Origin of the sequence: Dyadobacter pollutisoli (assembly GCF_026625565.1) — a bacterium.
Classification (GTDB): domain Bacteria; phylum Bacteroidota; class Bacteroidia; order Cytophagales; family Spirosomataceae; genus Dyadobacter; species Dyadobacter pollutisoli.
The window spans coordinates 7,611,412-7,669,082 of record NZ_CP112998.1 but is presented as its reverse complement, the minus strand read 5'-3'; the positions used below and the strand labels follow the sequence as shown (position 1 = coordinate 7,669,082).

The 57,671-nt window shown below is 45.3% G+C and carries 47 protein-coding genes and 2 pseudogenes (2 of these 49 only partly in view); 34 read left to right on the top strand and 15 right to left on the bottom strand.

Annotated features, from left to right (window positions below; translation table 11 throughout):
- The 10 genes from ON006_RS31970 to ON006_RS31925 form a co-directional block, all read left to right on the top strand.
- Positions 1-42: the final stretch of an efflux RND transporter periplasmic adaptor subunit gene (locus ON006_RS31970; RefSeq protein ID WP_244821805.1), read on the top strand. The gene continues 1,047 nt to the left of window position 1, outside the view; 42 of the gene's 1,089 nt are visible here — the last part of the coding sequence; its start codon lies beyond the left edge, outside the window; its stop codon occupies positions 40-42.
- A gap of 42 nt (positions 43-84) precedes the next feature.
- Positions 85-3,174, top strand: coding sequence for an efflux RND transporter permease subunit (locus ON006_RS31965; RefSeq protein ID WP_244821806.1), 3,090 nt, complete (start codon positions 85-87; stop codon positions 3,172-3,174).
- Between the two features lie 68 nt (positions 3,175-3,242).
- Positions 3,243-4,574, top strand: a complete 1,332-nt coding sequence (locus ON006_RS31960; RefSeq protein WP_244821807.1) for a TolC family protein — start codon at positions 3,243-3,245, stop codon at positions 4,572-4,574.
- Between the two features lie 120 nt (positions 4,575-4,694).
- Positions 4,695-4,877 (top strand): hypothetical protein, encoded by a 183-nt coding sequence (locus tag ON006_RS31955; RefSeq protein ID WP_244821808.1) that lies wholly within the window; start codon positions 4,695-4,697, stop codon positions 4,875-4,877.
- A gap of 156 nt (positions 4,878-5,033) precedes the next feature.
- Complete coding sequence (locus ON006_RS31950; protein ID WP_244821809.1) at positions 5,034-5,873, top strand: CvfB family protein; 840 nt, start codon at positions 5,034-5,036, stop codon at positions 5,871-5,873.
- A 97-nt stretch (positions 5,874-5,970) separates the two neighbouring features.
- Positions 5,971-6,162, top strand: coding sequence for a hypothetical protein (locus ON006_RS31945; protein ID WP_244821810.1), 192 nt, complete (start codon positions 5,971-5,973; stop codon positions 6,160-6,162).
- Positions 6,163-6,431: 269 nt separating this feature from the next.
- Entirely contained in the window at positions 6,432-6,959 is a 528-nt protein-coding gene (locus ON006_RS31940) for a carboxypeptidase-like regulatory domain-containing protein (RefSeq protein ID WP_244821811.1), read from the top strand.
- Positions 6,960-7,118: 159 nt separating this feature from the next.
- Positions 7,119-7,877, top strand: coding sequence for a methyltransferase family protein (locus ON006_RS31935; protein ID WP_244821812.1), 759 nt, complete (start codon positions 7,119-7,121; stop codon positions 7,875-7,877).
- A 54-nt stretch (positions 7,878-7,931) separates the two neighbouring features.
- Entirely contained in the window at positions 7,932-9,176 is a 1,245-nt protein-coding gene (locus ON006_RS31930) for a pyridoxal phosphate-dependent aminotransferase (RefSeq protein ID WP_244821813.1), read from the top strand.
- Between the two features lie 59 nt (positions 9,177-9,235).
- A complete protein-coding gene (locus tag ON006_RS31925; protein ID WP_244821814.1) occupies positions 9,236-10,024 on the top strand; it encodes a queuosine precursor transporter in 789 nt (262 codons plus the stop codon).
- A 14-nt stretch (positions 10,025-10,038) separates the two neighbouring features.
- On the opposite strand, the gene ON006_RS31920 is transcribed toward ON006_RS31925, so the two are convergent.
- A complete protein-coding gene (locus tag ON006_RS31920) occupies positions 10,039-10,803 on the bottom strand; it encodes a TrmH family RNA methyltransferase (protein ID WP_244821815.1) in 765 nt (254 codons plus the stop codon).
- Between the two features lie 44 nt (positions 10,804-10,847).
- Between ON006_RS31920 and tamL the strand changes: the two genes are divergently transcribed.
- The 6 genes from tamL (at position 10,848) to secG (ending at position 17,916) form a co-directional block, all read left to right on the top strand.
- Positions 10,848-13,268: a translocation and assembly module lipoprotein TamL gene (tamL, locus tag ON006_RS31915; protein ID WP_267609935.1), complete on the top strand. Its 2,421-nt coding sequence runs from the start codon at positions 10,848-10,850 to the stop codon at positions 13,266-13,268.
- Positions 13,269-13,418: 150 nt separating this feature from the next.
- Positions 13,419-14,930 (top strand): tRNA (N6-isopentenyl adenosine(37)-C2)-methylthiotransferase MiaB, encoded by a 1,512-nt coding sequence (gene miaB, locus ON006_RS31910; protein ID WP_244821817.1) that lies wholly within the window; start codon positions 13,419-13,421, stop codon positions 14,928-14,930.
- Positions 14,927-16,222: a sigma-54 interaction domain-containing protein gene (locus ON006_RS31905; protein ID WP_244821818.1), complete on the top strand. Its 1,296-nt coding sequence runs from the start codon at positions 14,927-14,929 to the stop codon at positions 16,220-16,222. Before miaB ends, ON006_RS31905 begins: the two co-directional genes overlap by 4 nt.
- On the top strand, positions 16,206-16,754 hold the full coding sequence (locus ON006_RS31900; protein WP_244821819.1) for an LptE family protein: 549 nt from the start codon (positions 16,206-16,208) through the stop codon (positions 16,752-16,754). The genes ON006_RS31905 and ON006_RS31900 overlap by 17 nt, the downstream gene beginning before the upstream one ends.
- Positions 16,755-16,814: 60 nt before the next feature.
- The gene (locus tag ON006_RS31895; RefSeq protein ID WP_244821820.1) at positions 16,815-17,474 is read left to right on the top strand and encodes a DUF8458 domain-containing protein; all 660 of its coding nucleotides are present in this window, start codon (positions 16,815-16,817) and stop codon (positions 17,472-17,474) included.
- A 64-nt stretch (positions 17,475-17,538) separates the two neighbouring features.
- Positions 17,539-17,916: a preprotein translocase subunit SecG gene (gene secG, locus ON006_RS31890; protein WP_244821821.1), complete on the top strand. Its 378-nt coding sequence runs from the start codon at positions 17,539-17,541 to the stop codon at positions 17,914-17,916.
- 81 nt (positions 17,917-17,997) lie between these two features.
- Here secG and ON006_RS31885 read toward each other — a convergent pair whose 3' ends face one another.
- On the bottom strand, positions 17,998-18,636 hold the full coding sequence (locus tag ON006_RS31885) for a hypothetical protein (protein WP_244821822.1): 639 nt from the start codon (positions 18,634-18,636) through the stop codon (positions 17,998-18,000).
- Between the two features lie 301 nt (positions 18,637-18,937).
- Here ON006_RS31885 and ON006_RS31880 point away from each other — a divergent pair, with 301 nt between their 5' ends.
- On the top strand, positions 18,938-19,234 hold the full coding sequence (locus tag ON006_RS31880; protein WP_031526862.1) for a co-chaperone GroES: 297 nt from the start codon (positions 18,938-18,940) through the stop codon (positions 19,232-19,234).
- Between the two features lie 57 nt (positions 19,235-19,291).
- Positions 19,292-20,923 carry a chaperonin GroEL gene (gene groL / locus ON006_RS31875; protein ID WP_244821823.1) on the top strand — a complete coding sequence of 544 codons (1,632 nt, stop codon included), beginning with the start codon at positions 19,292-19,294 and terminating at the stop codon, positions 20,921-20,923.
- A gap of 197 nt (positions 20,924-21,120) precedes the next feature.
- On the opposite strand, the gene ON006_RS31870 is transcribed toward groL, so the two are convergent.
- On the bottom strand, positions 21,121-21,783 hold the full coding sequence (locus ON006_RS31870) for an ABC transporter ATP-binding protein (RefSeq protein ID WP_244821824.1): 663 nt from the start codon (positions 21,781-21,783) through the stop codon (positions 21,121-21,123).
- A 90-nt stretch (positions 21,784-21,873) separates the two neighbouring features.
- On the opposite strand from ON006_RS31870, the gene sucC reads away from it, so the two are divergent.
- Positions 21,874-23,097 carry an ADP-forming succinate--CoA ligase subunit beta gene (sucC, locus tag ON006_RS31865; RefSeq protein WP_244821825.1) on the top strand — a complete coding sequence of 408 codons (1,224 nt, stop codon included), beginning with the start codon at positions 21,874-21,876 and terminating at the stop codon, positions 23,095-23,097.
- Here the strand turns inward: sucC and ON006_RS31860 are convergent.
- The 4 genes from ON006_RS31860 to ON006_RS31845 form a co-directional block, all read right to left on the bottom strand.
- On the bottom strand, positions 23,086-23,238 hold the full coding sequence (locus ON006_RS31860) for a hypothetical protein (protein WP_244821826.1): 153 nt from the start codon (positions 23,236-23,238) through the stop codon (positions 23,086-23,088). The genes sucC and ON006_RS31860 overlap by 12 nt on opposite strands.
- Before the next feature lie 57 nt (positions 23,239-23,295).
- The gene (locus ON006_RS31855) at positions 23,296-24,630 is read right to left on the bottom strand and encodes a GntP family permease (protein WP_244821827.1); all 1,335 of its coding nucleotides are present in this window, start codon (positions 24,628-24,630) and stop codon (positions 23,296-23,298) included.
- 14 nt (positions 24,631-24,644) lie between these two features.
- Positions 24,645-25,796: an alpha/beta hydrolase family protein gene (locus ON006_RS31850; RefSeq protein WP_244821828.1), complete on the bottom strand. Its 1,152-nt coding sequence runs from the start codon at positions 25,794-25,796 to the stop codon at positions 24,645-24,647.
- Positions 25,797-25,878: 82 nt separating this feature from the next.
- A complete protein-coding gene (locus ON006_RS31845) occupies positions 25,879-26,754 on the bottom strand; it encodes a diacylglycerol/lipid kinase family protein (RefSeq protein ID WP_244821829.1) in 876 nt (291 codons plus the stop codon).
- 45 nt (positions 26,755-26,799) lie between these two features.
- On the opposite strand from ON006_RS31845, the gene ON006_RS31840 reads away from it, so the two are divergent.
- The 6 genes from ON006_RS31840 (at position 26,800) to ON006_RS31815 (ending at position 35,679) form a co-directional block, all read left to right on the top strand.
- Positions 26,800-27,834, top strand: a complete 1,035-nt coding sequence (locus tag ON006_RS31840) for an App1 family protein phosphatidate phosphatase (RefSeq protein ID WP_244821830.1) — start codon at positions 26,800-26,802, stop codon at positions 27,832-27,834.
- Positions 27,835-27,837: 3 nt separating this feature from the next.
- Positions 27,838-28,524, top strand: coding sequence for a response regulator transcription factor (locus ON006_RS31835; protein WP_244821831.1), 687 nt, complete (start codon positions 27,838-27,840; stop codon positions 28,522-28,524).
- Positions 28,525-28,530: 6 nt separating this feature from the next.
- Entirely contained in the window at positions 28,531-29,898 is a 1,368-nt protein-coding gene (locus tag ON006_RS31830; RefSeq protein WP_244821832.1) for a sensor histidine kinase, read from the top strand.
- A gap of 104 nt (positions 29,899-30,002) precedes the next feature.
- On the top strand, positions 30,003-31,250 hold the full coding sequence (locus ON006_RS31825; protein ID WP_244821833.1) for a TolC family protein: 1,248 nt from the start codon (positions 30,003-30,005) through the stop codon (positions 31,248-31,250).
- 55 nt (positions 31,251-31,305) lie between these two features.
- Positions 31,306-32,394 (top strand): efflux RND transporter periplasmic adaptor subunit, encoded by a 1,089-nt coding sequence (locus ON006_RS31820; RefSeq protein ID WP_244821834.1) that lies wholly within the window; start codon positions 31,306-31,308, stop codon positions 32,392-32,394.
- 177 nt (positions 32,395-32,571) lie between these two features.
- Positions 32,572-35,679 carry an efflux RND transporter permease subunit gene (locus ON006_RS31815; protein WP_244821835.1) on the top strand — a complete coding sequence of 1,036 codons (3,108 nt, stop codon included), beginning with the start codon at positions 32,572-32,574 and terminating at the stop codon, positions 35,677-35,679.
- Between the two features lie 281 nt (positions 35,680-35,960).
- Here the strand turns inward: ON006_RS31815 and ON006_RS31810 are convergent, their stop codons facing one another.
- The 6 genes from ON006_RS31810 to ON006_RS31785 form a co-directional block, all read right to left on the bottom strand.
- Positions 35,961-36,830: a hypothetical protein gene (locus ON006_RS31810; protein ID WP_244821836.1), complete on the bottom strand. Its 870-nt coding sequence runs from the start codon at positions 36,828-36,830 to the stop codon at positions 35,961-35,963.
- Positions 36,831-36,887: 57 nt separating this feature from the next.
- Positions 36,888-38,315, bottom strand: coding sequence for a hybrid sensor histidine kinase/response regulator (locus tag ON006_RS31805; protein ID WP_244821837.1), 1,428 nt, complete (start codon positions 38,313-38,315; stop codon positions 36,888-36,890).
- 29 nt (positions 38,316-38,344) lie between these two features.
- Complete coding sequence (locus ON006_RS31800) at positions 38,345-39,799, bottom strand: sigma-54-dependent transcriptional regulator (RefSeq protein ID WP_244821838.1); 1,455 nt, start codon at positions 39,797-39,799, stop codon at positions 38,345-38,347.
- Positions 39,800-39,829: 30 nt separating this feature from the next.
- Entirely contained in the window at positions 39,830-41,275 is a 1,446-nt protein-coding gene (rpoN, locus tag ON006_RS31795) for an RNA polymerase factor sigma-54 (RefSeq protein WP_244821839.1), read from the bottom strand.
- Positions 41,276-41,818: 543 nt separating this feature from the next.
- The gene (locus ON006_RS31790; protein WP_244821840.1) at positions 41,819-42,133 is read right to left on the bottom strand and encodes a hypothetical protein; all 315 of its coding nucleotides are present in this window, start codon (positions 42,131-42,133) and stop codon (positions 41,819-41,821) included.
- A gap of 45 nt (positions 42,134-42,178) precedes the next feature.
- Entirely contained in the window at positions 42,179-42,463 is a 285-nt protein-coding gene (locus tag ON006_RS31785) for a YtxH domain-containing protein (RefSeq protein ID WP_244821841.1), read from the bottom strand.
- Between the two features lie 384 nt (positions 42,464-42,847).
- Between ON006_RS31785 and ON006_RS31780 the strand changes: the two genes are divergently transcribed.
- Positions 42,848-43,222 carry a response regulator gene (locus ON006_RS31780; protein ID WP_244821842.1) on the top strand — a complete coding sequence of 125 codons (375 nt, stop codon included), beginning with the start codon at positions 42,848-42,850 and terminating at the stop codon, positions 43,220-43,222.
- A 119-nt stretch (positions 43,223-43,341) separates the two neighbouring features.
- Here ON006_RS31780 and ON006_RS31775 read toward each other — a convergent pair whose 3' ends face one another.
- Both ON006_RS31775 and ON006_RS31770 read right to left on the bottom strand, forming a co-directional pair.
- A complete protein-coding gene (locus ON006_RS31775) occupies positions 43,342-45,618 on the bottom strand; it encodes a tetratricopeptide repeat protein (protein WP_244821843.1) in 2,277 nt (758 codons plus the stop codon).
- 139 nt (positions 45,619-45,757) lie between these two features.
- Positions 45,758-48,073: a glycoside hydrolase family 65 protein gene (locus ON006_RS31770; RefSeq protein ID WP_244821844.1), complete on the bottom strand. Its 2,316-nt coding sequence runs from the start codon at positions 48,071-48,073 to the stop codon at positions 45,758-45,760.
- 234 nt (positions 48,074-48,307) lie between these two features.
- On the opposite strand from ON006_RS31770, the gene ON006_RS31765 reads away from it, so the two are divergent.
- The 8 genes and pseudogenes from ON006_RS31765 to ON006_RS31735 all read left to right on the top strand — a co-directional run.
- Positions 48,308-51,568 (top strand): DUF6443 domain-containing protein, encoded by a 3,261-nt coding sequence (locus ON006_RS31765; RefSeq protein ID WP_244821845.1) that lies wholly within the window; start codon positions 48,308-48,310, stop codon positions 51,566-51,568.
- Positions 51,569-51,589: 21 nt separating this feature from the next.
- Positions 51,590-51,865 (top strand): DUF7683 domain-containing protein, encoded by a 276-nt coding sequence (locus tag ON006_RS31760; protein WP_244821846.1) that lies wholly within the window; start codon positions 51,590-51,592, stop codon positions 51,863-51,865.
- A 117-nt stretch (positions 51,866-51,982) separates the two neighbouring features.
- Positions 51,983-52,891 (top strand): annotated as a pseudogene (locus ON006_RS31755) (RHS repeat-associated core domain-containing protein); the annotation flags it as partial.
- A 170-nt stretch (positions 52,892-53,061) separates the two neighbouring features.
- On the top strand, positions 53,062-53,472 hold the full coding sequence (locus tag ON006_RS31750; protein WP_244821848.1) for a hypothetical protein: 411 nt from the start codon (positions 53,062-53,064) through the stop codon (positions 53,470-53,472).
- Between the two features lie 44 nt (positions 53,473-53,516).
- Positions 53,517-53,774 (top strand): annotated as a pseudogene (locus ON006_RS32400) (DUF6443 domain-containing protein); the annotation flags it as partial.
- 69 nt (positions 53,775-53,843) lie between these two features.
- Positions 53,844-56,573: an RHS repeat domain-containing protein gene (locus ON006_RS31745; protein WP_244821849.1), complete on the top strand. Its 2,730-nt coding sequence runs from the start codon at positions 53,844-53,846 to the stop codon at positions 56,571-56,573.
- Positions 56,491-57,096 (top strand): hypothetical protein, encoded by a 606-nt coding sequence (locus ON006_RS31740; RefSeq protein WP_244821850.1) that lies wholly within the window; start codon positions 56,491-56,493, stop codon positions 57,094-57,096. The genes ON006_RS31745 and ON006_RS31740 overlap by 83 nt, the downstream gene beginning before the upstream one ends.
- A 361-nt stretch (positions 57,097-57,457) precedes the next feature.
- On the top strand, positions 57,458-57,671 hold the start of the coding sequence (locus ON006_RS31735) for a hypothetical protein (protein WP_244821851.1). Its footprint extends 878 nt past the window's final position; the window shows 214 of its 1,092 coding nt (coding positions 1-214); the start codon lies at positions 57,458-57,460; the stop codon falls past the right edge of the window.

Here is a 57,671-nt window from a genome sequence, read left to right as displayed (position 1 = left end):
GTGAAAGTGAGAAGCGTAAAAAGCTTAAATTTTGCCAAGTAGTAAGTACGGAGTTGTAATGACTGTTCCTTTGAAACCTGTTCTATGAATATATCTGAATTATCCCTGAAGCGGCCGGTATTGGCTGTCGTCATGAACCTGCTGATCATCCTGTTTGGTGTAGTAGGCTATAACTTCCTATCATTGCGCGACTACCCGGCCATTGACCCCCCGGTTGTGAACGTCCGAACGAGTTACACCGGTGCGAATGCCGATATCATTGAAAGCCAGATCACTGAACCGCTCGAAAAGAGTATCAATGGTATCCCGGGTATCAAAAGTATCAGTTCTTCCAGCCAGATCGGATCCAGCAATATTACCGTTGAATTTAACCTCGAAGCTGACCTTGAAGGAGCAGCCAATGACGTTCGTGACAAGGTAAGCCAGGCCCAACGTAACCTTCCGCAGGATGTGGATGCTCCGCCCGTTGTGATCAAAGCCGATGCCAACAGTGATTTTATCCTGCTATTGGCGGTCCAAAGCCCTTCTAAAGGTTTATTGGAATTGAGCGAATACGCGGAGAATGTTCTTCAGCAAAGTCTTCAGACCATCGACGGCGTAAGCGCTATCAACATATTCGGTCAGAAACGTTACGCCATGCGCATCTGGCTCGATCCTGACAAAATGAGCGCCTATGGTATTTCATTCAATGATATTTCTTCCACACTGAGCGCGGAAAACGTTGAATTGCCTGCGGGAAAAATATACGGTGACAACACCGAGCTCACCATCAGAACGATGGGGCGGCTTACCAGTGAAAAGGAATTTAGCGACCTGGTTATCAGGAATGACAGTGCTGGCATTGTGCGCCTTGCCAATGTTGCAAAAATAGAGCTTGGCCCGGAGAACGAAGAGCAAAGCTGGAAGTACAACGGTGTGTACGCCGTTGGTTTGGCCGTGATTCCGCAGCCTGGGGCCAACTACGTCGAGATTTCCGACGAGTTTAATAAAAGGCTGGCTGAAATTCAAAAATCAAACAAATCAGACATTACATTCAATGTACTGCTTGATAATACCCGGCTGGTCCGCCAGTCGATCCTCGAAGTAGAAGAAACGCTTCTGATCGCGTTTTCGCTGGTGGTAATCGTAATCCTTTTCTTCTTCAGGAGTTTCGTTGTGGCAATTCGCCCACTCATCGACATCCCCATTTCCCTGGTCGCGACATTCTTTGTTATGTACCTGTTTGGATTCTCAATCAACATATTAACCCTTTTGGGAATTGTACTGGCAACCGGCCTTGTCGTCGATGATGGTATTGTAGTCACGGAAAACATATTTCGAAAGCTCGAAAGCGGGCTGCCCATACGACAAGCGGCGCTGGAAGGAAGCCGGGAGATCTTTTTTGCTGTAATTTCAACGTCTCTTACGCTTGCAGTGGTATTTCTTCCCGTGATTTTCCTCGAAGGTTTCGTCGGTAGTTTATTCAGGGAATTTGGTATTGTCGTTGCTTCCGCGGTTTTGATCTCGGCTTTTGTTTCATTGACGATTACGCCGGTACTGAATGTATTCCTTAATCGCAAAGACGCAGGCCACGGCTGGTTTTATAACAAAACAGAGCCATTCTTCACAGGTATGGAAGATGGCTATAACAGGACCCTTCGCGGTTTTATGAAGGCAAGGTGGGTTGCATGGGTGTTGGTAGCAGCATGCGGAGTGGTCATCTGGTTTACCTATACCAATCTTCAAAGTGAATTGGCCCCGATGGAAGACCGGAATAGCATACGGTTCAATCTGTCCGCGCCGGAGGGTACCAGTTTTAACCAAATGCAGAAAGTGTCCGACCAGCTATCGAACTTCCTGAATGATTCTATCCCGGAAAGAGCATTCACATTTTCCGCAACCCCAGGCTTTGGCGGTGGTGGCATGAATAGCGGCACGGCCCGTATCGGTCTGGTACCGGCAGGTGAAAGAAAGAAAAGCCAGAACGAGCTGGCTCAGGAAATCAATAAGAAATTGTCGCGCTTCAATGATGCACGGATTTTTGCAACGCAGGAACAAACTATTTCCGTTGGACAAGGTTCCAGAGGTGGATTACCGGTTCAGTTCGTTCTGCAAAATCTAAATTTTGACAAAATTTTTACCGTTTTACCCAAATTCCTGGAAGAAGCCCGGCAAGACCCGACGTTTCAGAATGTGGACGTAAACCTTAAATTCAACAAACCTGAGATCCGTCTGACCATCGATCGCTTGAAGGCGAGAGACCTGGGATTATCGACTACCGATGTTGCGGCGGCGATCCAGTCCGCATTCAGCGGCAGGCGCCTTGCTTATTTTATCAAGAATGGGCAGCAGTATCAGGTAATCGGCCAGGTAGAACGCGCTGAACGCAACAAACCTGCTGATATCTCTAAGCTATATGTTAGAAATACCCGCGGTGAAAATATTCCGCTGACGGCCGTTGTTCAAATGAAGGAAGAAAGCGGCCCTCCTACTATTTTCCACTACAACCGGTACAAAAGTGCAACCGTATCTGCATCGCTTGTAGAAGGAAAAACGATTGGCGACGGTGTAGCCGCAATGCGGAGAATAGCAGCAAAATTGCTTGACGAATCATTCCAAACCTCATTGATCGGCTCATCACGTGACTTTGAAGAAAGTTCTTCCAATACCAGCTTCGCATTTGGACTGGCGCTTTTGCTAGTTTACCTGGTTTTGGCCGGGCAATTCGAAAGCTTCACAGATCCATTTATTATCATGATCACCGTGCCACTTGCTCTTGCGGGCGCATTGCTGAGCCTTTATCTTTTTGGTCTCACGATCAACATATTCTCTCAGATCGGGATGATTATGCTGATCGGGCTGGTTACTAAGAACGGTATCCTGATTGTAGAATTTGCTAATCAGAAACGAGAGCAGGGTATGAGCAGAATGGCTGCTGCGGTCGAATCTGCGACACAACGGTTACGGCCCATTCTGATGACCAGCCTTGCGACAGCATTTGGTGCATTACCTATTGCGATGAGCCTCGGAGCGGCTGCTACCAGCCGGGTACCGCTCGGAGTTGTAATCGTTGGCGGTTTAATGTTCTCCCTGATCCTTACATTGTTCGTTATTCCGGCTGTTTACACATTTATTTCTCCTAAAAAACATAGAGTAACTGAAGAGCAGAGAATGGCTGAGGAGCTTAGTGTTTAAAAAATTCAAGAAACAAAATCCTGATTCAGGAAATTAATTATATAAAAAAATCAACCACAGTTTTTTGCATGAACCCGCTCCTGATTTTGATTAACAAAAGAAATTTAGTCCTCCTATTGCTGCTTTTGGGTAGCAATGCATTTTGTAAACAGGCCGCTGATAGTTTGAATATTACACTGGACAGTGCCATTGCAATTGCATTAAAAAACAGCTACGAAATAGAAATTGCAAAAAACAATGTGGAATCTAATACCATTCTCAATAACTATGGCGTCGCCGGTGGACTGCCAACTGTCGCCGCCAATGCATCCAACACAGAGCAAATAACCCAGGTTAATCAAAAACTGAACGACGGAACTGAAATCAGCCGGAATGCAGCGGCCGGTAATAATACCCAGATAAGTTTGAATGTTGGGATACTGCTTTACAATGGGAAACGTGTGGTATCGACCAAAAAACGACTGGCTGAACTGCAAAACCAGAGTGCAGAAGTACTTAACTCCCAGATTCAAAACACAATTGCACTGGTGATGACAAGTTATTATGACGTGGTACGGCAGCTAAGCTACGTCAACACCGTCCGTACCTCCATTCAGGCATCGGAAAAAAGGCTGGAAATCCTGAAAGTGCGCAAGGAAGCTGGTATGGCCAATAATGCTGATCTTTTCCAGGCCCAGATAGATTTGAATACATTGAACCAAACATTAATGGATCAGCAAATGGTAGCCCAGGTTGCCAAAACCGAACTTCTGAGAATACTCACATTGGACCCAAAATCTGCGGTTTCGATCCAAGACTCCATAAGGGTTGACAATAATATCCAGTTGGACGCCATTCTCGATCGCATCAAAGTGAACGCTGATGTGAAAGCAGCCGATCATCAGATCCGTATCAATGAACTGATCGTTCGTGAAACTGCCGCTCTAAGATACCCAACAGTGAGATTCAATACTGCTTACAACTATTCCAGGAACCAGACTGCGGCAGGCTTTACATTGCTCAACCGGGTTTTGGGGCCCAATGCAGGTCTCACGCTTTCCATACCGATTTATAGTGGTTCGGCTTTCAAACGTCAGCAACAGGTTGCGGAAATCAATACTACCAATGCTGAACTACAAAAGAGCTCGCTTGTGAGGGACTACAATGCGGGCGCAGTGAAAATGTACCAGACTTATCTGAGCTCTTTGGAACAACTGGAAACTCAAAAGCAGAATTACAACCTGAGCCGGCAGCTCCTTAATCTTACATTGCAACGCTTCGAGCTTATTCAGGCGACCATTATCGATGTCCGGGAAGCACAACGCAGCTTTGAAGACGCGGGTTACCGGATGATCAACCTTAACTATGCAGCAAAAGCAGCCGAGATCGAGCTAAAAAGATTGAGCAATACGCTCCAATAGGTACCTCATTTCCAAAAATGGCCGCTCCTCTCAGAGCGGCCATTTAAATCCAATACGCTAACCACCTTCTGCCCGATCGTTGCGATCATGCCATAGCTTGCAACAACAAATCAGATTGGCATGAAAAATCTCTTATTCCTGCTTTCCAATATCAACATCGTTAGCCAGGTTTACCTCATTGATTTGGTTTTATCCAAAGACATTATGAAAGGGCTGGGTATCATAAATGCCAGTGTCCGCGATCTTTTGAACTTGAAAAAGAAAAAGCATTGTAGAAAATGCCGGTTATTATTCCAGCTCTGAATTTCAGGACAGGCAACGCCGACTTGGTCACGTTTGCATATCGGCTCAATCGGTCAAAAGAGAAGCAAAACTTCGATAACAGAGGTGACGGTGGCGACGAAGACTAAATGTCCGTTTGAAAACATTACCTTTGCAAACAACTTTTGTCATTGAATAATGCTTTTTATAGGAAAATACAACTACCTGACCATCGAGCGGGTAACCAGCGTAGGAATGTTTCTGAGTGATGTGGAAGGAGAAGAGGTACTGCTTCCCAACCAATACCTGACCGACGAAATGCAGGTTGGCGACAACATTAAGGTGTTCGTTTATCTCGACTCCGAAGACCGCCCCGTAGCTACGACTGAAACTCCGAAAATCGTCCGCAATGAATTTGCCTTTCTAGAAGTGAAGGATGTGTCAGAACATGGCGCTTTTTTGGATTGGGGATTGATCAAGGATCTTTTTGTCCCTTTTCGCGAGCAAAGCAGGCCGATGGAAATTGGGGAATGGCATGTTGTATTCCTTTATCTGGATCAAAAATCGTCGCGATTAATTGCATCAACCAAGATTGACAGATTCCTTGAAAACGAGCGGCTGACAGTGAAAGAAGGTGACGAAGTGGACCTTTTGATCTGGCAAAAAACGGATTTGGGATTCAATGCGATTGTCAACCAATACCATAAAGGTCTTATTTATGCCAATGAAGTTTTCCGGGACCTTAAAGCCGGGGATTCATTGAAGGGTTATGTAAAAAAGATCCGGGAAGAAAACAAGCTCGATATCAGCCTGCAAAAAACAGGTTATGACAGCATTGAGCCTACCGCCCAGCACATTCTTGACGAAATCAGAAAATCAGCCGGTTTCCTGAATGTCTCTGATAGCAGCTCTCCCGAGGACATTTATAAAAGATTACAAATCAGCAAAAAGACATTCAAGAAAGCGATCGGAGGACTATACAAACAAGGCCTGATCAAAATAGCGGACGAGGGGATATATCTGGTGGCGGAGGATTGAGACCCGCGATTTCATATCAAACGAAAAATGCCGGGCAAAGCCCAGTCCTGGTCGGAAGAAATTCCGGCCATTTTTTATGCCTTAAAAAAACAGATTCGTGTTTCCGCCGCAATGGATCACGATCAAAGCAATAGCCAGTCTCTGGCTTCCATCGAAAACCTTCGTTTGGCGGTTTATATCCAATGTTGTTGGCCTTTTGTACATCAAAATCATCATACCCGTCATCAGGGTCATGTATAGCATGATCTGTATTCAATTCCTGCTCAAAGAGACCATGTGGCTCACATAAATGTTACCGTGCCCATTATCCTTTTGTCATGTCCCATAACTGCTTCTGGCAAGGCCATATCTTCGCTGGCGTAGCCGGCTGCTGTAAAGCCATCAGAATGACATGGCAGCACACCATAGAAAGCAATGCTGTATTTTACCGTTAGAAAATGCGCGGTATCCAATTGATCATTCAATCCGGTCCTTTTCTCCGAAACCTCCTACATTAAGTCACAATTCGTAAGGCAATGATCGCCGATGCGATAGTAACTCATAACAAACCTGACATTCATGAAACAAATTTTACTTTCTTTTTTGGGAGGGCTACTGCTGCTTTGCAGTCACGCCAATGCCCAAAGCAGAGAGGTCACCGGAAAGGTCACCTCGAAAGAAGACGGCTCCCCGCTGCCGGGGGTTACCATTTTTCTTAAAGGTACCAACCGAGGTACGACTACAAATAGCGACGGAGAATATTCAATTTCTGCTTCATCCGGAGCGACATTGGTTTTCAGCTTTATCGGCTTTATCAAGCACGAGTCGCAGGTCGGAAGCCAGACACTTATCAATATTTCATTGGCAACTGATGAAACTGAATTACAGGAAGCCATTATTACCTCTTTGGGGATTGCCCGTGACAAAAAGGCACTGGGTTATTCTGTTCAGGAAATCAAAGGAGAAAAACTAGCCCTAGCCCGGGATGCAGACAGTACAAATAATGTACGCGACTTTTTTGAGAAACCTGTGAGCAGTAACTCAAACATTGCTTTTGCAAAAGCAGGTGAAAATTATTCGTCCAAAATTTCTTACACATATCATTAATAACGGTATCATCCCAAATAGCAAGCAGTCTCGCGATTATCTCAGTACAAGAACCTCTATCACTTTTGCAACAAACCTCACTGCGGAGTTGAATTTGAATTACACCGGAACGAAAACCTTGAATACACCGGCAGACATCAGTCCACACACATTAACATTATGGAATTAAACAAGGAATTTGACAGGCAAGGAAATTTTCTGTTCAGGCATCGAAGCATTCTTCCGCTCCTCATTATCCTGCCCGGTTTGTGCGTTTTCATTTTTGTAAATCTCGAAAAGGCGGGTTCTCATGTCAACGATTTTCCAGAGCAGGGCTACCAATATTTCTGTCTGGGCATTACATTGCTTGGACTTCTCATTCGTGCATTAACGGTAGGTTACGCTCAAAAAAACACATCGGGGCGAAATACACAAAACCAGGTAGCCGACCACCTTAATACCTCCGGGATGTACTCCATTGTCAGACATCCGCTTTACCTCGGCAATTTTTTTATGTGGCTAGGTGTAGCCATGCTGACACAACATACCTGGTTTATTGTAGCATTCACACTGGTATATTGGTTCTATTACGAGCGGATTATGTTTGCTGAGGAGCAGTATATCAAGACCAAGTTTGGCGAGGTATTTTCAGATTGGGCAGCCAAAACCCCTGCGATAGTCCCGAACATTTTTCAATGGCACAACCCTGACCTGGATTTCAGTTTCAGAAAGGTACTGAGACAGGAAAAGAATGGCTTGGCGGCTATTTTCATACTTTTCTTTTTATTTGATACCATTGCCGAGTATATTGCCTTCAGAGATGTGCAATTTCGTCATGGAGAATGGATCATTCTCTTCACAGCAGGTTGTGTCCTATATATCATTCTGAAATTTTTGAAAAACAATACCCAAGTCCTGAACGCCGAAGGTGGCAGATAATCAATTGATCATTGATTTTACTTAACTTTGGGGGTTATCCAGCTCAATAAAATTATGGAATTCTTAAAAAGCCAGCGCCTTAACAATCTGAAATACGAGATACGCGGGGCTACTTACCAAAAAGCACTGGAACTTGAAAGTCAGGGCTACAAAATCCATAACCTGAATATCGGCAATCCGGCACCCTTCGGTTTTGATTCTCCGGATGAGATTGTTCACGATATCATTATGAATATCCGCAATGCGCAGGGATATTCAGACTCACGGGGATTATTTGCGGCCCGAAAGGCTGTGATGCATTACACCCAAACAATCGGCATACAAGACGTTGAAATCAATGATATTTTCATCGGTAACGGTGTAAGCGAGCTGATCCTGCTTTCCATGCAGGCGTTGTTAAATCCTGGTGACGAAATTCTCGTTCCTTCACCCGATTACCCCTTGTGGACGGCGGCCATCGCATTGAGCGGCGGTACACCTGTACATTACGTATGTGATGAGCAGGCAGATTGGAACCCGGACCTGGACGACCTGGAAAAAAAGATCACTTCCCGCACCAAAGGAATTGTATTGATCAATCCGAACAATCCGACCGGTGCGGTTTACGAAAAAGACGTGCTGGTTAGAATCGCGAAAATCGCTGAGGAGCACGGACTTATTATTTTCTCCGACGAAATATATGACAAGATCCTGTACGACGGAGCCGTACATTACCCGATGGGATCACTTGTAACCGATACATTGTGTGTTAGTTATGGCGGATTGTCCAAAAATTACCGCTCAGCTGGTTTCAGAGGCGGATGGATGATCCTGAGTGGGGCTAAACAGAAAGCCAAATCTTATACAGAAGGGCTGTTACTATTGGCAAGTATGCGGCTTTGTGCCAATGTACCTACCCAGTACGCCATACAAACTGCTCTGGGTGGTTATCAGAGTATCAAAGAGCTGGTACTTCCCTCTGGGAGGCTTCACAAACAAATGAACCTCGTTTACGACAGGCTGGTATCCATCCCGGGAATTACGTGCGTTAAGCCCAAAGGCTCATTATATGTTTTTCCAAAAATTGACCTGAAAAAATTCGGGTTAAAGACGGACGAGCAGTTTGTATACGACCTGCTCAGTGACCAGAAAGTGCTTGTCGTGGCCGGAACGGGCTTTAACTATATTTCTGATGACCATTTCAGGATCGTGTTTCTTCCTACATTGGACGAGCTGAACCAGGCTATGGATAAGCTGGAATACTTTCTTGAAAACAGGAGGGTTTTATCCACACGCACTGTTGAAGATGTAATTGCCTGACCTGCAAGCCAGGTCACATTTCATAATGCCCTGTCTGACAGTAAACACTGCCAAAATAAATGACCATACCGGATACTACCATTCAGGAAGCCAAAAGGCAACGCCTATTTTTGTTGCTTTGCGGGATATTCCTCACTAACGCATTGATTGCCGAGATCATCGGCGGTAAAATATTTTCGGTAGAAACGCTGCTGGGAGTGGCTCCTGCCCAGTTGTTGATCGGCGGCCAGCGCCTGGACTTTAATATGACGGCAGGCGTTGTGAACTGGCCGGTAGTGTTCATCACTTCCGATATCATCAATGAATATTTTGGCAGAAAAGGTGTAAAAAGGATCTCTTTTCTGACCGCCTGTTTTATTGCTTATACATTTATTACCATTCTTGCCGCCACTCAGTTGCCTCCCGCCCAGTTTTGGCTGGACCTTAACAATACCGACAAACAGGGTAATGTTTTCAACATTAACGATGCCTTTTCCAAGATTTTCAACCAGGGATTAGGTATAATGATCGGCTCCATTGTAGCGTTTTTATTAGGCCAGCTGCTCGACGTTTTCGTATTTTCATGGCTGCGCCGAAAAACCGGAAGCAAGTTTATATGGCTTCGTGCTACGGGCTCTACCATGTTTTCGCAGTTGGTCGATAGCTTTGTCGTGATCACTATCGCATTCTACGTGTTTGGCAACTGGGACTTGAAACAGATTTTTGCAGTGGGAACGATCAACTATTTATATAAAGGTGTGGTTGCAATATTGCTTACACCGATCCTTTACATCGCCCATTACTTTATAGATAATTACCTGGGAAAAGAATTCGCCGAGGAGTTATCGCATAAGGCTGCCCACGAATAATCAGCCCTTCTTTTTCAACGTTTTGCCGAAACTTGTCGGCGCATATTATCCAGCATAATGGCAGTGGCAATGCCCACATTCAAAGATTCAGCCTCTCCAATTCTCGGAATAGTCACTTTTTGAGTAACCAGCTTTTCTACCTCGTCACCAATGCCATTGGATTCATTACCCATGATAATGTATCCGCCATTTTTCGAAAATTGAAAGTCATACAGTGATTCACCGCCCAGAAAAGCCCCTACTATACTTTTTCCGGCGGTGTTTTCCTTAATATAATAGGCAAGATCAGTGTAGAAAATATTGACCCGCGTAAAAGAACCTTTACTGGCCGCGATCACCTTTGGATTATAAATATCCGTGGTGTCTTTGGAGCAGACAATTTTACTAATACCGTACCAATCGGCCACCCTGATGATGGTACCGAGGTTTCCAGGATCGCGGACATCATCCAGAATAAGCATATATTCGGAATCTTTGAGAGACAAAAACTCATTTTGCTTCGTTTTAGCAACAGCAAGGCAAGAGTCGTTGGTTTGGAAAGAACCGAGCCCTTCCAGCTCCTGAACGGTCGCCGTTTCTATGGGAGTGTTGTGCCGGGTTAAAATACTTGAGTATTTTTGCTGAAATTCCTTTGTGGCTAATACAACCTCGGTTTCAAAATCAGAATCCAGCAGTTCGAGCACACTTTTGGCACCTTCTACCATAAACGCCCCGTGCTGCTGCCGGTACTTCTTGATTTTAAGCGAGTTGATATACTTTATACGATTTTTCGACAGCATTGAATATTAATTGTAGGATTACATACAGCTGGTTTATTTTCCTCGTGTCGATAGGATTGTTTTCCTGCGCACCCAAGTCTACTTCACCAACCAAAAGTTATTTTCTTGGTACTTCTTCGATCAAAGGCAATCATGCGGTCAATGATTCGGAGCTTGATGCATTGATTCCTCAAAAACCTAACAGACGACTTCTCGGCCTCCCTTTTTTCCCATATGTTGGATTGTACCGTTTCGGTGAACTGTTCTACAACCGGGAAGAGAAACAGCGAAAAGTAATTGAAGTCACGCAAAATTATCAGAAAGAATCTCGCATTCACGAAAATTCACCCCGAAAGCTGGAAAAGATACAGCGGCGATATGCCAAAAAGTTGGAAAAAGCGCAGACGCGGGCTGTGCAGGGAAATTTCTGGATGCGCGTTTTGGGAGAAGCCCCGGTATATTTTGACTTGGGCGAGGTTGCCCAAAATGCGGAAAAAATGCAGAAATACCTATATAACAATGGCTTTTTCCAGGCCAGTGTTGGGTATAAGCCAGATACCATTTTCAACAGGATTAGGGTTAACTACCTGGTCACCGAAAGCCGGCCTACCATGATCCGGAATGTATCATATCAGATCAAAAACTATTTTGCTGACAGCATTATCACTGCCAACTCCAAAGACGCGGTGCTAACAGGAAAGAAGAGGTACGACGGCGACTCGTTCGAGGAAGAAAGGGTAAGGATCGAAACGCTTTTGCGGAATGAAGGCTATATGGGCTTTTCGCGACAAAATGTAACCTACCTCGTAAATGACACCATCACTAATCCATTGACAGACAGCCTTTTTAAATCCGTAGACGTAAAGGTGCGGGTGGATGTGCCTACTCAGGGAAACAAGCCGGACAGGTACGTGGTAAAGTCTGTCAATTTCGAAGTTTTGCCGCCTTCCGGTTCGCCAGACTCACTTTTCAGAAAGGATACGACCCGTTATCAGGGTATCAGGTATATTTTTTCAGATAAAAGATTTTCAACTAAAATACTCGATAGTAAAATCCAGGTGCGCCCCGGCGCTTTCTATAGTCAGAAAAAGGAAAGAGATACGCAGCAGCAGCTTTCCCTGACCGATCAGTTCCGGTTTGTTAACTATAACTACACTCTAGACTCTACCGGGAAGGGCATTCATAGCTATTTCAGGGTTATTCCACTCGAAAAATATCAGATTTCGACAGACGTCGGCCTCAATGTAATTCAGTTGCAAGGCACGCCGGGACCATTTGCGAACCTGTCATATAAAATCCGCAATGTGTTCAATGGATTGGAAAATTTTGAGGCCAATTTGAGAGGTGGTATTGAGTTGGTTCCCGGATTTCTGGGTAATCAGCAAATATACAGAAGTGAGGAAATCGGGCTGAACACGTCATTGATCTTCCCGCGGCTGCTCACACCTGGAAATCTATTTCAAAAACAGTCTGCCGGATACAATCCCCGTACCCAGGTTGGTCTGGGCTATAACTATGTTAACCGGCCTGAGTACACCCGTACCAATGTAAAAGTGGCCCTGAACTATTCCTGGCAGCCTACTAATACAACGCTGTTCAATGTTTCCCTGGTTGACCTCAACATTCTGAACACGCAGAACATCCGTTCAGATTTCCAGGACCTGCTGAATGAACTGCGTGATCAGGGAAATAACCTTTATACCAGTTTCCGAAGATCTTTTGTATCCGATATCAATTTTAATTTTACCTACAACACTAATTCGCTGATCGGCCCGCAAAAAAATGCACATTATTTCCGGATCACCCTGGAATCGGGTGGAACGTCACTCAACATTCTTCCAAAGCAAGAGAATCTGATCAAAAGTGTATTTGGCGACAGTCTGCAATTTTATAAATACGTCCGCTGGAATGCTGATTATCGGCGCTACTGGCCAACAGGAAGGCGTTCTGCTTTTGTGGCAAGAGTAAATTCCGGTGCTATTTACAGTTATGGGGATAACAAGGTCCCGCCTTATGAAAAGTATTTTTTCGCAGGCGGCTCTAATAGTCTTCGCGCGTGGCTTCCACGCCGCCTGGGACCCGGCTCTTCGGTGCCTCGAAAAACCCCCACCGGCCTGACCATTGAATCGCCGGGCGAGTTTCTATTGGAAGGGAATCTGGAATGGCGCGGGTATCTTGCCAAATTTTTCGGAGATATCAATTACGCTATATTTCTGGATGCCGGTAATGTGTGGAGCTTGAACAGCACTGCAACAGAACCGCAAAAATTTGAAGCAAACAAGTTTTTGAGAGAAATCGCGGTCGGTACCGGGTTTGGGATAAGATATGACCTATCCTTTTTCATACTCAGATTTGACTTCGGGATTAAGGTATATGATCCTGCTTTACAGCGATTTGTACTGGATGAATTGCAATTCAATAAGCTTTTCAACAGGACCCGGTCCAATTTCCTGAATATCAATCTGGGTGTCGGCTATCCTTTTTGACAGTGAAGTTTGTACCCTTTCAGGCTATGACAGTTTGTCAGTTTTCTCTTATTTCTTCCTATATTTGTAATTCTGCGGTGCTTTTTTGAGCCTGAACGATCAGGTTAATTTTGTTTGTCCCGCAGAAATTTGAGATTAATACCCCTTCCCATGGAACACAGAATTGCAGATACATTAAAAATACTGACCGAGGCGGATAAAGAGGCGTGTGAAATCGTGCGTGTTTCTGAGAATGAGCCTGTTTCGGGTAAAAAACGATTGTTTATAGAAAGTTATGGCTGTCAGATGAATTTCTCTGACAGTGAAATTGTAGCGTCCGTAATGCGTGAAGCAGGGTATGCAACCACTTCGGACGCTGACAATGCCGATGTGCTTTTTCTAAATACATGTTCGATCCGTGATAATGCGGAGAGGAAAGTCAGGAAGAGGCTCACGGAGCTCAATATGATCAAAAAACGCAGACCAGGTACATTGATAGGTATTTTGGGTTGCATGGCCGAAAGACTGAAAGCCAAGCTGTTGGACGAGGAGAAAATGGTTGACATTGTAACGGGCCCCGATGCCTATCGCGATCTGCCACGACTGGTGGAAGAGGCTGAAACAGGCCAGAAAGGTGTTAATGTATTTCTCTCCAAAGAAGAAACATACGCAGACATATCCCCTATCCGGCTGAATTCCAATGGCGTAACCGCATTCATTTCGATCATGCGCGGCTGCGACAATATGTGCAGCTTTTGTGTGGTACCATTCACGCGTGGCCGCGAACGTAGCCGCGACCCGTATTCTATCGTAAAGGAAGCAGAACAGCTTTTTAATGATGGGTATCGTGAAGTCACGCTGCTGGGCCAGAATGTGGATAGCTACAAATGGACAGGCCAGCAGGGTGTTACTGCTGTTTCCGAAGCGCAGAATGTCAATTCGCAGACTCAGGTTCACGTCAACTTTGCCGGATTATTAGAAATGGTGGCCCAGGTGAGTCCAGAGCTGCGCGTCAGGTTCAGTACCTCCCATCCCAAAGACATTACCGACGAGGTTTTGTATACGATCAAAAAGTACGACAACATCTGTAAATACATTCACCTTCCCGCTCAGAGTGGCAACAGCCGGGTACTGGAAATCATGAACCGTACCTATGACAGGGAATGGTACCTGGATAGAATCGACAGCATCAGAAGGATTTTGGGTGATGACTGTGGGATTTCGCATGATATGATCACTGGTTTCTGCACTGAAACCGACGAAGAACACCAGGATTCGGTGTCGCTGCTCGAATATGTCAAATTCGACTTCGGTTATATGTTTGCGTATTCAGAGCGTCCGGGAACATTGGCTGCCAAAAAATTCGCCGATGATATTCCTGCTGAGATCAAACAAAAGCGATTGGCGGAAATCATTGACGTACAGCAGAGAATTTCAATGGAGCGTAACCAAAGGCTCATTGGCACCATTCAAAAAATACTTGTTGAAGGCACGTCCAAGCGTTCAGAGGACGATTTTATTGGAAGAAATGACCAGAATAAAAAAGTAATTTTCCCGAGAGAAAATTTCAAAAAGGGTGATTATGTGAATGTAATGATCACTGAATGCACTACTGCAACGCTGCGTGGGTATGCAGTCGAAAAAGAACCTGCCTTAGCTCACAGCCATCAGCCAGTTTCATGAATTTATCAGAAATACAAGCCATAAAAAATCGTTTCGGCATCATTGGTACTTCGCCGGGGCTGAATCATGCGATTAATGTGGCAGTCCAGGTGGCTGCGACAGACCTGACCGTATTGATCACCGGAGAAAGCGGAAGCGGGAAAGAATCATTTTCAAAGATCATACATAGCCTTAGTTCACGAAAGCACGGACCGTTCATTGCGATCAACTGTGGCGCCATTCCCGAAGGTACCATTGATTCAGAGCTTTTCGGACATGAGAAAGGCGCTTTTACCGGAGCTCTGGATTCCCGCAAAGGATATTTTGAAACGACAAACGGAGGAACAATTTTCCTGGATGAAGTAGGTGAAATGCCGTTGGGAACACAAGCAAGGCTACTTCGCGTGCTTGAAAACGGTGAATACATTCGGGTAGGGTCTTCCAAAGTCCTTAAAACCAATGTCCGCGTCGTTGCAGCCACCAATGTCAATTTGCTGGACGCGGTCAACAACGGAAAATTCAGAGAAGACCTTTATTACCGGTTAAATACCGTCCCCATTCACGTTCCGCCATTGAGGGACCGTGGCGAGGACATTCTATTGCTTTTCAGGAAATTTACGAATGATTTTTCTGAAAGATACCGCACCAAGCCTGTCAGGCTGGATACGGATGCACGGGATTTGCTCCTGCAATATGCTTTTCCCGGCAATATCCGACAGCTCAAAAACATTGCTGAACAGATCACCATTCTCGAAACAGACAAAGAACTACCTATCACAGGAGAAACGCTTAACCATTACCTGAACCCCGTGCAACCGGCAAGCCGCAAGGCGCTGATCACGTTGCGTTCGGGTGAAGAAAGAGGCGAATCGTTTTCGGAGAGGGAATTACTTTACAAAGTTTTATTCGACATGCGCCGGGATATGACCGAGCTGAAAAAACTGGTCAGGAATGTGCTCGAAAATGAAAAGTATGGTGGCGATATCTTGAAAGATCACCAGGAGCTTTTCAGTTCATTGAACAACACCGAATCCACACCGCATACTCCTACTATAGAGCCGGCACGCCTGCTTTCCCCTCCACCTTCCAGGACGGTTGACCTGGACAGATATTCGGACGAAAGAAGTGAAATCGAGGACGTGGTACATGTTACTGCCGAGGAAGAATCGCTTTCGCTGGAAGACAAAGAGAAAGAAATGATCATTAAGGCGCTGCGCAAGAACAATAACAAACGAAAATATGCTGCCAACGCATTGGGCATATCAGAAAGGACGTTATACAGGAAGATTAAACAGTATGACATTGAAGAATAACAACAAGGTAAGCCGGTACCTGACTGCCAAAAACTGGGTTTTGGTGCTTTTCTTTTTACATTGTTCCGTTTTTATTTCAGGATGCGGCGTGTATTCCTTTACCGGGACCAATTTATCCCCTGACATCAAGACGTTCAGCGTACTCAATTTTACGATGGGAACGGCGGGTGGCCCTTCCGATCTGCCGCAAAGGCTTACAGAAGAACTCAAAGAATATTTTCAGCGAAATACCAGCCTTGTCAGTCAGCCGGGAGGAGGCGATTTGGTATTGGAAGGTTCCATTACAGGGTATGATGTACTGGCGGCTGCGCCTACGGCCAATGACCAAGCCGGCCTTAACCGGTTGAACGTGACCGTGCAGGTGCGATACACCAATGCGAAGGACGAAACCAAAAATTTTGACCAGTCCTTCACCTACTACGCCGATTTCCCACAGGATCAGACACTTAACCAGAACGAAGCGCGGCTATTGCCTACTATCCGGGAAAACATTGTCCAGCAGATCTTCAATAAATCGGCCGCAGACTGGTAAGAGACATTCATTTTACCTAATTTCATCTTCTTATTTCAAAATTAACACCCGCACATTTTCATGGCAATCATTGACAAGGATACATTCAGCCAATTGGTAAAACGCCCGCATGCGGTTGGTGCAGATGTGATCCCTCAACTGGAAGCTACGATCAAAGCATTTCCTTTTTGCCAGATCTCCTACTCTCTTTTAGCGAAGGCATCCAGCGTGGCCTCCGCTGAGAAACTGGACGAAACCCGTCCGCGTGCTGCTGCTTATGCATTGAGCCGCGTGGCTTTACAGCAGCTTGTCGAGAATGACACGGAGCGTTATGATGCTTCCGTGAACATTGAGCAAGTAATTGAAGCACAAGACAAAGCGGTCCCGCAAAATGGTGAGGATATATTAATCAGTATTGTGGAGCAGGAAGCTGCGCCCCAGCAATCTCAAAAATCCGAGGAGCAGCGCAGGCAGCAGCAGATTATTGAGGGTTTCATGAAAAAAAATCCGCGTATTCAGCGTCAGGAAGCCAATCTGGAACCAGTATCCATTGATTTGAGCGGAAGGGTCGCAGAATCCGGCAGCGGAAGTATTGAAACCGAAGCATTTGCAAAAATTTTAATCCGGCAGGGCAAAATTGAGAAGGCAATTGATCTCTATCAAAAATTGATCTTGAAAAAACCGGAAAAAAGAAATTACTTTGCAAAAAAATTAAGCGAGTTGTATCGTGGCGTCTATTAAGGATATCTGAGCAAGATACCATTCACACATTCGATCATTCATTCATTATTAATTATATTAAGGCATGTATTTGGGTTTGATTATTCTGGTTGCGATTGTAGCAGTTTTATTGATTCTCGTTGTTTTGGTTCAAAATTCAAAAGGGGGAGGACTTTCAAGTGAGTTTAGCGGAGCTGGAACTACACAAATGTTCGGCGTTAAGAAAACCACCGACTTGCTGGAACAAATTACATGGGGACTTGCGAGTACCGTTATTTTGATTTCGCTTGCTTCTTATATCGTTGTAGGCGGAAGTGATGCAGGCGCTGGAATTAACAGTGTCAATGTTGATAAAGCTCAGAACACAGCGGTACCAGGCGGAAATATTGCCCCGGCACCTGCTAAATCGACAACTCCTGCTGCTACTACACCAGCGGCAACACCTGCTGACAGCTCAAAATAAGCAGAAAGACATATAAAAGAAAGCTCGTGATGACAGCATCGCGAGCTTTCTTTGTTTCAGACATTTTATGTCGAATAACTGCTAAGCAAAATTAATTTCTCTCAACATCAGCTTCTCGGCGACCGGCAAGAGGGTTTCATGCAAAGGATAGTCGTAGCGCGATTCCACAACATAGGTCGCCGGATTCGGAAGTGACTTATTCTTTTTTGTGAGATCTACTTTGATTTGAGATACCGTGTTTCCGATACCGATTCTCACCGTTTCCACGAAGGTTGTTTTCAAATACCTCTGTTTCATTTCATTGTATAATGCAAGCTGGTACTCAAATACACTCACCAGCGGCTGAAAAGTATGCAGAAACAGCAGATAACCTTCCTGTAAACGAAGCGGGACGATGCCTACCGGTGAAATTTTCACATTCTCTTCTACTTCCGTGAATATCTCGGTACCCTCATCAATGGATCGTGAAAAGCGGTCGATCGCAAATTCCAGAATGTAGTTCAAATCTTCGAGATAGGGATCATCCTGGTGTGTTTCCTCGTATTCCAGCCTCCATTGCTGAAAATTGATCCCTGTCAGGTTTTTGGGAAATGATGTTTTTATCTGGCTTTTATTGGCCTGAATGTCAACGCAAGAGTTGAAGTGGTATTTCAATTCGGGCAAATATGGATGCAGCCGGTTTTGTGTGAACTCGCTGCCAATGTGCTGCAGATAAGCCATTAGCACATATTTTTTATACTCTAAATCAAAAATTCCTTCGGTTAACCAATTCTTCTGGAGGTTTGTCATAGGATTTTAACTTTGGTGCCGATAAAATTTAAGCATTTTCAAAACCGGAAACAATTATTTGATTTTCCTGACACGACAAAAGCATTATAATTATATAACGACAGGTTTAGGTACAAATTTGGCATACTTCCCGGAAAAAATGTCAGAGCCGATACGCTGGCATAGATTGTGCTTACCGGTTTGCAGTCAAATTAATTACTGACAATCATAAAAAAACAAACGTTTAATATTTATGTCAACTTTAGCAGAAATACAAGTGAACGTACAACCTCTGGCTGATCGTGTTCTTGTAGAACCAGCCCCAGCCGAAGAAAAAACAGCATTTGGTATCATTATCCCTGATACTGCAAAGGAAAAGCCTCAGCGTGGAACCGTGGTAGCCGTTGGCCCGGGTAAAAAAGATGAGCCGCTTACAGTAAAAGTAGGTGATACCGTATTGTACGGTAAGTATTCAGGTACTGAATTAGCATACGAAGGAAAAGACATCCTGATTATGCGTGAATCAGACATTTACGCCATTATTGGTTAATTGTCTGCCATTTAAATTCATAGTTTCTCTTAAAGTTATTTCAAATAATTAATTGTTATGTCTAAGAAAATATTTTTTGACACAGAAGCCCGCGACAAGATAAAGCGTGGTGTTGACACATTGGCTGACGCCGTTAAAGTTACATTGGGACCTCGTGGCCGTAACGTTGTAATCGACAAAAAATTCGGTTCACCAAGCATCACTAAGGATGGTGTTACTGTTGCAAAAGAAATCGATTTGAAAGATCCTATCGAAAACATGGGTGCTCAGTTGGTGAAAGAAGTAGCTTCTAAAACTGCTGATTCAGCTGGTGATGGTACTACTACTGCAACTGTTTTGGCCCAGGCGATCTACTCAATCGGTGTTAAGAACGTTGCTGCCGGTGCAAATCCAATGGATTTGAAACGCGGTATTGACAAAGCTGTTTCAGTGATCGTTAAAGATCTTGAATCACAAAAGAAAAACATTTCTACTTCCAAAGAAATCGCTCAGGTTGCTACTATTTCAGCTAACCATGACGAAGAAATCGGCAATATGATCGCCGAAGCAATGGAAAAAGTAGGAAAAGAAGGTGTTATCACTGTTGAAGAAGCTCGTGGTACTGAAACAGAAGTTAAAACTGTGGAAGGTATGCAGTTTGACCGTGGATACCTTTCTCCATATTTCGTTACCAATACAGAGAAAATGGAAGCTGATTTGGAGCGTCCATATATCCTGATCTCTGAGAAGAAAGTTTCTTCCATGAAAGAATTGCTTCCGGTTCTTGAAGCAGTTGCACAAACAGGCCGTCCTTTGCTTATTTTGGCAGAAGATGTTGACGGAGAAGCGTTGGCTACATTGGTAGTGAACAAAATCCGCGGCGCCTTGAAAGTTGCTGCTGTTAAAGCTCCTGGTTTTGGTGACCGTCGTAAAGCAATGCTTGAAGACATCGCAATCATCACTGGTGGTACAGTAATTTCAGAAGAGCGCGGTTTCAAATTGGAAAACGCAACTTTGGAATACCTTGGGACTTGCGAAAAAGCGATTATCGACAAAGACAATACAACTTTGGTTAACGGATCAGGTAATTCTGAAGACATTCAGGGCCGTGTTAACCAAATCAAAGCACAGATCGAGAATACAACTTCTGACTACGACCGTGAAAAACTTCAGGAACGTCTGGCTAAATTGTCAGGTGGTGTAGCTATCCTTTATATCGGTGCTGCAACTGAGGTTGAAATGAAAGAGAAAAAAGACCGCGTTGACGACGCATTGCATGCAACTCGTGCTGCTGTTGAAGAAGGTATCGTTGCTGGTGGTGGTGTAGCTTATATCCGTGCAACTGCTGCTCTGGAAGGCTTTACTGGAAACAACGAAGACGAAACAACCGGTATCAACATTATCCGTGTAGCTTTGGAGGCTCCTTTGAGAACAATCGTTTCTAACTCAGGCCAGGAGCCATCAGTAGTTGTTGCGAAAGTGAAAGAAGGAACAGGATCATACGGTTACAATGCAAAAGACAATGTTTACACAGACCTTTTGGAAGCTGGTATCATTGACCCTAAGAAAGTTTCACGTTTGGCTTTGGAAAACGCAGCATCTATCGCAGGTCTGTTGTTGACAACTGAATGTGTAATTGCTGACGAACCAGAAGAAGCTCCTGCAGGCGGTGGCCACAGCCACGGCGGCGGAATGGGCGGAATGATGTAATTTTTTAGTTAAGAGTTTAGAGTCGAAAGTTTAGAGTCTAATGTCTTAATTTTTGACTCTGAAATCTTAAACTCAAAACTCATAAAATAGCCGACCGGAAAATCCAGTCGGCTATTTGCTTTACTCAACGTTATGAAAAACTTCCTCATTTAGACGTTAGCATCGAAACGTGGTCACACATTTGAGTAAAAATATTTTTATGGGAGCATCATTCCGTCCTGCATGACCAGTCGCCGGTCTGCCATTTCTGCCAATTCTTCGTTGTGGGTCACAATCACGAAAGTTTGTCCGAAATCGTCGCGCAGCTTGAAAAACAACTGGTGTAGATCCAGAGCATTATGTGAGTCGAGGTTACCGCTGGGTTCGTCGGCAAGCACGATCGACGGCTTGTTCAGCAGCGCCCTTGCCACTGCTACCCTTTGTTGCTCACCGCCTGACAGTTGCGAAGGCAAGTGGTCCATTCTACCCGAAAGACCAAGCATTTCCAGCAGTTCTTTCCCTCTGGATATAATCTCCTTTTCATTACCTAACCCATTGATATAGCCTGGCATACAGGTATTTTCCAGCGCCGTAAATTCGGCAAGCAGATTGTGAAATTGGAAGATAAAACCGATCTTTTCGTTTCGGAATTTGGCAAGATCTTTATCTTTTTGAGTAAATACATTCACTCCTTCTATGAGCACCTGCCCTTCATCAGGCCTGTCCAATGTGCCCAGAATGTGCAAAAAAGTACTTTTTCCCGCTCCCGAAGGACCAACTATCGCGACTACCTCACCCTTTTTTACTTCCAGATCAATTCCCTTCAAAACCTGTAAAGAACCGTATGTCCGCCTGATCCCGCTCGCCTGAAGTAAATTCATATTTAGAAGAAAGATAATTGGACTGAAATCTACGCCCGTTTTGATTAATTCCTTAATTTGCCGTGAAAATACCAATTTACTTTTATACTCATGAATATTCACGAATATCAAGGCAAAAGCGTTCTTAAAAAATACGGTGTGCGTATTCAGGAAGGGCTCGTAGCCGACACTCCGGACAAGGCAGTTGAAGTTGCGCGTGAGCTTAGCCAGCAGACTGGTACCAAATGGTATGTTGTAAAATCACAGATCCACGCAGGTGGACGTGGAAAAGGCCGCATCGTTGGAACCGAACAACGTGGTGTTGCCCTCGCAAAATCTGTTGAAGATGTGCGCACCATATCCAATAATATTTTGGGCAAAGTGTTGGTTACGCATCAGACCGGACCCGATGGAAAGCGTGTCAACAAAGTGCTTATTGCCGAAGATGTATATTATCCAGGACCTAGCGAGCCGAAAGAGTACTATCTTTCTATCCTGCTTGACCGCGGTAAAAACTGTAATGTGATCATGGCCAGCACCGAAGGTGGAATGGACATTGAGGAAGTTGCAGAGCATACGCCTGAAAAGATCATGAAAGAGTGGATTGATCCAAAAGTAGGCTTGCAGCCATTCCAGGCACGCAAAGTAGCTTTTGCGTTGGGCCTTGAAGGCGATGCGTTCAAAGAAATGGTGAAATTCATCACCTCTCTTTACAAAGCTTATATTGAAAGTGATTCAGCGATGTTCGAAATCAACCCGGTTTTGAAAACATCTGACAATAAAATCCTTGCCGTTGATGCCAAAGTTGACCTGGATGACAATGCATTGTATCGTCACCCTGAACTGGCTGAAATGCGCGATACCAACGAAGAAGATCCTTTGGAAGTAGAAGCAGGTGCTAACAACCTGAACTACGTCAAACTGGATGGAAACGTAGGTTGTATGGTAAATGGTGCCGGTCTTGCGATGGCTACCATGGATATTATCAAGCTTTCGGGCGGCGAGCCTGCTAACTTCCTGGATGTTGGGGGTGGCGCTAACGCCCGTACCGTTGAAGCAGGTTTCCGTATCATTTTGAAAGACCCTAATGTAAAGGCTATCCTGATCAACATCTTCGGTGGTATTGTTCGTTGCGACCGTGTTGCAGCTGGTGTTGTAGAAGCTTACAAGGCGATTGGCGAGATTCCAGTACCAATCATCGTTCGTCTACAGGGAACCAATGCGGAAGAAGGTGCACGTATCATCAATGAGTCAGGCCTGAAAGTATATTCAGCGATCGAATTCAAAGAAGCCGCAACAAAGGTATCAGAAGTTCTGGCCGAGTTAGGCGTCTAACCCATCCGCATACCGCATACCCAATAGCCCAGGACTTAAGTCCTGGGCTATCATGCCATCCGGTACGATACCATCGCCATCCGGCACGGCGCCATCGCCATCCGGTACGATACCATCCCATCCGGCATGACGCCATGCCATCCGGTACGATACCATCTCCGATATCATCCCGATATGACACCATCCGGGAGGCATCCATTATCCCAATATCCAATACAACACCATCGTCGTAGCAAAGCTTGCTAATCCCTGCAATCCCGTCAGGATCGTGTGAGTGCGATAAGTATCTCTCGATGAAATTCCTGTAAACTGTGAAACGACCCAGAACCATGCATCATTGGTATGGGAAACAATCATAGCCCCGCTTCCTACGGCCATCACTACTAATGTAATCTGAATCGGTGTTACAAAGCCCAGCGATGCCAGCAATGGTGCTAATATACTTGTTGTCAACACCATAGAGGAAGTTGTTGACCCCTGCGCCGTTTTGAAGAATGCTGCTATCAGAAATGCGATCATCAGTAAATATCCGCCAGACATTTCGTTATGTAACAGCCATTGACTAACCATTTCTTTGAGTGAAGTTTCTTTTAATATCGCGCCAAATGCTCCCCCCGCACCCACCAACACCAGAGTAGTTCCGCAATGTTCGATTCCACTTTTGAAACAAGACATCATACGTTCGGCGGCATACTCCGGAAATAAAGAATAGCTGAAAAAAATGGCCAGCAGAAACGAAACGAGTGGGCTGCCCAGGAATCCCAGCCATTTGATCCATACCTCTGGGAAATTCAGGATTTTGGCAAATGATGCCAGCGTGATCAACAAAATGGGCAATACGATCGGCATGAATGCTTTCCAGGCGGGAGGTAGCTGCTCTTCCCGAAGAAGTATGGGCTCCTCAACTGCCGAAGTCTCGGTCAGCTCTACTTTCCTGGCATATTTCCCGGCAAACCAGGTGGAAAGGAAAAGACTTGGAATGGAGACGATCAAGCCGATCAGGATCACCACACCGACAGAATCTGCTATGCCGAGATTCCCCGCGGCGGAGAGTGGCCCGGGCGTAGGCGGGACCAATGTATGCGTGGCAAAAAGGCCGCCAGACAATGACAATGCAATGGTACCCAGCGGCTGTTTAGTCCTTTTCGCAACGATTTGATTCAGCTTATGAAGAATGATAAACCCTGAATCACAAAATACGGGTATACCTACAATCCCGCCGATAACCGACATAGCAAATGCAGGTCTTTTTTCTCCAAACAATTTCAAAATTACGTCAGCCACCTTGATAGCCGCACCCGATTTATCGAGAATGGCACCGATGACACATCCCAGAATCACCATCAGGCCGATTTTGGACATTAATTCTCCAAAACCTTTACCAATCGTTTCAGCAAGTTTGTCGATAGGTAGCCCGGCAAAAACCCCTACCCCTATCGCCGCCAGCAGCAGGCCCACCAGCGGGTGCATTTTTAAAACCGTAGAACTTAAAACAATAAATACAATGGCAGCAAGAACTATAAATATGATCATCGGAGGTCCGCGGTTTACTGCAAAAGGCTTAGTACCGCTTCATCACCCATCACCGCATTGGCTGGCCGGGGATGCGCTGTGTTGAAAACTTCAAGATCTTTGATTTCAAGCAGTTTTGAGGGACCTTCATCAATATTACCCTGAGCATCTGTCACCGATTTGAGATCCAGGCCGAGGTGTTTTGCCATGAAACCATACATTGCTTTTCTTTTCGACGGGCCATAATCGTGTTTTTCATCGGCCAAATGAACCGCTTCGAGTTGGCTCTTTTTACCGTAAAGCCCGTAAATATTCTGGATGAAGGGATATTCTACTTCCGGGGTATTTTTAGTCCAATCACCACCGTCAGAGATCATGATCATGGGACGAGGTGCTGCGAGTGCTGCTATCTCCACATTATTGGTCTGGTAGTCTCCTTTTTTATGAATCGGCAACCCGCTTTCACACACACATCCGCCAAAGAAATGGGCAGACACCATGACCACTGGTACCGACACTTTTACGCGATTGTCCAAGGCAGCCAACAGGAAGGTCTGAGTACCTCCGCCTGACTCGCCGGTTACTGCCACTCTTTCAGGATCAATGCCGGGAATGGACAAAAGATAATCCAGCGAGCGAATGCTGTTGATGGTTTGAAGTTTCAATGCTTTGGCCATTTTGTGTTCACATTGCTTCGAATCGCCCTGCCCCACCATATCATATACAAACACCACGGCGCCCATTCTGGCAAGCGTCGCGCAACGTTTCTGCGTCTGCTCACGGAACCTGCCGTGCGGGTTTTCACCATGCCCGTGCGGGCACAAAATTCCGGCATATGATTTCTGTTTTTTGATCGGCCTGTACAAATTTCCTGTCACATATATCCCTGGCATGCTCTCAAACGCCACGTTTTCAATGGTATAGCCATCCATTACCTTTTTGCTGTGAACAATGGGTTTCGAGGTTGGTTTGGCGGGAAGGCTTGTCAGCCCCATACCTTCACGGATCTGCTTTTTGATTTTTTCGGCCCGGGTTTCCCACTCCAACTTGGAAGATACTGCATGTTTTTCGAGAAACGTTTTGCCCTCAGGCTCTGTAAAATACGCGCCCTGACATAGCTCGGCGGTTTGACCGAATACATTACTAACCAAAAATAGAACACTGCAGAATATAGAAATTGCCTTCATGCTGAACCGGTAGAAGAAAGTGAATTAATTTTTACAAAAGAAAGAAAGCCGCACAGGTTACTCTAACTATCTGCCGCCGGATTTAAGGAATTGCGACCCGTACATAACCCTTGACAATATGCGTTTCCAGATGCTTCACCATTCCTTTGTACTCTCCGTCAATCTGAAAATGTGCTTCTTTGTCGAGACATTCTATCGTGGCTTTTTGGACAGACACCACCTGCATGATTTCCGGGTTGAAATCCGTATTACCGGCCAGAATTTTCGCCGTTTCAATAAAATCGAGCTTCTTGGCAATAACTAGTTCAAAAAAACCATCAGACATGTCGCCGATAGGATTAATGCTTACGCCCGTCCCGTATTTCTGTGCATTGGCAATAATGACGATCAGCGCTTCTGTCTCAATCACCCCCTTGTCGGTCGTGATGCGTACTTCGAAATTTTCATGCTCGCTCAATGTCCTCAGCATTTCCCGGGCGTACCCCATTTTGCCACGGGTATCGCTATCCTCGTAATTTTTTACCAGCAAAGCATTCAGTCCGATGTCGCTGAGATGAAGGCTGATATCTCCGTTGATGCTGACAGCGTCAATACAAATGGATTTGTCCCCAAAAGCCACTTCCATAGCCTGATCAATGGATCCTGAAAGGCCAAAATCAGCTGAAAGACCATTTGCGGAGCCCGCCGGAATGATCCCCAAAATGATCTCAGAATGACGAATTGTTTCGGCTACCAGGGAAATTGTTCCGTCACCGCCTGCCACCAGCACCCGCTCTGGTTTGATATTAGTAACCATTTCCTGAATGGTTTCCAGGTCGTGGTCGCCGGTGGTGGAATAAATGCGAAGATCATAGCCCTCTTCGTTTGTTTTTTCGATAACCCGCTCAAAAATCACATCCTTGTTCACGTCCCCTGATATGGGGTTGACCACCAACAAAACCTTTCGTTCTGAAAACATATTTTTTAAATTAGGGACTTCAAGTCTAAGTGGTTAAAGATAGTTATGAAACGTTGTGACTTAAAATTGTACCGTGGTTATGCCAATAAAAAGGAATTAGTCGTATTCGGTCATGTTGTCAAAAAATATCCTTCCGGAGACCATAAGTACACACGCAACGGATTTCGTTATGCCAGGACCATTATTGAGCTTTTCTCTATCAAAACTATTCCGTTCCTGAAAGTGGTGCTCAAGGTGGGCGATCTGGTTGCTGAAACCATTGCGGAAGCTGACGGATATTTCCGTTTTCAAGTCCCTTTTCATGAAAGCATGGCCAGCGGGTGGCATACCTATGAAGTGATAGTAGACGACGAAATTAATGGCAAAAAGTACTACGCGGCTTCGAAAGAAGAGTTTTTCCTCCCCTACAAGAGCTCCTATGGCATCATTTCCGACATTGACGACACCTTCCTGATCTCGCACAGCAGGCGCTCATTCCGGAAGCTTTTTGTTTTATTGTCAAGAAATGTACAAGCCCGAAAGCCGTTTGACGACGTCGTAAAACATTATCAGCTGCTTTCATTTGCAAGCCGTGCCCATCCGCAAAAAGACAGCAACATATTTTTCTACGTGTCCAGTAGCGAGTGGAATTTGTATGATATGATCGTGCGCTTCGCTGAACTGAATGGATTGCCAAAAGCTGTTTTGAAACTTAAAAAGATCAAATCCGGGCTGGATGATTTCGTTATGACCGGAGGAGGCTCACATACGCACAAGCTTCGGAAAATTCATAATATTATTAATTTCTATCCCGAACTGCAGTTTATCCTGGTGGGAGATGATTCCCAGAAAGATCCGGAAATTTACGAGGAAGTGTGCCAGACATTCCCCACCAGCATCCGGGCCGTGTATATCCGGCAAACCCGAAAAAGAAGCAAACCTTTCACTACCTTGCTGCTGAAAAATATTCAGGACCTGGGTATCGACACCTGCTATTTTGCCCACAGTAATAAAGCCATCATCCATTCTCTGGATAAAGGCCTGGTGTTTCAAACACCTGTGGAGCCGCCGATACCCCTGGTACCGAAAGATGCCCGCTGACTTATGAAAAAAATCCTCATTGTTGAAGATGACCGACGTATTGCCCAAAACATCTTCCGCGGGTTGGCCGCAGAGAATTTCGAGGCTGAGATCGCCTACGACGGGATTACCGGCAAGCAACTCGCACTGGACAAAAAATTTGACCTGGTACTGCTCGACGTAAACCTCCCGGGCATGAAAGGGTACGATGTGTGCCAGCAGGTACGCATGTACAAGCCTTCCCTGCCCATTATCATGCTCACGGCCTATGGTGAGATTGAAGACAAGATCGAGGGGCTGGGACGCGGAGCGGACGACTATATCGTAAAGCCATTTGATTTCCGGGAGCTAATGGCCCGCATCAATGCAGCATTGCGTGTTTCGGAATTGCTGAATCCTGAATCGACCGACAAAATATTGCGGATCGCGGACCTGGAAATGAACTTAGGTACCAAACAGGTAAAACGCGGCGGGAATGCAATCGATCTGACAGCCAAAGAATTTGCCTTACTCGAATACTTCCTGCTTCACCGCGGAAGAGTGGTTTCAAAAATGGATCTGGCGGAGCATGTATGGCATCTGAATTTCGACCCCGGAACCAATGTAGTAGAGGTGTATATCAATTATTTACGCAAAAAAGTAGATAAAGACTACGCTACCAAGCTCATCCATACCCGGCCGGGAATGGGGTACATTATGAAAGAAGAATAGCCTGACATGAAAATAAAAGACCGTATCGCTCTTCAATTTACGCTCCTTGTAGCGGCGATACTGCTGTTGTTTTCAATCGCGATTTACAGTGTTTCCGAGCATTACCGGCAGGAAGAATTTTATGACCGCCTGAAAAGCCGCGCCCGCACTACCTGTCGTCTTTTGGTAAAAGTAAAAGGCATTGATAAAGACCTGCTCAAAACCATTGATCAGAACACATTGTCGGAAATGCTGGATGAAAAGGTCCTGATTTTTGATAAAAATAATGAACTGATCTATTCCAGCGTCGACGACAAGTTGCTGACCTACCATCCTTCATTGCTCAATGATGTCCGCGAAAAGGAGTATATGGAATTCCATCAGGGCGAAAATGAAGTGATCGGACTGCTTTATACGGAGGGCGACGAGCCGTTGGCCGTACTTGCCTCGGCGTACGACACATTCGGGCACAGCAAACTGAATAACCTTAGAAGCACATTGGGCTGGGGGTTGCTGGCAGGTATAGCCGTTACCGTGGGGTTGGGGGTTTACTTTGCCAGCAATGCGTTACGGCCGATTAGCAGGATCAATGAGCAGGTATCGTTGATCACCGCCCAGAATCTTTCACAAAAACTGGATGAAGGCAACCGGAAAGACGAAATCGCGCAGCTTGCCATTAACTTTAATACTGTACTGTACCGGCTCAACAAGGCATTTGAACAACAAAAAAGTTTTGTTTCCCATGCCTCCCATGAACTGCGAACTCCCCTAGCCGCATTAAAATCCGAAATTCAGCTCGGGCAGCGTTTCAACAAAAATAATCCGGAGATCGAGGAAGTCTTTACCAATCTTTTCTCAGATACCGAGCGGCTGATCAGCATTACCAATAACCTGCTTTTTCTCGCGCGCTCGTATGAGAACATCGGTACCATGAAAATGTCCCCGATCCATATTGAAGACCTCGCATTTTTGGCCAAAGAAGAACTCCTATCCTCCCACCCTGACTACAATGTGGTGATCGACTATGAGATGATCCCTGAAAATGAGAACCAGACTGTGATCCAGGGTAATGAGGAATTATTGAAAAGGGTTTTCTCCAACCTGCTCGACAATGCGTGTAAATATTCGCACAATCATCACGCCCAGATCCTGATCTCTTCCGACGACAAATCATGCACTGTGAAAGTGAGGGACCAGGGGATCGGGATCAGTGAGGAAGATCTCCCTCATATTTTCAATCCTTTTTTCAGATCTTCCAATGCATCCGAACTTCCCGGCTTCGGCATTGGCCTCTCCATTTGCCAGCGGATCGTGGAGCTACACCACGGTACCATTTCCGTCATCAGCGAACCCGGCAGTGGAAGCGAGTTTAAGGTGCAGCTTAACCACGTCTGAGGAGCTCCATTGACCCCTTTTGGCATTCTAATTTTTTTCTAAGGTTATTTTAAGGCTGTTGTAATACCAGTGTCGGAATATCGCATCATTCTAAAACAGAAATTATGCGAACCTACATCATCGGGCTTTTAATTTGTTTGTCAACCGGATTACACGCACAGGATTCTCTCAGACTATCCATCCGGCAGGCCGATAGCCTTTTTCTTCAAAATAACCTGGAACTCCTTGCAGAAAAGTACCAGATCGACATTGCCAAATCGATTGAAATTCAGGACAAGCTTTGGAACAACCCTACATTTGGTGTTGAGATCAGCGCATACAATCCTTCACGCGGTGCATTGGATGTGGGCCGCAATGGTCAAAAAGCATTTACCATTCAGCAACTGATCACCCGCGCCGGAAAACGTAACAAGCAGGTAGCACTTGATGTGGAATCTACCCGCAAAAGTGAATATCAGTTTTACGACCTGATCCGTACATTAAAATTCGAGCTGCGCCAGATCTTTTTCGAGTCCTACTATCTTGAACAGACCATTGCGCTATACGACAACCAGATCAACACGCTCAACACGACAGTTAGCGCATTTGAAAAGGAATACAACCGCAAAAATATCTCTCTTAAAGAAGTTGTACGTTTAAAAGCCCTTCTCTTTCAGCTTACCAATGATCGTGCTGACATTCTTTTTGAATTGCAGGAAAACCAGCGCGACCTCCGCACATTACTGAATACCGAACGACCTGTAAGGTCGGTGGTGGACAGTTCGGACATCCAACGGTACCAGCTCAGCAGATATACGCCTGTTTTGTTAAAAGAAAAAGCATTACAAAGCCGCGCCGACCTGAAAGTCGCGCAATCGTCGACCAAGCAGGCTGAGCTGAACTACACTTTGCAAAAAGCCCTGGCCGTTCCCGACATTCAGGTAGGGGCTGTGTACGATCAGGCCAGTAATTATGTCAATAACTATTTCGGCTTGAATGCCTCCATTGCGTTGCCGTTTTTTAACAGGAATCAGGGAAATATAAAAGCTGCCAAAAGCAGTATCAGCTATTACAAAACCGCAGAAGGCGCTAAACAAAACAGCGTCAACAATGAGGTAGACGCCGCAGTTCAAAAAGTGGGCATTGCGGAAAAAGCCTATCAGAGCGTTGAGAGCCAGTTTACCGATCAGTTTCAGCTACTCAGCAGTGGTATCTACGACAATTTCCAGAAACGTAACATTACCCTTCTCGAATTCATCGATTTTATTGAAACCTACAACGAGAGCATTAAAGAGTATAATCGCTTGCAGGCCGACCGCATCAAAGTTTACGAAGAGCTCAATTTCGTCGTCGGCGAAGAGCTATTCAATTGACCATAACACTGAACGAAACTTCTTACATCACGGCTTTGCCACAAAAAAATTCCAAATGAAAAACCCCATTTATGTTGTCATGATAGCCTCTATCGGCGTTTGGCTGACATCTTGCGATAAAAAGAAAGAAACCAATGACGAGTCCAAGGCATTCATGCTGTCGGACACCATGATGAGCCGCATCACGCTTGACACCGTACGCACCGAACCTGTGCGTAATGAACTGACCCTGGTCGGCAAAGTGGTCCCGGACGAAAATCAGGTCATTAAAGTATACCCGCTGGTAGGCGGCAATGTGGAGGAGGTAGATGTGGAATTGGGCGATAATGTTCACAAAGGCCAGAAACTCGCTACGATCCGCTCTGGTGAAGTGGCCGATTTTGAGCGTCAGATGATCCAGGCACAGTCAGACTTGCTGATTGCTCAAAAGAACCTGTCATCTACCGAAGACCTTTTCGAAAGTAAGCTGGTACCTGAGCGTGACGTCATTACAGCCCGCCAAATGGTGGACAAGGCCCAGGCCGAGCTCAGTCGCGTAAAGGAGATTTTTTCTATTTATGGTTTGGGCAAATCCACCAATTATACGGTTAAGTCGCCGATCAATGGGTTTATTATTGATAAAAATGTGAACCGCGGCATGCAGCTTCGTTCTGATAATTCGGAAAGCCTGTTCACCGTCGGGCAAATCGCGGATGTATGGGTAATGGCGAATGTAAATGAAAGCGATATACCACGCATTCAGCTGGGTATGCCTGCCGAGGTGCGGACGATCAGCTTCTCGGATGAAGTTTTTAAAGGCAAAGTCGATAAAATCTACAACGTACTTGACCCGGATACCAAGGCCATGAAAATCCGTATCCAGTTGCAGAATGTGGGCTTTAAACTAAAACCTGAAATGCATGCGACGGTGAGCCTCAACTTTGAAGAGGGAAGCAAAATGCAGGCCATTCCATCGCAGGCTATCATTTTTGACCGGAGCAAAAACTGGGTAATGGTGTACCACAGCCGCACCAAGATCGAAACCCGGCCGGTAGATGTCTATCGCTCTCTTGCCAACCGTACCTATATCAAAGGTGGCCTGCAGCCTGGCGAAACCGTTATTTCAAAAAACCAACTACTGGTGTATGATGCGCTGAATGATTGAATTTTGAATGAGTGAATGAGAAAGTCAATTTCGAATGACTGAATGAGTGAATAAAAAAATAAAAATCGCTCCATCCTCAAACTTAAACATTCATACTCATTCACTCATTCCCCGTTCCACGGCGGCTCATTCAGTCATTCACTAATTCAGTCATTCACTAATTCACTCATTAGATAAATGAATAAATTCATTCGGGGAATTGTCGGCTTTTCTTTGAAAAACCGGTTCTTCATATTCTTCATGACCGGCCTGCTGATTGTCGCAGGTGTTGTCAGCTACCAAAATACCCCCCTGGAAGCGTTTCCGGACGTCACCAACACACAAATTATCATTGTTACCCAATGGAACGGCCGTAGTGCGGAGGAGATCGAGCGGTTTGTGACGGTTCCCATTGAGGTGGCGATGAATTCGGTACAGCAGAAATCCAATGTCCGCAGCACCACGATGTTCGGACTTAGCATTATCAAAATCATTTTTGATGACGGCGTTGAGGATTTCTTTGCCCGGCAGCAGGTTAATAATCAGCTGCGAAATATCTCGCTTCCCGAAGGTGTGGAGCCGGACGTGCAGCCTCCTTATGGGCCCACCGGTGAGATTTTCAGGTTTACATTAAAAAGCAAAGACCGCGACAGCCGCGAGCTCCTGACATTACACAACTGGGTGATCGACAGACAGCTGAGAAGTATTCCGGGTGTGGCAGACGTGGTTGCGTTCGGTGGTCGCGAGAAAATTTACGAAGTGCAGGTAAACCCCACCAAGCTGGTAAAATACAACATTACCCCGCTGGAAGTGTATCAGGCCGTTACGAAAAGTAATGTCAATGTCGGTGGCGATGTGATTGAAAAGAATGGGCAAGCTTATGTGGTTCGGGGGATCGGGTTACTGAACTCTATCCCTGATATCCAGAACATTATCGTCGAGTTTGTGAAGGATAACCCCGTGCTCGTGAAGGATGTTGCCGATGTGAAAGAGTCGGATATGCCGCGGGTTGGTCAGGTGGGGCTGGATGGAAATGATGATGTGGTGGAAGGGATTGTGGTGCAACGCAAAGGCGAGAACCCAAGTGAGGTACTGACGCGTATAAAGGATAAGGTGGAGGAATTGAACACCAAAATACTTCCTCCTGATGTCAAAATGGTCACTTTTTACGACCGTGATAACCTGATTGAATTTTGTGCGCATACTGTAAAACACAACCTCATTGAAGGCATTGTGCTGGTGACCGTCATCGTATTTGTATTCATGGCTGACTGGCGCACGACGATCATTGTTTCGATTATTATCCCGCTGGCGCTGCTGTTTGCATTCATGTGCCTGAAACTGATGGGAATGTCGGCCAACCTGCTTTCCATGGGTGCGATCGATTTCGGGATCATTATTGACGGGGCTGTGGTGATGGTGGAAGGGATTTTCGTGGCGCTGGACCATCTGGCGCATCGAAATGGTATGGAGCGGTACAACAAGTTGTCAAAACTGGGACTGATCAAACGTACAGGCGGCGAGCTTGGGAAAGCTATATTCTTCTCCAAACTGATCATTATCACGGCATTGATCCCGATTTTCAGTTTTCAAAAAGTCGAGGGAAAGATGTTTACGCCACTCGCTTATACGCTCGGGTTTGCATTACTGGGCGCACTACTGTATACGCTCACGCTGGTACCTGTGCTTTGCTCTATGTTGCTCAATAAAAATGTCCGCGAAAAGAGCAATCCAATCGTCCGCTTCTTCGACAGGGCGGTAACGAGGGGTTTTGAATGGTGCTACACGCGGAAAAAGATCAGTGTAATTCTTGCGACAGCGTTTTTAGGTATCAGTCTTTTTTCCGCCAAGTTTCTTGGTACCGAATTCCTGCCAACATTAAATGAAGGCGCATTGTGGGTGGAGGCGAAAATGCCGATGAGCAGCTCGTTGAACGAAACCATCAAAATGGTCACAATCCTGCGAGCGAAATTGAATGAATTTCCGGAGGTTAATGGTGTGCTATCCCAAACAGGACGCTCCAATGACGGTACCGACCCTTCCGGTTTCTATTATGTTCAAATGCAGGTTAACCTGAAACCAAAATCGGAATGGACGCGCAAGATCAGTCAGGACGATCTGATCGAGGAAATGGACAAAAAATTGAAACAATTCCAGGGAATCAATTACAATTATTCACAACCCATTATCGACAATGTGGCGGAAGCTGTTGCGGGAATGAATGCGAGTAATGCTGTAAAAATCTACGGCGATGATCTTGAAACATTGAATGACAAGGCCAATCAGGTTTTGGAAGCGATCAAAGACGTTCCGGGGATCAAAGACGTTGGTATTCTGAGAAATATCGGACAGCCTGAGGTTAGCGTAATCCTGCATGACCATAAAATGGCGCAGTACGGTGTGAGTACCGCCGACGCACAAGCCGTGATTGAAATGGCCATCGGTGGAAAAACAGCGTCAATACTTTATGAAGGTGAACGCAAATTTGACATCAGGCTGCGCTATGAGCAGCAGTACCGCCGGACGGTCGATGATATTCAGCAACTGATGGTCCCTACAATGACCGGCGGCAAAATTCCTTTGAAAGAAATTTCAACCATCAAAACCGTCACTGGGCCTGCATTTGTATATCGTGACAACAATAAACGGTTTATCGGGGTGAAATTCTCGGTACGTGAAAGAGATTTGGGAAGTACCATTGCCGATGCTCAAAATCGGGTGAAACCATTGTTAAAAACACTTCCAAAAGGCTACTCTGTAAACTGGTCAGGAGAATTTGAAAACCAGGTGCGCGCTACTGCAAGGTTGGGACAAGTTGTTCCCATAAGCTTGATAGGAATCTTCATATTACTGTTCATTATGTTCAGCAATGCCAAAGATGCCGGGCTCGTACTCATCAATGTACCTTTTGCACTGATCGGCGGGATACTTGCCCTCCATGTTACCCATATGAATTTCGGGATTTCGGCAGGCGTCGGTTTTATAGCGCTCTTTGGTCTCTGCGTGCAGAATGGGGTAATTCTGATATCAGTCTTTAACAAAAATCTCGCAGCACGAATGTCCCTGGATGATGCGATCAGAGAAGGTGTAAAATCCAGGATCCGGCCAGTGATCATGACCGCACTGATGGCAGCGATCGGCTTGCTTCCCGCAGCCACATCGACCGGTATCGGTTCAGAAACGCAAAAACCATTGGCGATCGTGGTGATTGGCGGGCTGATAACGGCCACGGTCCTTACCCTGCTCATTTTTCCGATCATCTACGGATTTTTCAATCGCAAGATCAAAACCTCGAAATACGCGTAAGGATATGCCACCAAACCCAGGGCTTTAGCCTTGGGTTTGTGCGCGTCCGCGGATGTCGGTGCCCGGGGCGTCCGCGGATGTCGGGGCCGGGGCGTCCGCGGATGTCGGGGCCGGGGCGTCCGCGGATGTCGGTGCCGGGGCGTCCCCGGATGTCGGGGCCGGGGCGTCCCCGGATGTCGGGGCCGGGGCGCCCGCGGATGTCGGTGCCGGGGCGTCCGTAGATGTCGGTGCCCGGGCGCCCGCGGACGGTACCCAGGGCTGAAGCCCTGGGCTATGTGGTGTCATATCTTACCGCCTACGTGGCTCAACGGTGAAAAATCGTAGCCAATGTGAAACACATAACGTAGCGATATGCCGAAGTTCCAGCCCGAGCCGTCACCTTCTATTTTGGCCTGCTGCATTTCCTTGTTATTGACCGTATAAATCAGGTTTGTGGTGATGGAATTGCCAAATCCCCATTGCTTTCGGGCAAATAAACTAAGGTCGATAGACTTCGCAACTTTGATCACATATTCCGCAGATACCTCTGCAATACCGGTCATGGCAGAATTAATGCGCGTGTCGCTGGATAAAAACAATGTATCAACTCCCTGTCTTCTACCCTTTTCCCTATATCCGTAAAATTCCATGTAATCCTTTTGCTTGCCGGTATTGGGCACTATCCCAGCACCCGCGCTGATCCAGAACGCAGAACGTCTGACGGTGGGCTTTCCAAAAAGCAGCCGCATTTTCCCTCGGACGATCAAGCTGTTCTTCTCGTTTTCCAGCTGGTACCTTAGCGGATTATCACCATTAATTAGCAGCACATTATGAATAGCCGAATGCGCATATTCGGCTTCCACCGACCATTGTTCGCGGAATACTCCTCCTACCACCACACTCCACGCGGAAACCGTCGGCGATTCGGTGCCGATCAAGCCGTCAAAATCATTGGTTAATGTATTTTTATCCGATCTCACAAACCCGTCGACACCGACGTACCACCGGTTCAGGGTACGGATATCTCCAAATTTTTTAAGCAATGATTCGGTCGTGTAAGGCTTTGCGCCAAGCGGGCGCGTGTAGATTTTACGGTAGTAGTCGCCCTGATCCTGCGCGAATGCATGGACGCTGACTACCATTAAAATGATGAAGGTAAAGAGTGATTTCATAACATACGGTCCGGCCTTTTTTTAAGATTACGCGCCCGTATGCCTGATCGTTGCAGATTATTTGCTAGTCTGGAAACTGATTGTAAAGGTTGTTCCGATACCCAGTTGCGACTGCACATCTATCCGCCCGTGATGCGCGTGGATAATGCTCATGGTAGTGGACAGCCCGATGCCCATTCCATTGTTTTTCCCGGTAAAATAAGGCTCAAAAATTTTCTCCATATCGTCCTCACTGATACCGGATCCATTGTCCGTAAAAATAACCTGGATCATCTCTCCCTGGGTTTTGGTGGCGATGCGCAAAATTCCGCGGTCCTCCTCCATTGCCTCGATTGCGTTGGTGATGAGGTTGAGGAAAGCCATTTCCAGGGATACCGGATCAAGCGGTAAGTCCATCTCTTCTTCTGCAAACTGTTTGGCGATCTGGATCCTTTTCAGCTGAACGCGGTCAAGAGCTGCCTTAATCGCCTGATCGAGCACAGAATGTACCGAGTTGTTGACCAGCTCAATGTCTTCCGAACCGGACGGTTGCAGCAATTGCGAGATCAGATCGTTGATCCGCGTGCAATTTCGTTTGATAATCTCGGTGTAAAATTTCTGGTCTTCGTCCGTCAGCTCCATTTCCAGCTGCTCTGCCGAAAGGTTCACATTGGTAAGCGGATTGCGTACCTCATGCGCCAGCATTCGCACCAACCGGCCCGTAACCGCCATTTTCTCAGAGAAAAGCCTTTCTCTTTCCGACTGTTTCCGGGCGGTCATATCGTGGATCCGGCCCTGGATGTAAGGATGATCATCATCGATTTCGACAGAGGCCGAAAAGAGACAGTATTTCTTATCGCCGTCCTTCGTCAATAACCGGATCTCGTAATCGTGAATGGTATGTTCGGCGATATTTTGCCATAGCATATCAAACTGAGGATCTTCGATCAGATCCAGTATGTTCCGCAGTTTGAGATCGTCTTCGGGATAACCCGTCAGCACACCAGCCGATGCATTGAGGTCAATGATATTTCCGGAAAGATCACTAATGAAAAGGAAGTCATTGGATTCCTCAAAAATGCGGCGGTATCTGCGTTCACTATGCTTCAAGGCCTTCATAACCGAAGTCCGTTCCAATGCATACCGGATACTTCTCTCCAGTTTTTCGGCATCCAGTTCACTTTTGATGAGATAGTCGGCCGCTCCAAGGCGGAGTGCCTCAACAGCGATTTTGGTGTCGCCTTTGCCTGTCAAAAGAATGATAGGTTCTTCGCATTCAAACTGGCAGGCCAGCTCAATGAGGTCAATCCCTGTGCTTTCGCCTAATAAATAGTCGAAAAGATACAGGTCAAATTTTTCATTCCTGATACGGTCTTGCGCGTCTCTGAATGTTGAACACCAGGTTATATCAAATTTCCAGTTCACCAAATCCTGAAAATATTCCCGTGTCAGAAAATAATCATCTTCGTCGTCATCGACGAGAAGGACCTTGATCAGTTTATTCATTGCAGTTCGTGTCTCACCTTTCTTCCCTACTAAATATCAAACTGCTTCATCTTGTTGTACAGGGTCTTCCTGTCGATATTCAATAGCCGGGCTGCCTTGCTCTTATTGAAATTCACATCTCTCAACACCTGCATGATCATATCGTATTCCGCCTCATTTGCTACTGTTTTCAGGCTCGGTTTGGAGTCGTCACCGTCCAGCGCATCGACCGCACCGGGCAGGGTTGCAGCGAGTATGTTGGGTTCATCATCAAGGTCTTTCAATTTCTTGTAATTGACGATTTCAAAAGGCAGCGATTTTTCCTCGATTAAGTCTCCGTCAGACAACAGTGTGGCGCGTTTGATCACGTTCTTCAGTTCGCGAAGGTTACCCGGCCAGGAGTAGTTGATGAAATCATTTTTAACCTCTTCCGAAAACCCGATCACGTTCTTGTTGAGCTCCACGTTGGTCGTTTCCAGGAAAGAATTCGCAAACAGCATCATATCGTCTTTACGGTTCCTTAATGCCGGTACTTCAATGGTAAATTCATTGAAACGATAATACAAATCTTCACGAAACTTGCCATTCCGGGCAGAATCAAGCAGTCGTTCATTACTCGCCACAAGGATCCGTACATCCAGGTCTATCTCCTTCGAGCCACCGATCCGGCGCATCTTGCGCTCTTGTACTACCCGTAGCAAAGCCACCTGTATTTCGTAGGACAAGTTGGAAACTTCGTCCAGAAACAATGTGCCGCCATTTGCCATTTCGAAATGGCCGATTTTAGTTTGCAGCGCTCCCGTAAACGATCCTTTTTCGTGACCAAACAGCTCACTTCCAGCTAGTTCTTTGGATATCGCACCACAGTCCATAGCGACAAAAGGCATATCTTTTCTTCTCGACCTGTTGTGTATTTCCTGCGCAATCGCCTCCTTACCCGAGCCACTTTCCCCGTAAATAATCACACTGAAATTGGTGGGTGCAACCAGGTCCACCTGCCTGAAAAGGCTATCCGAAATTTCGCTTTGTCCCATTATATAACCTGCCTTGGTTTTGGAATGCATTCTCCGGGCGGGTTTGCTGGTTTCAATAGTATCTCCGGAAACAGGCAAATTGTATTCGGCGTCCTCATTTTTGGACGACTCGGCATCGGCAATGGCTTTCTTCACCGTTACCAGGATTTCGTCCGGAAAAAGAGGTTTGGTAATGTAATCGTAGGCGCCGAGCTTCATCACACTAACAGCCACTTTGATGTCGGAATAGCCTGTAATAATCAAAACCGGAACATTGGGACGCTTGGCTTTAATGGCAGTCAGCAACTCGGTACCGGTAATATCGCCCAGCCGGAAGTCGGTCATAACCAGGTCTGGCGATACCGAGTCTATCAATGCGAGACCATCTTTGCCGTTTTGCGCTGTTTCAACTATAAAATCATTTTTGGATAAAAATCTCTTCAATAAGAAGCAAATGTCTGCCTCATCATCAACAACAACAATTTTTTTCATGCCGGGTTTTTAGGCTTAACTTAGTTTGTTTTAAATGGTAACACGCAGTCTAGCAGTAGGAATATTCAATTGCTCACGATACTTGGCCACTGTCCGCCTTGCTACCGAATATCCTCTGTCCGAAAGCATATCTGTAATCTGTTGATCGTTATAAGGGTGCCTTTTTTCTTCTTCACTAACAATTTCCCTGATCGCTTCCTGAATTTCCCGGTTTGATACTTCCGTTCCGTCCTCATTCGTAACTCCTTCCGTGAACAGATCTTTCAGTAACACAATCCCGAATGGCGTCTGAACGTATTTGTTCGTCGTGACGCGGGAAACAGTTGAGATATCCATATCAATAATTTCCGCCACATCTTTCAGGATCATCGGGCGCAGCTTCTTGATGTCGCCGGACTGGAAGTAATCGTATTGCAGCTTGACAATGGCTTTGAGCGTGCTCAGCATGGTATTTTCTCTCTGCTTGATCGCATCGATAAACCATTTCGCCGAATTCATCTTGTTTTTCAGGAACTGGTTGGTCGCCTTGTCGTTTTTCTGCTCCGCCATTTTGGTAAACAGCTTGTTCAGTTTCAATGCCGGACTATTTCCCCAGGTAAGCTGTACCTCTATCTCACCATCCTCTGTATACCTCAGCATAAAGTCCGGCTTAATACTTTCATTCACAAGCGAATCGTTGCGTAAGCCCGAGGCTGGTTTTGGATTAAGGGTTGTAATGAGTTGGATTGCTTTTTTCAATGATTCCTCGTCTAGCCCGGTTATGCGCATGATCTTGTCGTAATTCCGTGAACCCAGTTCGTCAAATGCATCGGTAACGATCTTGCACGCCCATTTCCAAATGTCATTCTGATTCTCCGACCTCGCAAGCTGGATCAGCAGACATTCTCTGAGATCATTGGCGGCGATTCCCGCAGGATCCAGCTGCTGGATAACTTTCAACATCTGGTTCACTTCGTCGGTGTCGATAAACATGCTGTTCGCGAATGAAATATCGTCCGCGATCACCTCTGGTTCTCTCCTCAAAAAGCCATCTTCGTCGAGTGAGTCAAGAATAAAATCGGCGATAAGCTGCTGTCTTTCATCCAGTCGCAGGAAGTGTACCTGTTGTTTCAAATCGTCCCGGAATGAGATGGATTCCACCATTGGACGTGTATATAATTCATTATCGGGCGACTGGTTGTTAGCATAAGTCTTGTAATCCGGAATGTCGTCGTCCCGAAATTCATCCCAATCGTAATAATCCTGTACGGAAGTATCGTCCCCCGAGCCCGCAGCATCAGCGGGATCTTGAAATTCGTCAGCAGTATCTTCGGACGCATTCTCCTCTTTGCCCTCTTCCAGTATCGGATTTTCTTCCAGTTCTTCCTTTATTCTTTGCTCCAATTCCATTGTCGTCAAATGCAGTAAATTCAGCATCTGAATTTGCAATGGAGAGTATTTCAATGTCTGTCTTTGCGTCTGCGTCTGTCTTTGCATATAGCAACTAAGGGTAAGATTGTAATTCTCTGATGCTTTAAATTTACGACTCTTTATCTAATCTATCTTCACCTTGCAGGCCCGTTTGTCAAGATTGCGTAGTTATTTCCACAGACTGAGTACTTTAATTCAGGTTGTAGAAGTAATCCACATTTGCAGTCCGGCAATGACCTGTCTACGGCATTCCAAAAACACTTTTTAAATTGATGAAAGTTCATTCATCAATTCCTGACATGTGTTTGCAAGTCTTTTTTCTTTCATGCCCGACTTCTTTATAGAAGTCTGATAATCAGCAATATCAATTTTGAAAACAAATTGCAAAACCGTTTTGCCGGTCATTTTTATCCCTCGGGCCAGAAGCGTCAAACTATCGATCAAACCAGAACATCTGTATTCTTGCAGGGAATCAGTCCCGGGATATCGGGATTAATTTACAAAACCCTTGCCCGACGCCTCAACAAACAAAAGACCCTCCGTTTTACGAAGGGTCCGTGTTGATGAATAGTGTGTTGATAACTAACAAATAGTGTGTATCAATAAAGATCACGCCGTGGTTACCGGCTCTTCGTCAGTCGCCTTCTTTATCCAGCGCAGCCATTTCAAAAGCAGTTCCCGTCCTTCTTCCACGCCATGCTTCATCAGCACTTTCTCCACTACCAACGGGGCCAAAAAATTCAAGGGAACTGGCAGCCTTCCCAATGCAGTTCTTGCGAGTACCGCACCCACCCCCAATTCCATCCCTTTTCCTGTCACACCCTGTGGGCCTGCGGTAAGCAGATCCTTAATGTAGGTGATCGTGCCGGAAACTTTATCCGACTCCGCCAGCTGACTGATCTGATTCTTGATTTTGCTTTGCATAAATTTCAAATAGTACGATCCGGCCGCAATGGCCGGATCGCGGGATTAATATTTATTCCACTCTTCCTTGGCCGCGCTACTATACTCTTCTGCTTTCTTTGCAGCGGTATCTTTATACTCCAGCCCTTCCTTTTTAATTTCGTCGGCAGCATCAGATGCTTTCTCTTTGCTTTTCTCAAGCGCCTCTATCAAATCACTGGCCAAACTGTTGGTTTTTTTCTTGATCTTTTTCCTCATTTTGCCACCATCATCCGGCGCGAACAGCAGCCCTATTACTGCGCCCACAGCTGCAGCAGTTACAATACCCCAAAAAGCTTTATTACCTGACATAACTCAATTCCGGTTAATGTGAATAATTACCTTTTTATGTTCTTTACAGAAAAACCTGTACCAAATCACAGGTGACGGCCTAAAAACTTCTTAAACATTGACAATCAGCCGTTTAGATATATAAGTCAGGGTTATTGAAATGAATCTTCTCCCCGGTGATGTAAAATAATATTCCTAAAAAGTGTAGATCATGCACAACTGTTCTACAATTTCGTCTTAATTACAATACAACATAACCGTGTAAAAGTAAAGGGGTACTTAACCGACTATGGCAGGGTTATTGCTTTTATTGTAACTAATGTCTCGCAGCGCATGATTGTACAATTTTTAAGCTTATAAAACCTCCGACCTAATGATTACAAATTCTACCTTGAACACATCCCTATGAAAATTGTAATAATTGAAGATGAGCAGGAGCTGGGGGCATTGATGCGCAATTTTCTAGTCAGACAGTTAAATATCAAATTCCCGGACACGGCAGTCAAGGTAGCAGGGTCGATAACGGACGGAGTGCAATGTATCAGGGAAATAAAACCCGATTGGATATTCATTGACAACAACTTACCCGATGGCAAAGGAATTGACGAGATCCAAAATATCAAAAAAATGTATGACAGCGGCAAGATCAAAATTGTAATGATGAGTGCTATGACAAATCTTAAAGACGAGGCTTTCCGCAACGGCGCGGATTACTTTTTAGATAAGCCAATCAGCTTTGTGGAGGTCCGGCACATACTCACAAGTCAGAGGGAAAGTTAAGATATACTACCCAACTGCATTAAAAAGAGTAGAAAAAATTACTTCATGTGGGGATTTACAAGAGAGAAGACGTAGAAAAAATTTCTCAGTGATTTTTTTTGCTTATTCTGAGCGTTCCTTTAAAACAGAACAGGACATTTGGTGCCTGATCTGGCCCGTGAGCCAGGCAACTTCACCTTCTGGCTATGATATCTTACCTTTTTGTTTTTCGGCGCATCCGACTTCTTCTTCGGATAGGCTATGAGCTTGAAATCGTATTCAGGAATAAAATAATCCTCCTTGTATTCCGCCACCGGCAACGGCATATAGTGACGCCCAGGGAATGAAAGAACGTCATACTCATAGTCGTAGAGGTAAATCGTTACGAAACCATCCCGGCTGTATTTGATCCCGATGTCCGAAAAAGGGCTGTTCTCGTCCGAAGAAGCCACGAGTCGCATCATTTCTTTCTGTTTGCCTTTAACCAAAACCGTCATGTTATACTGAAATACCCTGTGCAGTGAATCGATCTGGATCGCAATGCCTAGATAGTACTTCGCGTCTTTGATACGCTCTTGCCCCGCATACATGACTGCGGTGTTATTGAGTGCGCTTTTGTCCTGATAGCTCTGATAGCTCAGTTTGGCTTCATCGTACTTTTCAAGGTACCGGTATACATTTCCCTGATTTACATTATAAAATTTTCTGGAAGGAGCTGCGTCCATTGCTTTTTTAAAGTCATCATACGACCCATCATATCTCGCATTCGCTTCATTTACCTGATGGCGCTGGTCATGCCTGTTCCCTATATACGCCTGCACGATGCCGTGATTATTATGGAGGAACGGCAACTCCGGTTTCTCACGCACCAAGCTGTCAAACAGCGACATAGACCTATCCAGTTGGTCATTTTCAAGCAACACTATCCCCCATCCATTCTGTGCGTTAACATTGGAAGGATTCAGGGAAACTGCTTTCTTAAATACCTGGTAACCCTTCTTAAACATATCAAAATGCAAAAGCAGGTTTCCATAATTGCTCCACATAAGATCATATCCCTGTTCGTATTGCAGCGCTTTCGACAGGTACTGTCCTGCCTCCGAGAAGCGTTTCTGGTCGATCATGATACTGCTCATTCCAGCCAGCGCCTCGTAACGCGCACCATCGAGCTTAATCGCCTTTTGAAAATCACTCTGAGCGCCGGTGGTTTGCTTCAAGTAATATTCTGAAAAAGCTTTGGTCACAAAAAGGTCTGCAAAAAACTTGTTATCCTCATTCAATGCTTTTTCCGCTTTTTTGAAATCTTTTAGCGCCAGATCATATTTTTTTTGCCCATAGTTCGCGACAGCGCGTCCCAGATAGGCTGGCAGATAGGTCGAATCCTTCTTAATAACCCGATCAAAAAGCGTAAAAGCTGTCTGGTACTCGTGTTTTGATAAATGCGTATTTCCTATCCCCGATTGCAGAGCGGGCGTTTCCCGCTTCAAAGTTGAAGCTAATTTGTAGTACCGCTGCGCCTCGCTAATCTGCATGAGACCATAAAAAGAATGTCCCATTCCCAGGTAAGCATCGCCCCTGAACGTCCGCTCGTTACTTTCCAGGTATTTCTCAAAAACAGCCTTGGCAGCCCCAAACTGATTCAAAGATAAAAGCGCATTGGCGTAGCGGATCTGGGCTTTTGGGTGAGTCCGTGATACTTTTTCAAAGTCTTTGACAGCTCGTTTTTCATTACCGGTGCGCATCAGGATATCCCCTCTTTGCAGCCTGTAAGCCATTTCGTCTTTCTGGCGGACTGCTGCCGACATTTCGTCCACCGCTTCCGTTAGCTGACCATTGAATTTGTAAACCATCCCGACATTATAATTCCATTTCCCCCCGGTACCCTTTGCGGAGTTTTGTCCCGCAAAATCAATGGCCTGCCCATATTTCTTTTGCTTCGCATATGTAACCATTGTATTCAACGTAGCCTGGACACCCCCCGGGGCATCCGCAAAATCATTTCTCGCGGCCTCGTACCGGCCCGAAAGCATGGCGAACAATCCGCGGTTATAATGAAGGTAAGCGTCCTGGGTACTCAGGTCCAGCTCTTCCATAATATGAAGCGCCTTCTGGTAATTGCCCGACAAGGCCAGGATAACCGCCTCATTGTTCATGCGTTGAACAGAATCGGAAGGCTGGAAAGCCCGCTTGTGGTAGAGCGAATAGGCGGCTTGTAAACTACGGATTCCGCGCTGGTAGGATTCTTCGCGGAGCAATGCCGGGTTGTTTTCTTCAAATGACCTGTTGAAGACCGGCAACAAATCTTTTACTATTTTCTGGCACTCACTAAAATCCTGCGCAGATGCTGTATTAGGGGATAAAGCCATCAACATCAGCAATATACCTGATGAAACAAGTATGTAGATTTTCTGTACCATGCGTGTGTTAAATGGCTCAAAAGCTACTAACGTACGAGTAATGTTCCAGATTTACAATTATTGCTTTGTCTGCTTAAATAAAATCTAGCTAAAATATAATTTTTTCAATAAATAAAACCATAATACAGGTCGCCGGGATTTATTTCGTCCATGTTGAATGTGCGTCAACAAAAACCTCCTCTCCTTTCACGACCATGTTAACCCCTGATTCAGAAGTGTTTTCAACGGTTACACCTTGCTTACTAACCCCAATTCGCAGCCAGGCACCTCTAAATCCAATCCTGAACGTATAGGAGTTCCATTGCTCGGGGATATAAGGGTTTAATATAAGTATTCCGTCTTTTACACGTTGTCCTGCAAATCCCTTTACAATGCTCATCCAGGTCCCGGCCATGGAGGTAATGTGCAGCCCATCCTCGGTGTCGTTGTTATAATCGTCCAGGTCCAGGCGGGCCGTGCGGACATACATTTCATAAGCTTTGTCCTTCAATCCGATGCCTGCGGCCAGAATCGAATGCACGCAAGGCGAAAGCGAAGATTCATGAACAGTCATCGGCTCATAAAATTCAAAATTCCGCCTGATCACTTCCGGCTGAAACTCGTCCTCAAAGAAGTAAAGCCCCTGCAACACATCCGCCTGTTTGATGAAGCAAGACCTCAAAATCCGGTCCCAGGACCATTTCTGGTTAATAGGTCTGTGCTCCGTGATATCATCTACCGTAAGTATTTCTTTGTCCAGAAACCCTTGTTGCTGCAAATAAACCTGCCTGTCGTTATCATACGGAAAATGCATGTTCTCCACGATATGCTTCCATTCTGCCAGTTCTTTGTTTAGCTGAAAACTCGTCCTGAGAATAATCTCATTTAGTTTTCGAGAATCCTCAGTCCACAATTTACCAATCACATCCAGCGTGTAACGCAATGTCCAGGCGGCAATGTAATTGGTATACCAGTTGTTATTGACATTGTTTTCATACTCATTAGGCCCGGTAACGCCCAGCATTACATACTGCTTTTTATCTTCCGACCAGTTGACCCTTTGCTTCCAAAATCTCGAAATCCCGATCAATACTTCTAGGCCCAGGTCAGTCAGGTAACTTTCGTCGCCGGTGTAGCGCGTGTAGTCATAAATCGCGTAGGCGATCGCACCATTTCTATGGATTTCTTCGAATGTGATCTCCCATTCGTTGTGACATTCCTCACCATTCATGGTCACCATCGGGTACAGTGCCGCGCCATCCGTAAAGCCTAGCTTCTCTGCATTTTCGATTGCCTTTTGCAGATGCTTATGTCTATATACGAGCAGGTTACGGGCCACTTTCTGCTCCGCTGTAGACAGGTAAAAGGGAATGCAGTAAGCCTCAGTATCCCAGTAAGTACTGCCGCCATACTTCTCGCCGGTGAAGCCTTTGGGACCAATGTTCAGTCGCTCATCCTCCCCCGTGTAAGTTTGTCCCAAATGGAAAATATTAAATCTGATCCCTTGCTGAGCGGCCACATTTCCTTCGATCGCAATGTCATTCTTCTCCCACTTCTCAGCCCAGGCCTGAATATGTTCCAGATACATTTGATCAAATCCCTTTTCTGAGATCCGGGCAATGTAACGCTTCGCCTGCTCCAACAAGTCCTCTCTTTTATAATTCGCAGAAGACAAATTCACAGCATATTTATAAATCGTAAGCTCCTGGCCTTCTTTCAAATTAATGTCAACAGTAGCAGCTACATACTTCTCCGTCTCCGTCGGAACAGACTGATAATCTATACTTTGACCGTTTATTTTTATTTCAAAACACATTCCTGTTGCCACCTGAAACAGTTCGACACCATAGGGATTTTGTTTGGTTTCAAGGGTCAGGTAGGCTTGTGAAGTGCCGGCTTCCCGATGGATTTCATTCCAAAACGACTCATCGTAATTAGAATCCCTGTTTCGGATATTCCCGTCCAGATAAGGGGTAATGCTGATGTTATCTTCAAAATTCAAAGGGGTAATGCTGTAACTGATCGCCCCCGCCTCATCATCGACCATGCTGCAAAAGCGCTTCGAATGTATCCTCAGGCGCTTTCCTCCCGATAATGTCACCGTAGCAGTACGTTCCAGCACCCCTTCTTTCATATTCAGCACACGGCTGAAACCTTCCACCTCGCAGGTATGCAAATCCAATACCTCACCCCCGATCCGAATCTCAATTCCGACCCAGTTGCAGGCATTCAATACCTTTGCGAAATAATTGGGGTAGCCATTTTTCCACCAGCCTACCCGGGTTTTGTCAGGAAAATAAACCCCTGCAACGTAGTTACCCAGTAATGTCTTCCCCGAGTACCGCTCTTCAAAATTCCCTCTCTGCCCCATTCTGCCATTCCCGAGGCTCATCAGGCTCTCTGTGATCTCGTTATGTTCAGGATGGAAACTGTTTTCTACGATGCACCATTCGTCATGGGTGATGTAATTTTTCATTTTTGTCAGAGAGGTATTGTTTTGAATTCAGAAAAACCCGCGCTGCCGCAAAGCCAACACGGTTTCAAATATGTGAAAATATAAAATGAATGCCCAAAGAAATTGGTTTAAAGCTTTTGAAAAGGAAATATATTACTGGTAAGTCAAAATAATTCCGTTACCAAAACTAGACACCTGCGTCTAAACTTAAAGTAGTTCCAAGATTTCACAAATCCACCACTTTAAGCGAATCGCATGTCACGACTATCAACAAGATTAAGCTGGATCGCCGCGCTTTGTTCGGTATTAGCCTTTGAATACAGCCTTGCCCAGACTGGGAGCAAAAACTACATTCTTTCCCGTACTTTCAAACAAACCGGGGCGCTTCCAAATGACGTAAGCAAAGTCAACATCCAGGTACAGTATATCGACGGCCTGGGCAGGCCATTGCAAAATGTGTCTGTCGGACAAAGTCCTACGGGCGCTGATTTAGTACAACCTGTTGAATACGATGCTTTTGGCCGACAGGTGAAACATTTTCTTCCCTACACTGCCGCAGGTAGCGGTGCTTTTCAACCAGCTGCTCCCGCTGCCCAGGCCGCGTTTTACTCCACCAATTCAGCCGGTTTGGAACCAACCGATCTGGCCCGGCCGTATTCCGAGACTGGTTTCGAACTTTCTGCATTGAACCGTCCCCAGGCTGAAAGGGCTCCCGGCAACAAAAGCGCCTCTGCAAACATCAGTTACGGTACCAACATTGCCGGTGAAGTAAAACGATATGATTATGTAGCCAATGCCAATATCCTCTTGACCCTCAGTAGCAATGGGGATTATGCAGCTGGAAAACTGTACCGTATCCAAAGAGTTGACGAAAACGGAAAGGTCAGCACTGAATTTACCGACACACAGGGAAGGCTGATCTGTCGGAAAACGACCGCTTCCGTCAATGAAATACTGGCTACTTATTATGTGTATGATGATTATGGCCAGCTCCGTGCCGTCTTGCAGCCCCAGTACCAGGACAATCCCAGTACAGCCGACTATGCTTTCCTGTACGAGCGCGATATACGCGGACAGGTGATTGGAAAGAAAATCCCGGGGGCAGGAATTGTCAACTTGGTTTACGATAACTTCGACCGGCAGGTACTCTCCCAGGATGCGGCCCAACTTGCCCGGGGCGTTTGGGGTTTCATCAAATACGATGCATTGAACCGTGTCGTGCTGACGGGTGAGATCGCTTCCGTATCCAGTCGGGCAGTTTGGCAAGCCAGTATCAATGCCAACCAGGTGCACCATGAAGACAAGGCTGCCGGAGGGATTGGTTACTCGCTTGGCAATACGCTTCCCAATATCGCCGAGGCCAATGTGCTGGTAGTCAACTATTATGACGACTATTCTTTCCCAAAACCAGCTAACCTGGGTTATGCCAATACTTACAGCGTTAATGCATTAAACTCCGCCAAGGGCCTGCAAACCGGTAGCCGGACGCGGATGCTGGCAGGTGCCAATCAGTGGCTGACGAGCGCAACCTACTATGATGCTGAGTACCGGCCTGTCCAAACAGTCAGGGAATTGTATGACCTGGGTGCTGGTGCCATTGAGCGGGTTTCAATGCAATACAAATACGACCTCGCGCCTGTCATTGCCCAGGAAAAGACCGAGCAGGTCATTGCTACCGGTACCAATTTACATCTAAAAACTTACGAGTATGACCATGCGGACCGGCTTTTGAGTGTGAAGGAAAAAGTCAATAATGGCAGTAAATCCAGGGAAGCAGTCACCCTTGCGCAGCGTTACAATGCATTGGGCCAATTGCAGCACAAGTGGTTCCATTCAGATGATGGCATTAATTTCCGCAGAAGGACGACCTACACCAACAACATCCGTGGCTGGCTCACGCAGGGCCAAACTTTTTATAAAACCAAGGAAAATGAGCCGGACTCTTCATTCTACAACTTTGCGCTCAGCTATGCCAACGGGAACAACTATACCAATGGCAATATCAGCCAAATGCAATGGAGCGGAAAAGCAGAAAACAGTTTTACGAAAGGGCTGGCTTTCACCTATGATGGAGCTAACCGGCTTTTAGGGTCTACAGGACTGAACAATTACGCGGAAACAGAAGGCGGGATCAGTTACGATAAGAATGGGAATATCAAGACATTGATCAGGAGCGGCGTTGTTTTGGATAATTTGAGTTATGCTTACCTCGGCAATCAGCTTTCGGCTGTCACGGATGGGTCAGGGAGCAACTTGGGTGTGAAGAATGGGGTCAGCAATTATGGTTATGACGGTAATGGCAACATGACCAGTGATGGTAACCGTGGAGCAGTGCTCACTTATAATTATTTAAACCTGCCCAAAACAGTAACCATTGGAGGTAAAACATTAACTTATGACTACGATGCAGCGGGTACAAAGCATAAATATGTAGCTGATACATTGACTGCTAAGTACGCTGGTGGTTTTGAGTATAATCAGAGTAATGTGTTCAAGCGGCTGGCCATTAGTGACGGGCAGGCTGTTTACCGGAAGGATACCATTCGTTTTGACTATTATCTGAAAGACCATTTGGGTAATGTGAGGGTGGTTTTTGATGAGAGGGGGAGGATTTTGCAGCGGACGGATTACTATCCTTTTGGGTTGGAGATTGATCGGAATGCTCCGATGCAGACGCCTTCGGCTAGGAATAATGTGAACCGGTTTTTGTATAATGGGAAGGAGTTGCAGGTTGGGACGGGGTTAGTGGATTATGGGGCGAGGATGTATATGCCGGAAGTTGGGCGTTGGGGGGTGATGGATCCGATGGCAGAGTTTGACCAGAGCCTAGCCCCTTATAATTACACGGAAAACAACCCGGTCACAAATATTGATCCCGATGGCATGATGTCATTTACTGTTAATGGCTCAGATGACGAAATTTTAAAACGCGGTACACAGTTTGGGAGTATGGACAAGCGGGTAATAGGTGACTGCCCGAGCTGCCCCAAGGACAAAGCGTATGATATTTACCGGGATTCTAAGGAATTATTTACTTATGATGGGAAAACCGCCAGTGTATACAATAGCAAGGGAGAAATGGCAGAGCGGGCCGCAAGGCCTTCCGAAGCCACCACCATCGGCCTGCCCTTGTGGTATAGCTTGGGTGCCTTTGCCGAAAATGCGCCACAAGTAGGCTTGAATGTCCTTAAAGTGGGTGTAACAATACCTTTGATGACGCTAGCTTTTGTTTTGTCACCGACACCAGCTCAGGCACCGGGAGTAAGTCCGGCAACACGTTATTTTACACCTGCCCCCAAAGAGCTTCCAGGATTTCCTAATGCAGAAAGAGCTGGTCGAAAAGCTGGACGGGCCAGATGGATCAATAATAACGGGGATATCTTGGAATGGGATTCACAACATGGAGAAGTAGAAGTCTATAACAAAACTGGCAAGGTACACAAAGGTGCAGCCGATCCTAATACAGGTCAAATGAAGCCAAATAGTGCCAAACCAGGTAGAACAACCCAAAACTGAACAAATTGTAAATAATATGATATGAAAATAGAGAGACTAATAACAATTTTTGACAAAAGGACGGACCGGCTAAAAGAAGAAATCAACATCGACTATGTTGACCTTATCAAATTGAAAGAAATTTTCAAATCATCGGATGATGACCCTTTAATGTACATGGTATATGAAATAAAAGAAGGATTAATTCCACAAATCAATGAATTACTAAACGACAAAGTCATATTTGATTTGCAAAATTACCTATACTATGTGGAATGCGTTCAGCTTCCACCCTACGATTTTGGAAAGAAAGATTAGAAAGCCGTCGTAATAGCTAATTATATCATCTCGGTGGATATATCTAAGATAGTCTCAGAAATCTCATCAAGAGGGAGTCTTTTAAAAATATTTTGAAATCATCACCCTTTCGGCTCGAAGATTGATCGAAATGCGCCCGTGCAGACGCCATCGGCCAGGAATAATGTGAATCGTTTTCTGTATAATGGGAAGGAGTTGCAGGTTGGGAGTGGGTATCTGGATTATGGGGCGAGGATGTATATGCCGGAAGTTGGAAGGTGGGGGATGATTGATCCCATGAGTGAGATTGCAGGAGGGTTCTCGCCATTTGTCTATGGGAACAACAACCCAGTCTTGATGATTGATCCAACTGGAATGTTGACTACTTATAACTGGAGTACAGGCCAGTATGAAGACGAGCATGGCGGGAATGTTGGGTTTGAACAAGCAAAGCACGAGTATGGGATAGGGCAAAGTGGTGGTTGCCCACCTAATTGTCCTCAGAATGTTGCCAAAGCAGATGCAACTGAGCGGGCACAAAATACGGTAACTCCTCAAATTGCAGATGGTGGTATAACCTTACCACAAAGTGAGCAAGCCACATTGTATAATGCTGATTTGAAATATCAGCATGGGACGCAGTATGCTCCGCATGAAAAAGCCAGCCAGTTGGGAGTTGAGATGTTTTGGGCTGCCGAAAGTGGTTATGGATTGTATAAGGGCGTTTTAAGTTTAAAAAATTATCTTACAGCGGCAAAGGCCACTAAGGGGGTACAAACAACTATACACGGTGCAGCAAGGATAGCAGGTCCAGCAGCAACAAGAGGGGGTGTACTTTCCATAGTAGAAGTTAATGCTACTAAATCATTAGGAAGAGCATTTACCCAGGCAGATGGTGCTAATGTATTTTTACACGAAATAACGCCAGGTAGATTTAATGCAGTAATACAAAATCAAACAACAGGAAAAGTCATTACATCGATGGGTAACTGGTCTCAAAAATCAATCAACAGAATAGCTAAAAATTATGGATGGCCAATTCAATAAAAATTCAGAAGTCATTTGTTGCTTTTGCGGAAAAAGCCTTTATCTAAAGGATGCCCTAATATTAAATGTACAGCCAAGCATAGAGAGCGTTGAAGTGCAAAATTTTTTTTCGCACAAAAATCATTTTATTGAAAAGATAGACAAATCGATTCCTTTGCATCCAGATTTTTTTGAGAACGAAGATGAAAGTGATTTGTAAATATAATGACCCTTCAAATCTACTAAAAGGTATTCCTGATAATTTTGATTTTGACCTTGAAATAAATAAAGAATATTTAGTAATGAGCCTTTTGACCTTTAAGGGATCTAATGATTTATACCTTTTGGTAGATGAAAATGGTCGGCCAAGTTGGTTCCCGCATCAGGTTTTTGAAATTGTAAGTAATATTTTACCTAAGAAATGGCTTGTGAAAATAAATAGGGGAAATGAATTTGTAGACTATCAAAATTTAATTGGGTTCAATGAACTTTGCAATAAGGATGACGTTTTTAATAGGCTATTTGAGCGGGACGAGGAACCCATTCGAATTTACTTCAAGCGAAAAATAGCATTAGAAGGAGATTTAAGCGAAGAAGAGTAAAGCCGCTAAAATATCTTGTCTCTCCTTAGAGATACTACTCCCTACTGAGCCTTGCAGGTGCTGATTTAGTTCAACCAATTGAATACGATGCCGCCGGTCGGCTGGTCAAGAAGTACCTACCCTACGCCGCAGCTGGAAACGGAGCTTTTCAAAACAATGCAGTATCAGGTGCCGCTAACTGGTATACGGCCAACTCTGCTGGGTTAAATCCCGCCGACCTGGGCAGGCCTTACCATGAAACCAGTTTTGAGCAGTCGCCGCTCAGCCGTGTTTCAGGAGAGCGGGCGGCTGGTAACAAAAGCGCCAGCTCTGTTATTAAGCACAAAGTCAATGCTGCCAATCAGGTCAACCGCTATGACTACGATCCGGCTTTGAATACCATTGTGCAGGTTGGTCAGTATGCACAGGGCACGCTTACCTATCTGAACATCACCGATGAGCAAGGTAATGTCACCAATGAGTTTACCGATCTGCTGGGCCAAGTGATCTGCCGGCAAGTCATTTCGGGTGCAGGTACATTAACAACCAATTATGTTTTTGATGATCTGGGGCTACTACGGGCCGTTTTGCAGCCCAATTACCAGGATGTAGCCTCGCTCGTTGACCACGCATTTACCTACGATTACGACGACCGGGGAAGAATGACTGTGAAACGTATTCCCGGCGGCGGTGTCACTGAAATGGTGTATGACCAATATAACAGGCTGGCCATGTCGCGGGATGCCAACCAGCTTGCCCGGGGAGTTTGGGGATTTACCAAATATGATGCGTTGGACAGGCCCATTGTCAATGGCGAGATTGCCTCCGCGCTCAACCGAACCGACTGGTCAGTGGCGGTCGATGCAGCTACCCAGCATCATGAAACACGAAGCAATGGCACAATAGCAGGCTACTCATTAAATAGCACCGCACCCAAGAATGCAACAGAGGCTAATATTCTGAGTATTACCTTTTATGATGACTATGCTTTCTCAAAAGCAGCAAACCTTTCATACAATGCGGGCTACTATGCTTCCAGCAATGCCAATGTAAAGGGCCAGTTAACGGGGGGCCGGACCAGAATGCTGCCCGGCAATGGTGCAGCGGGAAGCTGGTTGACCAGTGCGACGTATTATGACATTGAGTACCGCCCGATCCAGGCCACTAGGGAGCTTTATGACTTAGGAGCGGGAGCTATTGAGAAAGTTTCGACCCAATACAAATACGATCTGGCGCCCATTGTTTCAGAGCAAAAGACGGAGCAGATATTGGCAGGCAATGTAACCCATACCCATCTGGCCACTTTCAGCTACGACCATGCAGACCGGATGCTGGCAATCAAAGAAAAGGTGACCAGTGGCGCGAGTGTCAAAGAAGCATTTACAGTAGCCCAGCGGTACAATGCTTTGGGACAGCTTCAAAGCAAATGGTTTCATTCTGATGATGGTTCTAAATACAGGCTACGAACCGATTACACCAATAACATCCGCGGTTGGCTTACTGATGGCAAAACCGTTTACAGAAAAGAAGCCATTGGCCCAGACCTGTCCTATTTCGGTTTCGGATTGACTTACGCCAATGGTGCAACCTACACCAATGGCAACATCAGCCAAATGCAATGGCTCAACAAAGACGAAGCAGCTTTTACGAAAGGTCTCAGTTTCAGCTACGACGGTGCCAACAGGCTAACTGGCTCGACAGGCCTAAATGGATACCTGGATACAGAAAAAAGCATTACCTATGACAAAAATGGGAATCTGAAAACATTGGTGAGGGCTGGGGCGGTGGTGGATAATCTTACTTATGCTTACCTCGGCAATCGGCTGTCGGCTGTCACGGACGGATCGGGAAGTAACCTGGGTGTGAAGAATGGGGTTAGCAATTACGGCTACGATGCAAATGGAAATATGATTTCCGATGGAAACAGAAACGCAACTTTAAATTATAATTACCTGAATTTGCCCAAGACCGTTACCATTGGAGGGAAGACATTGACTTATGATTATGATGCGGCGGGTACTAAGCACAAGTACATTGCGGATACCGTCACGTTCAAATATGCGGGTGCGTTTGAATACAAACAGGTTGGAGCCTCTAACGTTTTAGACCGTATAGCTTTAAGGGAAGGTCAGGCTGTTTTTAGAAAGGGAGCCTTAAAGTTCGAGTATGGTCTCAAAGATCATTTGGGAAATGTCAGGGTTGTTTTTGATGAGTTTGGGCAGGTTTTGCAGCGGACGGATTATTATCCTTTTGGGTTGAGTATCAACCGGGATGGGGCTTTACCGAAGGTGCAGAACTGGGTGAACCGATATTTATACAATGAAAAGGAGTTGCAGGTTGGGTCAGGATATTTAGATTTTGGGGCGAGGATGTATATGCCGGAGGTCGGAAGAATGAGTACAGTAGATAGATATGCTGCAAAGTACGGCAATGTTTCGGGGTACCAATTTGGTTTAAATAGCCCAATTAGTAATATTGATGTAAATGGAGATAGTGCGTGGAAAATTACAAATGAATGGAACTCGACATTTATTAAAAAGTTCTCAGATGATCTTCCAGCATATATTCAAAAGTATACTGCAAGAAAAGACAAATGTACTTGTGACGACCTTGGCCTTTCTGTCATCATGGATTTTTCAAAAGATAACCAGTTGCCGTTTCAATGGGAAACGGAATCAAAAAGCTTTGACGCCGCGTCAAGCGAGTATTCTGACTACGACACTTTTTCTCATGATGTAAAGGCAACCTCCGGTGCTCCTGATTTTCAAAACAAGGAAAATACGGTTAGTGTCAATGCTATCGATGCGAATAGAGGATCGATACTATTGAATACAAGGGAAAGTAATGGAAGGGCTCATCACGTACAAATGGTGATGGGACGTAGCAGTGATGGGAAAAGCCTATTGATAAAACAAGGTAATTTCAACAATTTAGGTAGGATAATAGGATCTGGCGATCCCCATTCACTGCGCTATCTCGGAGTGCCAATTCAAACAGGTGTGTACAATCAGAAAACTGATGTTTGGAGAAACATCTCTAATGGTAGCGCAAGCAATAATTTTTCAAGCAAGGAAAGACTTATCTACAGGGCTTTTAACTTTAACAACTGGAATAGAAAATGATACATATCGCTTCAAATATACTTGGAATGCTCTTCTACATTCTAGCGCTAGTTTTAGCAAGAAAAGATTATTTCAATGTACCGGACAGCCTGAGTATTTTGGACTTTCTATATGTTCTGGAAGTGATTATATTTATCCATTTGCTGTACATTATATTTTTTGTCAAACCAATAACTATCAAGGCTATTGGAGCCCTGTCCTGTATTGCTTTTCTAGTAATAATTTTTTCGACAATTGGGGACTTCAATCCATTCTAAATGAAGAATATTTTCAAAGTATTGATAATCGTATCCTGCATCATTCCGGTAATGTCGGATTTACATTATTAGACACTGCTATTTCGCTGAAATACGAAATAATTCATCCCAGAGCGATGGGTATGAAGGGAAAATACCTCGACGATAAAGAATACCTCCTAAATCAGCTTATCTTGGTGTGTAAATCTTCTTCTGCGTATTTAGTGATAAATATCATGATCGTAGCTCTATGGTCATTTAAAAATTCGTTGATTAATGAAAATTAAGAAAGCCTGGAAGAATTTTAAGCATTTTTCCCTGCACCAAATACGTTTTCTTACAATTAAAGTTAATAATAGCAGCGTCCAGCCGTGCAAAACCTGTTTTTTTTATCTTCAAAAATGGTCCAACAACTGCTAGTCGTTGGGCCTTTTTTTCCTGGCATGAACGGTTGCGAAAAAGCTATTTTGATTTCATTAAAGTTAATATTCCATTGGATGCTAGATTTCATACGACTGGATTACGATTAGCAGAGTGTTTCCAAAAAAATAAAAAAACAATGTGACCGATTGACAAGGGCTCCGTCTAAAAGACATCAACCTTATCAATATCCCAATGAAACACATTCTATACTTCCTGTTTTTCTGCATGGCCGGTCTGGCACAGCAAACCAATCTTCTCGCACAAGGCAAATTAGTCGATGGATACATCATCACCAATCAAAACGACACCATTCGCGGATTAATTAAAGATGAAGGATGGAAGGAAAGTCCCAGGCTAGTCCACTTCAAAGGTTTAGCGGGGATATTGAAACAAAAATTTTCGGCAGCGGATATAAAGGAGTTTAGTATTTTATCGACCA

Bases quoted from the DNA above. Each gene is read 5' to 3' on its own strand.
- ON006_RS31965 (WP_244821806.1), top strand. From the start codon at position 85: ATGAATATATCTGAATTATCCCTGAAGCGGCCGGTATTGGCTGTCGTC.
- ON006_RS31960 (WP_244821807.1), top strand. From the start codon at position 3,243: ATGAACCCGCTCCTGATTTTGATTAACAAAAGAAATTTAGTCCTCCTA.
- ON006_RS31955 (WP_244821808.1), top strand. From the start codon at position 4,695: ATGAAAAATCTCTTATTCCTGCTTTCCAATATCAACATCGTTAGCCAG.
- ON006_RS31950 (WP_244821809.1), top strand. From the start codon at position 5,034: ATGCTTTTTATAGGAAAATACAACTACCTGACCATCGAGCGGGTAACC.
- ON006_RS31940 (WP_244821811.1), top strand. From the start codon at position 6,432: ATGAAACAAATTTTACTTTCTTTTTTGGGAGGGCTACTGCTGCTTTGC.
- ON006_RS31935 (WP_244821812.1), top strand. From the start codon at position 7,119: ATGGAATTAAACAAGGAATTTGACAGGCAAGGAAATTTTCTGTTCAGG.
- ON006_RS31930 (WP_244821813.1), top strand. From the start codon at position 7,932: ATGGAATTCTTAAAAAGCCAGCGCCTTAACAATCTGAAATACGAGATA.
- ON006_RS31925 (WP_244821814.1), top strand. From the start codon at position 9,236: ATGACCATACCGGATACTACCATTCAGGAAGCCAAAAGGCAACGCCTA.
- ON006_RS31920 (WP_244821815.1), bottom strand. From the start codon at position 10,803: ATGCTGTCGAAAAATCGTATAAAGTATATCAACTCGCTTAAAATCAAG.
- miaB (WP_244821817.1), top strand. From the start codon at position 13,419: ATGGAACACAGAATTGCAGATACATTAAAAATACTGACCGAGGCGGAT.
- ON006_RS31905 (WP_244821818.1), top strand. From the start codon at position 14,927: ATGAATTTATCAGAAATACAAGCCATAAAAAATCGTTTCGGCATCATT.
- ON006_RS31900 (WP_244821819.1), top strand. From the start codon at position 16,206: ATGACATTGAAGAATAACAACAAGGTAAGCCGGTACCTGACTGCCAAA.
- ON006_RS31895 (WP_244821820.1), top strand. From the start codon at position 16,815: ATGGCAATCATTGACAAGGATACATTCAGCCAATTGGTAAAACGCCCG.
- secG (WP_244821821.1), top strand. From the start codon at position 17,539: ATGTATTTGGGTTTGATTATTCTGGTTGCGATTGTAGCAGTTTTATTG.
- ON006_RS31885 (WP_244821822.1), bottom strand. From the start codon at position 18,636: ATGGCTTATCTGCAGCACATTGGCAGCGAGTTCACACAAAACCGGCTG.
- ON006_RS31880 (WP_031526862.1), top strand. From the start codon at position 18,938: ATGTCAACTTTAGCAGAAATACAAGTGAACGTACAACCTCTGGCTGAT.
- groL (WP_244821823.1), top strand. From the start codon at position 19,292: ATGTCTAAGAAAATATTTTTTGACACAGAAGCCCGCGACAAGATAAAG.
- ON006_RS31870 (WP_244821824.1), bottom strand. From the start codon at position 21,783: ATGAATTTACTTCAGGCGAGCGGGATCAGGCGGACATACGGTTCTTTA.
- sucC (WP_244821825.1), top strand. From the start codon at position 21,874: ATGAATATTCACGAATATCAAGGCAAAAGCGTTCTTAAAAAATACGGT.
- ON006_RS31860 (WP_244821826.1), bottom strand. From the start codon at position 23,238: ATGGCATGGCGTCATGCCGGATGGGATGGTATCGTACCGGATGGCGAT.
- ON006_RS31855 (WP_244821827.1), bottom strand. From the start codon at position 24,630: ATGATCATATTTATAGTTCTTGCTGCCATTGTATTTATTGTTTTAAGT.
- ON006_RS31850 (WP_244821828.1), bottom strand. From the start codon at position 25,796: ATGAAGGCAATTTCTATATTCTGCAGTGTTCTATTTTTGGTTAGTAAT.
- ON006_RS31845 (WP_244821829.1), bottom strand. From the start codon at position 26,754: ATGTTTTCAGAACGAAAGGTTTTGTTGGTGGTCAACCCCATATCAGGG.
- ON006_RS31840 (WP_244821830.1), top strand. From the start codon at position 26,800: ATGAAACGTTGTGACTTAAAATTGTACCGTGGTTATGCCAATAAAAAG.
- ON006_RS31835 (WP_244821831.1), top strand. From the start codon at position 27,838: ATGAAAAAAATCCTCATTGTTGAAGATGACCGACGTATTGCCCAAAAC.
- ON006_RS31830 (WP_244821832.1), top strand. From the start codon at position 28,531: ATGAAAATAAAAGACCGTATCGCTCTTCAATTTACGCTCCTTGTAGCG.
- ON006_RS31825 (WP_244821833.1), top strand. From the start codon at position 30,003: ATGCGAACCTACATCATCGGGCTTTTAATTTGTTTGTCAACCGGATTA.
- ON006_RS31820 (WP_244821834.1), top strand. From the start codon at position 31,306: ATGAAAAACCCCATTTATGTTGTCATGATAGCCTCTATCGGCGTTTGG.
- ON006_RS31815 (WP_244821835.1), top strand. From the start codon at position 32,572: ATGAATAAATTCATTCGGGGAATTGTCGGCTTTTCTTTGAAAAACCGG.
- ON006_RS31810 (WP_244821836.1), bottom strand. From the start codon at position 36,830: ATGAAATCACTCTTTACCTTCATCATTTTAATGGTAGTCAGCGTCCAT.
- ON006_RS31805 (WP_244821837.1), bottom strand. From the start codon at position 38,315: ATGAATAAACTGATCAAGGTCCTTCTCGTCGATGACGACGAAGATGAT.
- ON006_RS31800 (WP_244821838.1), bottom strand. From the start codon at position 39,799: ATGAAAAAAATTGTTGTTGTTGATGATGAGGCAGACATTTGCTTCTTA.
- rpoN (WP_244821839.1), bottom strand. From the start codon at position 41,275: ATGCAAAGACAGACGCAGACGCAAAGACAGACATTGAAATACTCTCCA.
- ON006_RS31790 (WP_244821840.1), bottom strand. From the start codon at position 42,133: ATGCAAAGCAAAATCAAGAATCAGATCAGTCAGCTGGCGGAGTCGGAT.
- ON006_RS31785 (WP_244821841.1), bottom strand. From the start codon at position 42,463: ATGTCAGGTAATAAAGCTTTTTGGGGTATTGTAACTGCTGCAGCTGTG.
- ON006_RS31780 (WP_244821842.1), top strand. From the start codon at position 42,848: ATGAAAATTGTAATAATTGAAGATGAGCAGGAGCTGGGGGCATTGATG.
- ON006_RS31775 (WP_244821843.1), bottom strand. From the start codon at position 45,618: ATGGTACAGAAAATCTACATACTTGTTTCATCAGGTATATTGCTGATG.
- ON006_RS31770 (WP_244821844.1), bottom strand. From the start codon at position 48,073: ATGAAAAATTACATCACCCATGACGAATGGTGCATCGTAGAAAACAGT.
- ON006_RS31765 (WP_244821845.1), top strand. From the start codon at position 48,308: ATGTCACGACTATCAACAAGATTAAGCTGGATCGCCGCGCTTTGTTCG.
- ON006_RS31760 (WP_244821846.1), top strand. From the start codon at position 51,590: ATGAAAATAGAGAGACTAATAACAATTTTTGACAAAAGGACGGACCGG.
- ON006_RS31740 (WP_244821850.1), top strand. From the start codon at position 56,491: ATGGTAGCGCAAGCAATAATTTTTCAAGCAAGGAAAGACTTATCTACA.